The following is a 57,671-nucleotide window of genomic DNA, read 5'->3' as shown; positions in this document are numbered from 1 at the left end:
TCATCGGTTATCGTCCATGGCACTTTTGAACGTAATGTTGGTAGCCAGATGTTTTGCTCGCAGGTTGCTAACATGCCACCCCAAATATTGCCATATTTGTGTATCGCAGAATTGAAGTTGCGCGCTTGGTCGAGCTCTTCATACAGCCAGGAGTCTTTAAATAACGTATCGTAATCCGGTGTCTCGATGGGTTGGCTACTGGTCAGCTGGGCAAAAATGGCTTCTGCTGCCAACATACCGGATTTCATCGCAGTATGACTGCCCTTAATTTTAGCGCCATTCAGTGTACCCGCATCACAGCCAACCAGTACGCCCCCGGGAAACTGCTGCTTTGGTAGAGATGATAGTCCGCCTTTTGTAATGGCCCGTGCGCCATAAGATATCCGTTGACCACCTTTTAAATACTTACTGAAGGTTGGGTGGTGCTTGAGCCTTTGAAATTCGTCAAATGGGCTTAGGTAAGGGTTGGAATAATTCAAATCTACAATCAAACCGACCGCGATTTGGTTGTCTTCAAGATGGTAAAGGAAGCTTCCACCGAATGAGTCAGATTCATTTAAAGGCCAGCCAACCGAGTGGATCACTGTTCCGGCTTGATGTTGCTCGTGATCCTCTGGCATTTGCCAAATCTCTTTGAGACCTATTGCGTAATGTTGAGGCTGTTTACCTTCATTCAATTTATACTGCTTGATGAGCTGCTTACCTAGATGCCCACGAGTGCCTTCAGCGAAGATGGTATATTTGGCTTTCAGCTCAATACCTGGTTCAAAGTTCTGTTTTTGTTCGCCATCTTTGCCTATCCCCATATCTGAGGTGTTGATACCAGTTACGCGGCCTTGCTGATCGACATTCACAGAGGCGGCCGCAAACCCCGGAAAAATTTCCACACCCATAGATTCCGCTCTCTCGGCAAGCCAGCGGCATAGATTGGCTAAGCTAATTATGTACGTCTGCTGTGAGTTTCTCATGGGCTTAGGGGTGAGAAAGTGAGGAACCTTAAGCTGATTGTGTTTGCCCGCTAAATAAAAAAACTGGTCATTGTTTACTTGAGTGCTAATCGGGGCATCCATCTCATGCCAGTTTGGGAACAATTCATTGAGTGCGGTGGTTTCAAAAAGTGCACCTGAGACAATATGAGCACCCACCTCCGAGCCTTTTTCAACAACACAGATTGAAAGAGGCTGTTCAGATTTCTCATTGAGCTGTGCCAATCTGCACGCAGCAGACAATCCGGCAGGTCCAGCGCCAACAATTACCACATCAAATTCCATACATTCTCTTTCCATAATGTAAATCTTCTCTTACATTGTTAACATAAAATTTAATATAGTGCAGTTGACGTAAACGTAAACTTTACTAATATGAAATAGTGACCTGGTTTCTCTTTTTGTTGTGAGTTTTTACCAAGTTGCAGATTTTAGTGAGGTAGCGCAAATATAGTTGCATAGGCTGATTAGCCCTGATGTTCATTTGATAAGGACCATACTGTGAAAATTCTTGTAGCGATAAAACGTGTCATCGACCCATATGTGAAAATTCGGGTGAAGTCTGACGGGTCGGGTGTTGAAACTAACAATGTGAAAATGGCAATGAATCCATTCTGTGAGATTGCCGTTGAAGAAGCCATCCGATTAAAAGAGTCAGGAATCGCTGAAGAGGTCATTGTTGCCTCATTGGGAGAGACAAGCTGTCAGGAACAGCTTAGGTCTGCGTTAGCACTTGGGGCCGATAGAGCGATTCATGTCGATACTCCGTCGCCTGAACCTCTTGTTGTGGCAAAAACACTCAAAGCATTAATGGAAAAAGAGCAAACTGGCATCGTGCTACTGGGTAAGCAGTCGATTGATACCGATAACAATCAGGTGGCACAAATGCTTTCAGCGTTAACAAACTCGCCGCTTGCAACCTTTGCTTCCAAAGTTTCAGTGGAAGGAGACAAAGTATTGGTGACACGAGAAATCGACGGCGGTCTTGAGACGCTACGACTAGAGCTCCCAGCAATCATCAGTACTGACCTGCGTTTGAACGAGCCTCGTTATGCCTCTTTACCAAACATTATGAAAGCCAAAAGAAAACCACTTGAGGTACTGAAGCCCTCTGACTTAGGAATTACAGTCAGTGCCTCACTAGAAATTTTGCAAGTGTTGCCTCCTAAAGAGAGACAAGCAGGTGAGTTGGTCTCTAACGTGGCCGAACTAGTCGATAAGCTTAAAAATGAAGCGAAAGTCATTTGAGTTTGGATAAAGCGTTAGGTTATTTGCATAAGGTTTAACAAGTTAGAGGCTACAAAATGAGTGAAAATACAATTAAGGCTTTGGTTATTGCAGAGCACGATAACGATAGTTTATCGATAGACACGTTGAGAACGATTCAAGCGGCGACAACGCTACCGAATGTTGAGATTACCTTGCTGATTATGGGGCACCAATGCCAGTCAGTAGCGGAAGCGGCAGCAAAGATTTCGCCGCTGAGTAGCATCAAGGTTGCCGACCATGACACGTTTGAACATATACTCGCCGAAAGCGCATCCGAGCTGGTGGCTGAAGTCGGTACCGAGTACTCACATATACTCGCGCCAGCGACCACCTTTGGTAAAAACATTTTACCACGAGTGGCGGCGTTGCTGGATGTAGGTCAGCTTTCAGATGTCATTGAATTAGAAAGTGAAGATACTTTTATTCGCCCAATATACGCTGGTAATGCGATTGCCAAAGTGAAGTCTAATGACAATAAAAAGCTCATGACAATCCGCACTTCCGCGTTTGATTCGGTGGAAGTGGGTCAGGACAGTACGACGAGCATTACACCACTTACAAACACTTACCAAAACCAAGCTTCTGAGTTTGTTTCCGTAGAGAAGACGAAAAGCGAGCGCCCAGAATTGCCTGCTGCAAGAGTCGTGGTATCAGGTGGGAGAGGCTTAGGTAGTAAAGAAAACTTTGAACTGGTAGAAAAGCTTGCCGATAAACTTAATGGTGCCATTGGTGCCTCTAGAGCGGCGGTTGATGCAGGGTATGTCTCGAACGATCTGCAAGTAGGCCAGACGGGCAAGATTGTGGCTCCGGAGCTCTATATTGCGGTGGGAATATCAGGAGCCATTCAGCACCTAGCTGGAATGAAAGAATCCAAGGTGATAGTAGCGATCAACAGCGACCCTGAGGCACCGATATTTCAAATTGCGGACTATGGGCTAGTCGGCGATTTGTTTGAGATAATGCCTGAGTTGGTGGAAGCTATTTAGTGCTCTAGAATAGCGGTTAGCCAAATGTTTTTTCGCAATTTGGTCTAACCATCATAATAAAGCTTGATAAGCGCTTGATTCAATTCGGCTAGTCTCTGTTTTGAATGGGCGCTTTGTTTGTTGGTGGGTATATGAAAGAATGATTTTCTGATCTTAAAAGGACAGTCGCTTTAATTGCTTCTTTAAATGCTGATCTAAAGTTTGGCTATATTGTAAGTATGGATATAGAACGAGCATAAACCGCATGTGGAAATTCATATATCAAGCTACAAAAGTCACGTATTGCAGACTATTCCTGCTTACATCCGCATTTTTTCTCTCACCAAGTCATTCGGCTACGATTAAGCTTGATATGGTGACAGAGGACTTTCCCCCTCTTCAGATACTGGTTAATGATAAACCTGCGGGCTATGTTGTAGAGTTCGTTCAAAAGCTAGTAAAAGGCGCATCCAAAGAATACCCAGTACAAATAAACACAATACGCTTTGTTCCCTGGAAGAGGGCTATGTTGATCGCTAAAAATACAGACAACATACTTTTTGTTTCTGTGGCAAGAACACCTGCTCGAGAAAATCAATTCCACTGGATAGGAAAAGTAGCAAAACATGAAGTTACACTATTTAGGTATATTGATGGGCCCAAAGTCATCCCAAATAGCCTGAAAGACTTAAAACCATTCAGGTTAGGCAGTCAGTCCGGCGGCAACTTTGAAGAATATATTGAAGGTAAAGGTTTCAACCTAATTACGGCTACTTATGGTCGAAAAATGCTTCATATGCTGATAAAAAACCGTATCGATTATACCCCGCTAGTCACTTCAAGCTATTTTTACCGTCTTGAACAGTATCATTTAGATCCTAATGATTTTATCCCTGTACTCAAAATTGATGACTTGTCAAAAGACCTTTGGCTAGTGGCAAGCCGCACAACTTCCGATGAGGTAGTCAGAGCGCTGAAAAACAGCTATCAACGATTGATACAACAAGGCGTTCTAGAACGTATCAGCGATTCTTACCATCCCGAAAGTGAAATAATGCTGCAGTATAGAAAGTCCTATAATAAATAAGCTTAAAGTGAGGAGCTTTCAGGGACCGTCGCTTTAAGTACTAAATTAACATCCCTCACTTTCTTATTACGCGATAGCTAACGAAACGCCGCCTGTCGGTGATGTACGAGCGCCTGACATACTGATACAAACTCATGACAGAATGTTTACCATCACTTCTACTAATATTTTTCAAAACTATTCAACTGTAATACTTAATTCGCACTAGATTATATGCCTGACTTAACTCTGTGTGCTCTTTAAGGTGTTAGTACCACGGAGGACCTAAACACTAATAGCAATCAAAATAGCACCAACAACTAACTGTTATGTTATAGCGTTTTATTTTTTGTGGTCACGGGTTGTCAGAAGCGGTGATCATTTTTTGAGTAAGTAAGAGATTCATTATGTCTGATTTTCTATCAGAAACGAGCGCTGCCGAACCAAGAGAGTCGGCCATTTTCGCGTCGGCGCTAGATTGCGTTCTGGCGGTGGTGCAACAGCTTCAAAGAGAGCACCCCATCGATACGGAGGCGTTCCCCTCCATTGTCCAAATTGACGATGTATTATCTTGTTTTCATCAGCTAGGGCTGGAGGCCCAGTTAGTCAGCTCAGAGACCCACGAGTTTAGTCACCTCCCTACGCCTGCGATTATTGAGATAAGTGAGGGCCAGTGCATGTTGGCGGTTCACCACTCAGAGAATGAGATGCAGGTGTATGACTTTAAACATGGCGACTGCGTTTCAATAGAGGCATCACAATTGTCCCCCGCTTGGGACGGGAAAGCGGTGCTATTTGCTCAGGCGTGTGCATCGGGGGATGGTGCGCCAACCGACACGCCACCCGAGCAAAAAGATTGGTCGGATTCGGGCTTTCAATGCTTGGCCACCTTACTTCAATTTCATCAAATGCCCGTCAATATCGAGCAATTATCCCGAGAGCAAGCCGGACAAGCTTTGGATGGCGAAGCACTGGTGCGAATGAGTCGCAGCTTAGGCTTGAAATCGCGCCAAGTTCACACCAAAGTCCAGCGTTTAGCGAAAACCCCACTGCCTGCCATTGCTGAGCTGACCTCGGGTGAATTCGCCGTCCTTGGTAAAGTGACCGAAGAGGAAATACTGCTGCAAAGTGGCGAAACAGGTGAGCTCAGTCAATTGTCGCCTTCAGAGTTTGAGGCCTTATGGACAGGCTCGCTCATCTTAATGACCAAGCGCGCGCCCATACTTGGGAAAGGCGGGAAGTTTGACCTCAGTTGGTTTATCCCAGCGGTGCTCAAATACAAACGTATTTTGACCGAAGTCTTGGTCATGTCGCTGTTTCTGCAACTGTTTGCCTTGATATCTCCGTTGTTTTTCCAAGTGGTGATGGACAAAGTCTTGGTTCATCAAAGCATGAGTACGCTCAATGTCTTGATGATTGGTTTGGTGACCGTGGCGATATTTGAAGTGGTCATGGGCGGCCTGCGGACTTATGTGTTTTCCCATACGGCGAACCGCATTGATGTGGAGCTTGGCGCGAAGCTGTTTAAGCACATGCTAAGCTTGCCAATGTCGTATTTTCAATCTCGCCGGGTAGGTGAAACGGTCGCCCGCATTCGAGAGCTGGAAAACATTCGAGAATTCATTACCAGCTCAGCGCTCACACTCGTGATGGACTTTCTGTTTATCTTCGTCTTTCTCGGCGTCATGTGGTTTTATAGCCCAATGTTAACCTTAGTGGTGCTGGCCTCCATCCCGTGTTACGTGCTGATAGCGGTGTTAGTGACGCCAATACTTCGCAACCGTCTGGATGAGCAATTTCGCCGCAGCGCGGAAAATCAGTCTTTTTTGGTTGAGTCGGTGACCGGGGTCGAAACCCTGAAAGCTATGTCGGTGCAACCCCAAGCGCAGCGCCGTTGGGAAGAAATGCTGGCAGCTTACGTGCGCTCTAGCTTTCGTGCTGCCAATCTGGGCAACATTGCGGGCCAAGCGGTGCAGTTGATTTCTAAATTGGTCACCGCGGGTATCCTGTTTATGGGCGCCAAAGCGGTGATAAAGGGCGAGCTCACGGTGGGTCAGTTGGTGGCGTTTAATATGTTCGCCGGTCACGTGACCGCCCCGGTGCTGAGATTGTCACAAATGTGGAATGATTTTCAACAAGCTCGTATTTCGGTGGAGCGGTTGGGGGATGTACTCAACAGCCCTACTGAACCGGGTTACGACCCGAATCGCGCCAGCCTGGACAATATTGACGGTCACTTGTCGTTTGACCAAGTGACGTTTCGCTACCAACCCGACAAACCTGAGATATTACGCCGCATCAGTTTGGACATTCCGGCCGGACAAACCGTGGGTATCGTTGGGCCGTCAGGCTCGGGCAAAAGTACGCTTACTAAGTTAGTCCAACGCATGTTTGTGCCCGAATCAGGTCGTGTGATGGTCGATGGGTTTGATTTAGCCATGGTCGATACCAGTTGGTTGCGCACTCAAGTCGGCGTCGTATTACAAGAAAACCTTCTGTTTAATCGCTCGGTGCGAGACAACATTGCCTTGTCAGACCCAGGTATGTCGATGGAGCGGGTGGTGGAAGCGGCCAAGTTGGCCGGCGCACATGACTTTATTTTAGGCCTGCCTGAAGGCTACGATACGCAACTGGAAGAGCGCGGAGCTAACCTATCTGGCGGCCAAAGACAACGGGTGGCCATCGCCAGAGCCTTAGTCTCCAACCCGCGTATTCTCATTCTTGATGAAGCCACCAGTGCGCTGGATTACGAGTCGGAAAGTATTATCCAACAGAATATGCAGGCGATTTGTCAAAACCGCACGGTGTTGATTATCGCCCACCGACTGTCTACGGTGCGCCATGCGGACCGCATCCTCACCATTGAAAGTGGCGAAGTGGTCGAAGATGGCAGCCACGATGAGCTGCTCCTCAAAGGAGGACGTTACGCGCGCTTGTGCGCCATTCAGTCGGGTGAGCAAGCTGAGGAGGGCAACGCATGACGTTTCCAGATTGGTTAACCCGCATCATGTCGCGGATAAAAGCCGCAGGCACCTCAAAGCAAAAAAGCAATGAACGTGAATTTCTTCCCGCCGCGCTGGAGATATTGGAAACGCCCGCCTCGCCCATTGGCCGAGGGGTGGCGATGCTGCTGGCGCTGTTTTTCTCCTTGGCCTTGATTTGGGCCTATTTTGGGCATGTTGACGTGAATGCCGTCAGCCAAGGCAAAGTGGTGCCTAAAGGGGGCGTGAAGTTGGTTCAGCCTTTGGAAGCGGGGATTGTGCGCGACATTTATGTCAGCAACGGTCAATACGTGGAGCAAGGCGAGCTATTGATAGCGCTGAACAGCATTGAAAACCAGGTTGATTTGTCGCAATTGGGCAGACAAAAAGAGATGGCTGAGCTCAATGTTCGTCGCGTCGAGCAGATGCTGCGCCGTTTGGATAAGGGGGCCGCTGAGTCTCAAGAGGAGGGTGAGCTGGCGTCTGTGTCAGACACGCCTGCGCGATGGCAACAAGAGTCGTCGACGTATTTGAATCACGCCAACGCGCTAGAAAACCATCAAAGTGCGCGATTACAACATCAATTGATGGCGTACTTCAGTAAAAAGCAGGGCTTGCAGGCTCAAATCGCGGAAGTCGGCTCGGCGCTACAGGCCAGTTTGATAGAAGCCGACAAGCTCACCGCGTTGTTGCCAGTGGCGACAGAAAAAGCCAGTGCTATGCTGCGGCTAGCGACGCAAAAAATGGCGGCCAGATTAAATTGGTTAGAGCTCGAAGGGGAGCGCATCACCATGCAAAAAAATCTGGAGGCGGAAAAGCAAAAAGTCGAGCAATTTCGGGCAAGCCGTCATCGCTTGCAGGCTGAGCTTGCCCAGCTGCAAGCCGATGTACAAAGCCAGCTCCTAGCCGAGCTGATTGAGGCCGAAGACAAAGTGCGAGAAGCGGAGCTGAGTTTGCGCCGCTTTAAACAAAGAGAAGCGCAGCGCTTTTTGCGCGCTCCCGTGAGCGGCTATGTGCAGCAACTGGCGACCCAAACCATTGGTGGGGTGGTGCAACCTGCCCAACAACTGGCGATTATCGCCCCAGATAAAGCGACCTTATTGGTGAACGCCATGGTACTCAACCGTGACATCGGATTTGTGCGCACCGGCCAGCCAGTGACATTGAAAGTGGAAAGTTACCCTTACAGCAAATATGGCACCCTTCAAGGTTGGGTGGAGTACATATCCCACGATGCGATTGACGATGAAAAAATGGGGCCGGTGTATTCGGCGCGCATCCGCTTAGCGGCGCAAAACACCACGCATACTGGTATCCAACTGCCATTACAATCGGGTATGGCGGTCACCGCCGACATCAAAACGGACCAACGACGGGTCATCGACTACCTGTTGTCCCCCATCAAGGAGGTGTTCTCTGAAGCGATACGAGAGCGCTAACACAGCGATTACCTAAAACTACCCAAAACTTTAGTAGTACACAAACCGGTCATGCGTTGCTTCACCACAAAGCAGGGATGACTCCTTATGACTGATTTTTCTACAAGAGATTAAATCATGTCGATAAAAAAGACACTCAGACCATCAACCGTACTGCGTCCAAAAGCGCAGAGCTCAGCAAAAAAACACAAGGAATTACTATGACTAACCAAGTACCGCAATGGCTACAAGATCTCACCCATTTCTCAGCCGCGCCGCTGGAAATAAGCAAGCAAAAGGTCATTAGCTCGGAAGGCATGACAAAAGGCACAGCGCCATTACCAAACATCGGCTCCTTTACATTGAAGAGAATTGGTCAGAATGGGTTTGAAATAGCGCCTTCTCGCGATCGTAGAGCGGGGACGCCGGCTTACTTTCTGGGGTATAAATCAATTGGTCAGCAAGGAAGTTCGCCCGCCTATATAGATATTCCGATCACGCCAAAAAGCAATGAGCCACAGCTCCTGTTTACCGGTGGTCTGGGAGGGTGCTCGGTGATTGTGACCCAACTAAACAAGGAGACATATCGCGTTTTTCACGATTCACGAAACAATGCTTCTCTTTTTTATGACAATGTCGTTATGGCAACCGATTACTCAAATTATACAGGGACGACATCAACCCAGGCTAGCACCTTTATGGCTTATGAAAAGGACAAGGGTGGTTGGAATCTGGTGACTCAGAAGTTAGACACAACAAGCGAGGGGACGGACGTATTTCCGATCTTTAGAGATAAAGTACCCAATGCGGAAATATATAACGCACAGACTTTCCCTGAAAATTATCAAGCTGAGCTTAAAGAAACGATACAGGCAAGAATAAAATATATTGCCGAACTGGCGGAGCATGAAGGTAGTACAACGGAGCTTGTTAATGGGCTCATCAACGGAAATGAAGCCGCGAAGAAGAAGTGGCGTGGTGTGGTTGAAACTGCGCAGAAAAACGTGACCAATAAGGCGGAGAAACCTTTTATTAGTGGTGATAAAAACCTGAATTTGGTATTTGACACGGTTAACGCAAAACGGTCAGGTAAGGTCGTTGTTGAAGGTAATGACGGTGCACTGGGCGGGGAAATTCAAGCGCCAAAGATACCGTTTATTGAAAACATAAACGGCGTTTTACTGGGAGTGAAAGACGGAGAGATCTACACAAGACGGGCCGGTAAAACCAACACGTTCCCGCAAGCAACAGGCGTTGAGGGAGTAACGTTATTAAAGCTTGGGGTGGATGGTGACGCTTATATATTGCGAGACAACAAAGTCTATAAACTGAGTCCACGGGGTGATACCGGTACCCTGGTGGCAGATTTGACTGACGGGAATCAAGGACAAGAGCGCGTATTAGATTTCACCGTCAACGAACGCGGTGATATTGCATTTATTGTGAAGGCGGAAAGTGGTGCTAGCAAATTACTGATACGAAAAGTCGAAGGTCAGATATCGGAGTTACAGCGTCGACGTATAGACACCACCGATTTAAAGTCACTTTCATTTCAGGGGGATGGTCGTCTATGGCTGTCAGATGGAAAAAAACTGTCGATTTTACCGAACAAAAACCGACCGGATAGTCAAAAATACCAACCGGATACTAGACCATTCAGTGTGAACGAACCCATGACTGAATTACGCGTCGATTTAAAAGGCAGGTTAGTCGGGAAAAATGCATCTTCTAAGGACGTACTTATCGAAGCTAAGAGCCTACACCGGCATAGGCTTGGTGAGCCACGTCAAGATTGGATTGACACAAGGCCAGCTTCTGGGGGCGTAGCTCGTTGGGTAGGCGATGCGACTAAAAACTATCAACCCAAGGCTTTGAAAGAAAGCGCCTTTATGGCCGCCAAAGGTCTTCATGGCGCGGTCAAGGAAGCCATGAAAGCGGCGGGGATTCGAGACCAATTTAGTGGTACCCCGCTAACAAAAGAGTTGAATGAGGCAATAAAGGCACTTTCAGACGATTATATTAACCCTAGTTGGAAACTGTTGACGGAGAAAGACACAACAGCGTTTTATGACAGTGCCAAACCCGCTGTGGTTGAACTGTTGAATGAAAGTGCCAAACTGGTCAGGGAACTGGAACATCGACCCAAACAAAGTACCAAAAAACACCTCGGTAAGAATCGTCTGGATGAACTGATTGAGTCGGGTCATCATGGGTTGGGTGAGTCACTCACTCAACGGCTCAAAATGTTAAAAGACGACGGCCTGTTTATTGGTGATGACTCTCGCGTGGGTCTGATTATCGACAAGTTAAAGCTGAATAACGCTACTTTGAATCAGTTGAAAAAAACATTCAAAGGCACAACTGAGGAGACTGTTAAACAAGAAGATGAGCTGATTAAAAAAAACCAAAGTAACCCAATCAGTAAAGCTATCGAGGATGGTGTGAACAATGTCGCCGATTATCGCAAAGCTGAGCACGCCATTAAGGTCATTAATAACGCGTTTAGCACAAAGCATGGCGCGTTTAAAATGGCCACTGATTCCATGTCGGGTAAAGAGGCAGACGTTAGCGAAAAGCTCATCAACAAGTTGTTAGGAATGGAGGAGGGGGCAAAGCTGACTTTTTCTCGCAAGAATGAAATCACCCCAATGCTTCTTCCGTTAAAGGATGCCGGAGGCAACCTAAAGATAACAAGAGCCGAACGCTATCAATGTGTGATTGAAAAAACTGAATCCGGTATACGTGTTAGCTTCACACAAGAAGCGGCAAATGGGGCAAGCCTATTTGCTGGGGTGGGAACGGAATTTGCTAAATTGGGTTTGACTGTTGAGCCCGTGACCAAGACGGACAACACCACCGTGACATTTGAGATCGCGCAAGCCGACACCGGAGATTTTGCTCGAAGACTCACCGCTACTGAGCAGTTTGGGTTGGGTGAGATGTCAAAGCTTGCCAACAATGTGAAGGTGACCAATGAAAGTAAGCTAGTGAATAAAACTTCTCTAGGGGGTAAGGGACTGCTGAATTGGTTCATCAAAGGGGGCGCTTCTGGAAGCATCGAACGCGTGATTGAAAAAGGCTTGACTGACAGCCGTAATGAGGGGAAAGCCTGGAGTAAGAGCGCGACGATGCAAGGGAGCAAAGAATCGGGCTCAGGTGCGACCCCAGGGCTAGACGTGAATAAACTTTTACAACCCCAAGTTGAAAAAATGCAGAATTGGCTTAGGAGTTGGGCTGAAAGCGAAGGCGGGATGGTTAAGAAAATCGCGCTGTTTGATGGAAAAATAGGTGATACGAACTATTCATTACAGCTGGACGAACAGGGGGAAGTGAAGGGGATCACCTTTAAGCGAAGCGGTGGCTACGACTCTGTGTTTGGTAATTACGCTCAATCTCTTTCAGAAGTCCCTAACGACGTAAAGGCGGCTTTCGAAAAACTAGCCCCCCTAAAAGCAACGGGCAATAGAGCACTGCGTTTTAACGCGGAATTTGAGGTGACGGCGAAAGACCTTAAAGCGCATTTTGCAACATTGGGGAAAGACCTGAATAACCTGACCGATAGGGATATTAATAGTGCACTTAAAACTATGCTCAATGATGGGCGAGTTGCAAAAATTAAAAGCATGAGTGCAACGGTTGAGGGGGGCCTATATGAGAGAGCAGCCGGAACCGGCCTGATACCTTGGCTTCGTGGGAGCGCCAACGGCAGCTTGAAGCTCGAAGAAACACTTGGAAGTATTGAATTTGAACACAACGAATCAGGCGAGGCGAGCGTAGCAAAACGCACCGGCCCCATGTTTAACCCGGATGTCAGTGACGACTTAGTCAAGGGCCAGATTGATAAAATCATTCGTACGAAGTCCACACTAAAGGATATGGTGGATTCGCTGGTTGGAACCGGAAAAAGTGAAGCTGGAGGCGCGTTAGGTGGCGACACCATAAACGAGGTTTGGAATGTTCCACCGGAAACTCTGACACCATCGACTAAGAAGGGCAACGCATCAGGGATAGAAAAACAGGTTGTTGTGCAACTTCAGGGGGATGAGGTTTCTTTTCAGGCAGCGAAGGAATTAGTGGAGAAAAACCTGGGCAAGACGCAGTGGTTACAGCTAAACAGAGCTGGGGAAGAGCGGGTTTTCGAATGGAAGGACGGCAAAAGAGCCTCGATTGACAAGCTTCTCCCAATGGACGCTGAGGGCAGGGTCCGTATTACCTTAGTTGGTCATGGTAGGGATGTGGACGGCCTCTCCCAATTTGGCGGGCGAGGCGCGGCCGAGGTGAATGAGACCCTTAAGGCGCTTTTGAAACGTGTACCGGGTAGCGCCACGGGTATTCGACTTAAGTTGGTCGGCTGTCAGCTTATTAAACCAGGGCAGGTGTTAGAGAATACTATCCCAGGCGAATTAACCAATACTCTGTTGGAATTTGCTAACAAGAATAACATTAAAGATGTTTCTTCGGTGGCGACCCAGTATAGAACCCGGGTCGTTGACGGGAAGCACGAGTACTTTATTGGTGACAAATGGCTAACCAAGGAGCAAGCCGAAGAGGAAGGCCATGAGCTTGACTACAAGCAAGAACTTGTCAATGACAGAAAGCTTATTCCGCACGTAGACAAGATTACCGAGTTTTCCGGTGAGCACATCTCCAAACAAGACCATGCTTTATTCGATTTGGTGAAGGAAATCAAGCAAGAAGGTGAGCCCATAGAAAGTCTATTGCCTGAGAAAAAGGCGCTGCTTAAAGCCTATTTTGGCAGCGAATTAAGGGCCGAGCGTTTGATTAACAACCACAGTGCTGAGTCGTTACTGCACGAAGCGCTTCGTAACAAGCCGCTGCTCGAGCAAATGAACCGTCTTGTGTCCGAGGACGCGGTAAGACAATCTGCGTTTAGTGCGATGGAAGCGAGCATGGCTTTAGCCTATGACCATGGGCTACTCACTAAGGCGTTGTCGGACAAAATTACCGAGATTCAAAAGGACAACCCAGCACTCAAACTGGCGGAGGTGGCGCCAGAATTTGACTTCAAGTCTGGCATGGTCAAATTTTCTATGGAGGACTCGACGGGTAACGTCACTGAGCATGAAGTGAGCGTGGAGCCTGAAAAGCTCAAAAGCCGAGCGTTATTGGAGGACTATAAGAGTCGGCTTGCCAGTGGGTCTCATGGCAGTGAGGTCGTAGGGAAAGTAAACCAAGCGATGGGGATTTATGGCTCGGTCATGGGTTTTGTCGGTAGCGTCAATGCACTAAAAAATGGAGATGTGGCCAATGGAACGATAAATATGCTTCAAACGCTTCATGGGGTGGGAGAGTTGAGTGGTATTAACCAACAAATCTATCGCGCCAGTGCGAAAGCGCTGGGCAAAGCATTAACTGGTGATGCGAACGCTCTGGCGCAAGATACAGGAAAAGTGCTGCAAGAGGCACGCGTATTCGGTGAAGAAGCGGGAGGATTTATCGGTGAGGCCATTCCATTTGTGGGTTCCGCTTTTGCGTTTTACAACGTAGAGCAGGACTTAAAAAGAGGCGGCACCTTGGGTGATATCGACGCAGGCATAGATGGGTTGATTGGCTTAGGAGGGTTAGCGGGGGCGTTGTTTCCACCTGGTGAAGCAGTGATAGCACCAGCAGTAATGGCCTTGACGATGCTGCGCATGGGTATTGATGATATGTACCGTGATATCAAAAATGATCTTGATAATTTGCCTGAAGGTGCTGGCTGGGATGACAAAGTTGACGCGTTTATGAAAGGGGCGTGGCAAGGGATTAAGGGTTCAGTCTCCGATGGTTTCAACGCACTTGAGCACTTTATTGACCCCAACCTTTCTGATAAGGAACTTGCTAAGCATGTTGAATGGTCAAGGAAGTTTCTAAAAGAGATTGATAATAAAGATAACTATGTCAAGGAGTCTAATTCGAAGATTGATTTTAGAGACGTTAAAGAAGGTACGATTGATGGAGGATTAGTCTTTAGAATGGGAGAGCCGGGCGAAAAATCAACAGTCACGGTGCCTCAGATGAAATCTGAGAAACGGGGTAAAGTAGGTACATTTGAATTGTCTAAGAGTGGAAAGGGAAAGAAAACGATTTTCCTCAACTTTGGTCAGGCTAACAAGCTCTCTGTGAATTTTGTTAAGAGCTCATACCTTAAACACTATGACAACACTACGGGAAGTATGTTTCATGATAATTCTCACGTTGATTCTATCCCTTTCCAAGGATATGACGTGACTAAGCAGGAAAAAAGAGGGGACACACTATTTGGCACCTTCTTTGGCAACTCACAAGGGAATACGTTTGTGGCGCCATTAGATGACCCCAAAGATAAAGATGGCAACCCTGTGGATATGAAGTTAGCAAAATACGCTTACCGTCTGGTAGGAGGCATTGGTAACGACACTTTTATTGTAGGGCCGCAAAACAGTCATATTACTGGCGTAGGCGGTGCTAACCGCTACGTGATTAACCCGAAACATGATGGCCAGTCTGATAAATACCGAGCCGTGAAAGAAGTGACGATTGATAACCACAGCAGTAACGGTCAAACGTCAACCTTAGAGCTAAATACCACACGAGAGAAAATTCGCTTCCAGCGTGACGGTCAAGATTTATTGGTGCGTTATCCCTCAGGAAAGAACACCAGTACGGTTCGATTATTGGGCTGGTATCAAGGGAAGGACTATCGCCGCTTGAGATTTAAAACGACAGACGGCTATTCATCCGTGTCTCAAGAGACTAGCAACCAACCGCAGCTAAACTTGTTGGCTAAATTGGTGAGCCAGGATGAGTTAAAGAAAACGAACCAAGATACGAGTGTCAATCAGTTCGTCATTGGAGGGAATAAGAATGACATTGTCGGTAACGACCGGAACAATATCTTCATGGTGACGGGTGACCAAAATACCATCAATGGAGTTCAAGGCAGCAACCGATTTAACATCAATTGGGATGGAGAAAAGAGTAAACATCTAACTATCGAAAGCTCTAAGGGTGCAGGACAAGATACCTTACATTTCAACGCAAAGGATAGCGATGTCAAGCTCAGTCGTAGCTCGGACGGTAATGACTTGGAAATCGTAATTCACTACAACAAAAAAGCCCAGCCTAGCGTTGTGGTTGTAAAAGGGTATTTTGCGAATCTAACGGATAAAAGACAACCCATAGCCATCATAACAAAAGATGGAGTTCAAGGTATTGTGCAAGAGGATACACAAACAGGCAGCGTCACTAAGATAAATTCAATATTGGATTTTTCGCAAGTCGATGGGAATGTACCCAATGAAGTTGACCTAAATGACCCGATGAATCGTCATGTTACTTTGGTGATGGCCCTTGAAGGTCAAACCATTGTTGGTACCAGTGGGAACAATAAATTCAGAGCGATGGGTAATCACGTGACCTTTAAATCAAATGGAGGGAAAAACGACTATGTATTTGATGCGAGTTCAAGAGGGCAAGTGATTGAACTGCATGACAATGATGAACTGAGTACCTTATTTATTAGAGGGGGCAAGTTAGACACACTCGAGACAACGTTTGACCAAAACAATAGGGTTCTAACGGTTTACAGTAAGGGTAACTCCATTTCTGAACTTAAGAACTACGACCCAGAAAGAACGCGTTTGGCGATAAAAACCACTGATGGGCTATTTACCGTTGATAAAGAGGGTGACAAACGGGTGCTTTCTGTCGAAGGGGATAATATTGAAGATTGGAGATGGAAAGCCAAAACCTTGCTCGGCACAAACAAGAAAAGTGTGTTGGTAGGCAACGAAGAGAACAATACGCTCGATGGTAGGGGGTGTGCTGACCTTACGCAATCGGATGAATTAATGGGTACCAAAGGCCATAATACCTATGTGGTAAAAGAGGGCTACAATTTTGTTGAGATTGATAATGTTAGTGAAGATAAGAAGAAAGATATTCTTCAACTCCATGCTGACTTTAACACTTTAAAAGTCCTGAAAGAGGACAATGATGTCATCATCACTAACGATGAAGATATGCATCAATCCCGAAAAGGTAGTAACAAAAAATTCTTTTCGGTGAAGCTGAAAAACTGGTTTAAGGGCGAGAATTATCAGCACCTTTACGTTACAACGAAAGGTGGTGTGCTATCTAAAATTGAACTAAATAACCAAGGGAAAGCCAAGTTATCTGTTGTTTCAATAAACCACCAAGATAGTAAAAAAGCTCTACATGTTGACTTAAGTAAGCCTGGCTACGAAACGCTAAAGGGGTTTAAAGGCTCATTGAGTAACACCAATGTGATTAAAGGGAATGACCTGGGAAATCACATTGAAGGTGGCGATGAGAATGACAAGTTTTATGGAGGAAAAGGCGATGATACCTTTACTAGTGGTTATGGGAAAAATTTGATAGATGGCGGCGGCGGCACCAACACTGTGAAATTTAAAGGTAAGCAAGCCAAAGGGGTGACAGTTAATCTCCTAACGGGCAAAGTCAAGGGAGCAGACGGAAAAGAGTCTCAACTGGTGAACATTCAACGCGTGGTTGGTAGCCTAAATAATGACACCCTAGTCAGTGGCAAAGGTGACAATCTCTTGCAAAGCTCTGCTGGTGACAACACCTTTGAGTCGGTCGCGGGCAATGACACTTTAGTGGGTGGCATAGGGAAAGATACCTTTAAGGTCCACTTCACTTTAGATAGTGCAAAGCAAGCGGGCCATGAAGGATTATCACAGCGTAACTTTTTCGGCAAAAACGTGATAGTAGAAGACAAGAACAAGGACGGTAAGTTTGAGCTACTGGGTGTGAAACCAGAGCAAGTCGTCACGCAGCGAGTGCGTAATAGCTTGGTAATCAGTATCAAAGACTCGAAAACAGGTAAGTTAATACCTGGAGCTCGTCAATTAACCATTAAAGGTTGGTTCTCTAACAGTGCCTTAGAGAATGTTAAGCTGAAATTTGATGACGGTAGTACTACTACTGAAACTAATGTTGCTTCGCTTCTAAAGAAAACCAATCAATCGGAATTCGACACCTGGACGAAAGAGAAGCAGAATCTAAAGGAGATGGAGAGGCTTAGTAATCTCACCCCCAAAGAGTTGAAAGAAGAGCTAGATCAATGGAACCGAAAGATCATCGATAAGGAAAGAGAAATACGCAAGGAGAAAAGGCGTTTGCGTGAAATTGAAGAAGATCGACAATTCGCCAAGGACAAACAAATTCAAAAAGAGCTTCGAGAAAAAGAAGCAAATGAGCAAAAAGAGCTTCGAGAAAAAGAAGCTGAAAGACAAGCTGAGATTCAGAAAGAACGCCGAGCCAAAGATGAACTAGCTCATAAGAACGCTCAAAAACACAAAAAGGAAAAACTGAAAGAAGCTCAAGCTGACTTGGCTGAGACAACAACTCACTTGGATACGACTCAAACTAAATTGAAGGAAAAAAATCAGCAGATAGAAATACTTCATAAAGAGATTGAGAGTATTGGTGTAAATAAGACAACATTGGAAGAGGCCAAATCAAACGTTAATGAGATTTATGAAGGGTTATTTAAGTATTTAAAGAAGAGATTAGGAGAGTTAATTCCTGATAGTACTATAGACAGTATAAAGCCGATGATCCGTGCGTGTTGCACATGGGGCGATAATGGAGAATGGTATGGAGTGAACGATGCTTTGATGAGGCAGAAGTTTTATTGGGACGCAAATATTGTGAGGTTAACTGGTTGGTATCTATCTGAAACAGTGGTGGCACGCAACAATGCTAACAAAAAATTAACTGATATATCTGGTAAATATAAAAAACGTAACGACTTAGAAAATCAGGAAAAATCGATTAATTCTGAAATAACAAAATTAAATAAAGAGTGCGAAAGGTTAAGTAATAAATCCAATGAAATAAATGATTACATTAGAAGATTTAATAATGAATCTAAGTTTATGGAAGAACTAAATATCTTTAAGTCGAATGCTACTGTTCTACATTCTAAAATTGATAACATTTTGAAAGCATTACACAACTACTCGGAAGTAGATGGAGGAGCAAATGAAATAATTAAATTTATTAAAGAATTGGAGGACTTCAAGAATAATAAAGCTCCTTCTCATAGTGAAATTTTAGAAAAAAGATGGAATCAAATTTTCGACATGTTTAAATCAGATAATGCCACCAAAATTGAGCATGTAACGGAATGGGCTAAAAAAGAAAATAGTGAAGACTATAAAAAGTTTAAGAAAAAGGGAGATGAATGGGTACAAGACCGAAGAATTTATCGTGAATATTTTGAAGAGCAAAGATATTCAGCTTGGAATGAACAGCAGTTCGACGAAGACAAAGAAAGTTTGCAAAGTAAAATCCAAGCAGATATTACAGAACTTGAGTCGGCGAAAGAAAGTTTTGTAGAGGAAAAAGAGCTTAGGGGACATATCGGCCTTGATACTGAAAATATCCAACGAAAGATAGCTGGTATCGACGCAATGAAAAGTTTCCTTGGATTGGAGAAGCTGAGAGCTGAAAAGCTAGACGAATATAAAAAAGCACTAGAAGACTATAAAAATAATGGATGGACGAAAATTCGGAAGGCTTTGAGCGTATTTGATATATCTAAATGGTGGGGGTCTGGAAACTATAAGACAAAACTCGCGAAATTTATGAAGAGTACGATGAATAAGGCTTATGGTGAATACCTAGAAAAGGTTAACGAATTTAAGAAAGCACATGCTGATAAACTGCCAAGTCTATATCGAGATTACTTGGATTACTTTGAGAAAGATGGCTCATTAGATCATACCAATTGGAACGATTTGGTATCCAAGAAAAAGTATCAATACGGTCCCAATGGACTTCGTGATTTTCCTGCAAGTTCCTTGAATTCGAGTATTGATATTAGTCAGATTAAACGAGAAGTTTCTTTGGCCGAAATGCTTGGTCAAGAATCCCAAAAGGAGTCTAACCACGCGAAACTCGCTGCTCGAGACCAAGAAGGAGATGTTGCCAACACTAGCCGTGTCAATAATCTTCAGTTGGTGCAAGCGATGAACTCAATGGGAAGTGGAGAAAAAACCGGACTTGATGATAAGCTGTCTCAATCAGATAAAACTTTGATCAAAGTTAAGCCTATTTTGAGTCATCGTTATTAATTCACTATAAAGAACTAATCAGCGAGCCTGGGTTTCCTAGGCTCGCTTTTTTGATGCCTTAAATAATTCCGTGTTATTAACATTGGCGACAATTGAAAAAGCCTCCCTTTCCGGAGGCTTTATAGCAAATGTTATAAGGCCTGTGTTTTAATCCACGCTAGGCTGTTGCAAATGCTCCACCAAGACTTTAGTAAAGCGTGCGGCTTCTCCGCCTGTACAGGCACGATGGTCAAAAGTGACCGAAATCGGCAATGCTTTGGCTTCAGTAGCTTCGCCATCTTTCATGATGACTTTCTGCAAAATGCGCCCCGCACCAACGATGGCAACTTGTGGTGGAGAAACTACAGGAGTCGCGTAGATACCCGCAATAGCACCGAAATTGGATAGGGTGATAGTGGCATGCTGAAGTTGCTCTCTGCCAATTTTTCTGTTGCGAATACCTTTGACTGTGGCATCTAGCCATCCACGTGTGGCGTCGGGAGAAAACTCATTAGCATGACGCAAAACAGGTACATACAAGCCATGTGCACTGTCGACGGCAATACCTACGTTTACTGCGCTGTGGACGCAGCGAGTCATAGTATCTGCGTCAAACCATGCGTTTAACGCAGGCTCTTTTTGGCAGGCGTGAACAATGGCTTGAATTAAGCGAATCGAAATGTCTTCTTTAGGCTTCCAATCAAGCAATAGTGCTTCTTCAGTAATCGTAACTGAAGCAACGTTATGGTGGGACTCCGTCATGGTATTAACCATGGTACGTCTGGCACCTTTTAATACTTCGGTTCCTGGGATCTGTTTTTCATATTGGTCGTAAACATCGGTATCAACAATCAGGCCTTCTGGGCCGCTGCCTTTAATGCCACCTAAATCGATACCTAATTCTTGGGCAAGAAGTCTCGCAGAAGGAAGGGCTGTAATTACTTGATCGGGTGAATTGTGAACGTTGCTGCCAATCCAGAAGTCATCCACGTCAACTTGGTGAGATTGATGTGAAACATTGCCCACCACTGTGGCGGCGTCTTTTTTCGTTGATGCACTAGATGTAGTTGCAGACTCAAGCTCTTCTATTTCAAGCAGTAAGCTACCGACATTGATCAATTCACCTTCTTCACCGTGGCGGCTAACAACCTTGCCGCTGTATGGTGCTGGTACTTCTACCATGGCTTTGGCGGTTTCAACGGTGAGCATGATTTGGTCGACTTCGACGGTGTCGCCCACTTTCACATGCCATTGAACAATCTCTGACTCTGCTAAACCTTCTCCTAGATCCGGTAACATGAACGACTTCATTTCCACCCCTCCATCAACTCTCTTGCTGCGAGCACTATGTCGTCTTTTTGAATCATAAAGTAATCTTCGTTTCGGTAATAAGGCATAACCGTATCCATTCCTGTAACGCGTTTTGGTGGTGCTTTGAGCAAGCACATGGCAGATTCAACGGTGCGTGAGACTATTTCTGCTCCGACACCACAAGTTTTGCTGGCTTCATGGACAACAAGTAGACGTCCAGTTTTTTCAAGTGACTTCAAAATGGTATTCATATCAATGGGTTTGATACTAGCTAAGTCGATCACTTCGGCTTCGATGCCCTGTTTCGAAAGTGCATTCGCAGCTTGTAGAGATTCAACGACACATGCTCCCCAAGTTACTAGGGTCACATCACGACCTTTTCTTAAGGTAAAGCAGGTATCGAGTGGCAACGCCTGTCCGTTATCTTCCACGTTGGATTTAACGGTACGATAAATGCGTTTTGGCTCGAAGAACATCACAGGATCATTGCTTCGAATAGACGCGAGTAACAAACCATAAGCGCGTTGCGGGGATGATGGAATCACCACTTTAAAGCCAGGAATGTGGGCAAATAGAGCCTCAACGCTCTCAGAGTGGTGCTCTGGGGCGTGAATCCCGCCACCAAAAGGTGCACGAAATACCGCAGGGCAACCCAATCGGCCTCGAGTACGGTTTCTCATTCTAGCCGCATGACAGATAAGGTGCTCTAAAGCAGGGAAGACGAAACCTTGGAACTGAAACTCAGCCACTGGTCTTAACCCTTGAGTCGCCATACCCACAGATACACCACCGATGAGCGCTTCAGCAAGTGGAGTATCGATAACACGTTTCAAGCCATGCTTCTCTTTTAGCCCGACTGTGGCACGAAAAACACCGCCGTTGTCACCTACATCTTCACCCAGCACGACCACTTTTGAGTCGCGTTCCATTTCATGATGCAAAGCGAGGTTAACTGCTTCAACTAACGTTAGTTCAGCCATGATTGCCTCCTTGCATGCGCATTGCTTTGTTGATGATGTAATCACGTTGTTTTTGCATTTCAGAGTAGGGGGATTCGTAGAGATGATCAAAGGCAGTTTCTGGTGCTTGGGTTGTGGTATTGAGATAGTTCTCGACCACTTTTTCAATTTGCACCTTACACTGTGCGAGCCACTCTGTTTCTTGCTCTTCTGACCAAGCGTTTTGGCTCATCAAGAATTTTTTCAGACGTACAATGGGCTCATACTGCCAAGCGGTTTGCAGCTCATCCTCGCTTCTATATCGCGTGGCGTCGTCCGCAGTTGTGTGGTCGCTGAGTCGATAGCTCACCGCTTCTATCAAGGTTGGGCCTTTGCCTTTTCGAGCACGGTCTAATGCTTTGGTGATTGCGTCATACATGGCAACCACGTCATTGCCATCGACGGTGATACCCGGCATTCCTGCGCCTTTTGCTTTTTCTGACAAGAAGTCGGCCGCACATTGAAGTCGTCTAGGAACGGAAATGGCCCACTGGTTATTGTTCACAACAAACACTAACGGCACATTCCAAGTTCCGGCACAGTTTATCGATTCTAAAAAGTCCCCTTTGGACGTTGCACCGTCTCCGCAGGTGACTAATGCCGCATTGTGATCGCCTTCTATCTTTAATGCTGCAGCCACGCCCACTGCGTGAGTACATTGAGTGGCGATAGGAACGCAGAAGGGCAAATCTCGGCTATGCTCTTTGGAGTCAGAAGAAGGCTCTGTGTCGATAGAATCGTAATCACTACCTCGTTCATCGCCTCCCCAATATTGTAAGTTTTTCTCCATTGGGATACCGCGAACCCACATAGCAGGCAGATCACGATAGTATGGGACGAAGACGTCTTCTTTTTTTAGCCCTTTACCTATAGCAATGCCAATTGCTTCAGCACCAAGGTGGGAAGGGTATGTACCTAGTTTACCAGTTCGTTGTAGGGCGACAGCTTTGTTGTCATAGACACGAGTTAAGACCATGTCTTTATAAAAGCTTATCAGGGTAGGTAGATCAGCCCACGCGGGTAATTCATCAACGCAATTGCCGGAATGGTCGATGAAACGATGCATGGGTAAAGCCTGTACATTCATCTCTTGCTCCTTGTTTACTGCCTCACCGGTGAGGCAATCTGGACACGTTTAAATGTAAAAACTGATCACGAGAGTCATATGATAATTGTTGTTCAAGTCTCGTTGGTTAGCAAAATACTATTCTGGAAAAACTATCAGAGCTACTTTATTTCGCTACTAACGCTACCATTTCTAGTGATGAATCTCGATATGCCAGCTATATTAAGTGTAACCAAAATGTTAACTTTTGCTTGAGATGGAGATCGGAAGATCAGTAAACTTATACTTACACAGGGCAAAAACAGTAGAAAGTTTCAGTTTCTAAAATGTCATTTGTTAAAAATTGAAAACTTTCACTACATTCCGACGAAAATTCATAACATTATTATGCGTTAAATGTGACCAAAATCGTAAGTTTGTTCGATTTTTATACTAAATTGTGCAAATTGAGCCTATTGGCACAGAATAATCTGTTGCCAAGTGGAAGACGATATGAATGTAAAAAGGGGAGTAAGTGGATTATCAAAAAGGCAGGCGAAATTGGGGTGTAACTAAGCGTACAAATGGAGAGCAGAGTGTAGTATAAAAATATTGCTTAAGATCAGAGTTTTACTGCCAAAAAATGATGTATGGTGAGCCTCTAATAACACGATGAGAGGACGTCAGATATGAGTTATCAACATATACTAGTTGCTGTCGATTTATCAGAAGAAAGTAGTGAGCTAGTAAATAAGGCGACTGCGCTTGCCAAGCCTTTGGGGGCTGAGCTATCGCTAATCCATATTGATGAAATATACCATGAGAGGTACATAGGCTTAGTGGATATCAATGCTCAAACCACCAAGATTTCCGAGCGCTCAATCGCCTTGCTTGCAGAAAAGGCGAACTTTCCAATTAAGCACACTTTCGTAGGAAGCGGAAGTCTGACAACTGAGCTGTGTCACACGATTCAGGAGTTCAATATTGACCTCCTTGTGTGTGGCCATCACCAAGATTTTGTTAGTAAGTTTTTATCGAGTGCAAAGAAATTGATTCATCACACTCCTGTCGACACTCTCGTTGTGCCTTTAAACAATGATTAGGGTATAAACTTGTCCCGGAAGGCTTTCGTCCGGGACAAGTACGCTCCGCTGTTACTTGAAAATACAATTTATAGCATTTCGAATTAACATTGGCTCTGCAGGGGAATGCTTTTAGAAATGTTCCGTCACAGAGAACGTCAATGTATTGGTTTTTAGTCGAGCATGATCATCAACGATGCCGAGGTATCGATATTGAGCCCCAACGCTTAAATCATCGGTTAGTCGATAATTGGCTCCGAGTACGCCTTGCCACGCTAGGCCGACATACCCACCACCGCCATCACTGAAGTCTTCGTTATCACTGGGGTTAGCGTCCTTCATCTCTCCATCGGCGTATAATAATGCAGGCCCAGCTCCTAACCCAATGTACGGTGTTAGTTTAGAGGCGGTTTCGATGTCGTAATAACCGTTGAACATCCAATCAACATAGTGAACGTTACCTGACTCGACTTTTGCTGCGAGTCCATGGCTATTATGGATTTCCGCTTTTTTTAACTTAAAATACGAATAATTAAAGCTGGTGCCCAAACGCCAACTTCCATAATCGTAGCCCAATACCACGCCTATAGTCGGTGCGCCGTTCAGCTCGATATTCATATTTTCTGGTTTGTTGTCGACGTCCGCGTCTTCAGCATACAATTTTGTTGGTAAGGAGTATCCTAAATGCTCAGAAATATACCACCCTGTAGGTTCTGATGCGTAGCAATTGGTTACGGCCAATAATGGCATAACACTTAGTAAAAAACGCTTCATATTAATCTCGGTGTATTAATTTTTAAAGTTGGTAAGATTTAAATAAACTATTAATATCCCTATAGTTAGTACCTTATTAAGTACTATATTAAAGTTGATAAATCTGCTATCAACTCGAATACCTTTCAAATACATATATTATGTATTAATAGATTTATTAAGAATGGGTGTTTTTACTTAAGGTTGGAGACGCGGGTTGTTTAAATAACTGGATGGTTTGGTGTTTTGGACTATTCGCTGGAATAGGGTATATAAGAGTGGACAATTTAATACGTTATATATGCCCGAGTTACTTCAATGTTGTTTTGAATATTGAAGCAACTTGGTCCAAATACCTGGAAAGTTAAGCCTTTGATTTCTTCCAAACCAGTAAAAAATTATTCGCTGGCATAGCAATTTGCTCAACCAGTTCTAGCCCTTTGCCCCATAAAGTAAGCTCTTCGATATCACGAATACCGCCATAGCCTCTTTGCTGCAGCGACAAGTCAAATTCATGGTTGCTTTCACTGGTATATTCACCATCAACTTTCATTGGGCCATATTGGCAAAATGTCCCTCCTTCTATGAGGTTCAATGACACTAACTCCATCATTTTTTTCGCTTCATGTGGTTGCATGATATGGGCTGTGTTGGCGCTAAATACGCAGTCAGCGTTGATGTTCGGCCAGTCATCTCTACCAACGGTAAAGTTAATAGGACGCGTAACATTATCTAGACCAGCGTCGTCTATCCATTGGTTAATGCTGTCGTGGTTGTCTGGCATATCGGTGGTATGCCATATGAGATGAGGCAACCTTTTTGCAAAATAGACGGCGTGCTGTCCTGTGCCAGAGCCAACTTCTAACACCTGTTGTGCCGTTTTAAAGTGTTTGGAAAGTTGCTCAAAAATCGGTGTTTGATTTCTGTCACATGCGGGGCTGAATTGTTTTGTCATGAGGATAAAACCTAGAAATGGAAACGTAATTTAGTCTTCTGATTCTGGTCCCATGAGTCAAGAGATTTTTAAACTATACGCATAGCGAATCAAACTATTAAATTGTTATAAATATCAATAATAAAGATAGGATAAACAAATGTATGATTTCGTGGGTTTTCGACTGGAAGACTGGTGTTTAACTGCTACTTTTATGGTTACAAGAATTGGAATGAATGTATCCAAATAACTTGGGAACATATCAATACTTAGGCTAGGGAAATCGACATGATGAAAGGTAAGTTGAATCAAATATCCATTGCGGCAAGAATCTGGATAATACTTTTGCTGTTTGCCGTTGCCTTATTTACTAGCGTGATGTTTGATGCGCAGAAGACTCAGCAGTTAATGCGAAAAAACTACGAACGTGGCGTGACTAACTTGGTGGAAAGCGCACGTGGTATTGCTCAGCATTACTATCAATTGAGCGTGGAGGGCAAGCTTTCTGTTGAAGAAGCCAAAAGTGAAGCGCTTAAGGCAATTTCAGCAATGAGGTTTGACGGTGGTAATTATATTTTCGTCATAGATAAAGATGGTATTGAAATCGCGATTCCGATCAAATCTCTTCTGGGCAAGAATGTGATGGGGCTGAAAGACTCTCAAGGTAAGCTGTTTGTGGTGGATCTTTTTAAGACGGCAAAAAGCGGTGGTGGTTTTGTTGACTACACGTGGAAGCAGCCAAACAGTGATACTATCCAGCCTAAGAGAAGTTATGTCGCTCAATTCGACGGCTGGGGCTGGGTGATTGGTAGTGGGATGAATATGGTTGCCTTAGCTGCTGAAGTGCAAGGCGCTAAAGCAAGCTCCTACCAGCAAGCCGCCATCATCTGTATTGTCTTTGCTGTAGCTTTGGCATTCTTTATGAAGTCAATTACTTCTCCATTGAGAAAAACCGTTAAGGCGATGAGAAACCTGTCCAAAGGAGAAGGTGATCTCACTCAGAGGCTGCCTGAAGATGGCGGGCCTGAATTGTCCGAGCTATCCCGAAGTTTTAACCAATTCGTTGAATCGATTCAAAACATCATGAAAACGATTAAAGATGTTGGTGATCATGTCTCCACTTCGTCTATTCAAGTTTCTGATTCAATTAAGAATATCGACTCTAGTTTAGGACGGCAGAAAGCCGATGTAGATGAACTTGCAACCTCAATGAACGGAATGCTGGCTACGGTGGAAGATGTGACTGCACGAACTGTTGAAGCTAATGAAGCGAGCAGCTTGGCAATGGCGGAGGCCCATGGTAGTCAAAGTATTATTCAAAAAAATGTGTCTGAGGCTGAGAGGTTATCTGAGGAAATTCGCAGTGCAAGAGACGTAGTGACCAAGCTCTCTGAAGATGCCAAGAACGTCGATACCGTACTTGAAGTGATTCGAGGGGTAGCGGAGCAAACCAACCTACTGGCGCTGAACGCCGCCATTGAATCAGCTCGAGCGGGTGAGCATGGACGTGGATTTGCTGTTGTTGCAGATGAAGTAAGAACGCTTTCGGTGCGTTCACAAGACTCAACCATTGAAATACAAAACATCATAGAAAAATTGCAGCAAGACGCAGAACATGTTGCCAATACGATGAATAGTGGTGCCAAAAAAGCCGTTGATGCGTCAGCGTTGTCAAATGAGGCTGGTGAAGCACTAAATAGAATTGACGCTGAGGTGAAGAAAATTGAGCAAATGAATCGCTACATTGCGCAGACATCTGAAAATCAGACGCTGACCGTTAAAGACGTTAACCACAATGTTGAAAGCTTGCGAGAAATGTCAGCCAGCGTTTCATCCGAATCTTCTCAAATGGCGCATGCGAGTGAAGATTTGAAGCAATCATCAGAAAGGCTTGTTCAGATGATTTCTCGCTTTAAGCTTGCTTGAGCCCCAGCATTGGCAAAGCAGTGAATATATTGCTTTGCCATTTCTGTTGGTGTATCAAACCGTCACTGGCCCATTATTGGACAGCTATCGGCCCACTGAAAGACATCTTCTTACTTAAAAGCATCATGGAAGTTGAGGCTATTACCATAACAATTGAAACGATCATAAACCCTGAATGTATATGGTCTTGATGAGACAAAAAAGCAATCAATACATAGCTCAGGCTTTGCATCATCGATGAGAACATGGCAATGATGCCATCAATTCTACCGCGTTGCTCAAGGGGGACAATGTGGTGCATCCAATTGGTTCTAGAAATTCTGTTTAGAGCATTAAATATCCCGAAAACAAAAATCAGCGCGACAATCATCTGAGGTTGGGAGAAGATCCCCATTGCAAACAGCAAAGCGGCGAGAATCATCATTGAATTTTGCATTAGCTGAGTATGTGAAAACCGGTTCAGTAGTTTTACGACAATCAAACCTGTAACCAAAGATCCTAACCCGAAAGCGATATTATACGAGGCGAACCAGCTTCCAGAGACAGCTAGCTGTGAAAACCAAATTGGAACCAATTTGCTTAAGTAAGTGAGCACTGGGTAAGCCAAGCATGACAACAATATAAAAAGGTATACCTCTGGATTAGAAACAATGAGCTGTTTGCTTTCGCTTAGTTGCTTTGTAAGCGGCTGTTTTTGTTTTTCTGGTCGTAGCTTTTGCGTATAAGGAGTGAGGATGTAACTTATGGTGCCGATTGATGCGCAAATAAAGGCGAGCAGTGAAAACTGAAAAACGCCCCAAGATTCCAATAAAATGACACCTAACGCGCCTGAACCCAAGGTTGTGACCTGCAGCACCACTTCTTGGTAGCTAGAGATTTTAGCGTATTCACTTTGGTTGTAGTTCTCTTGGGTAAACGCGTTGTTCGTGCTCCAAGCCATGTTGCTAGATACCCAATACACCACATAAGTGATCGCAAGTATCGCGTCGGAATGCATGCCATATAGGTAGAAAAGTGCAAGAACTCCCGCTGTGGCCGCTTGTAAAACTTGAATGTTAACTAATATGGCTTTTCGAGAGTGCCTGTCGATAAAGGCGGAGTACCAAGGAGTAAGCAAAAATGATGTCAGCGTACAAGCGAGTGAAAGCAGTGCGACAAAGGTTCCCATTCCTCCTTGTGCTAACAATAGCCAAGGTAGCGCCATCATGAAAAGGCCAGAGCTGATACCATCAAAAAAGCGGCCAAATAGATAAGGTGTTGATTTATTGAGAGCCACAGAGAATTTTCGCATAGCCTTCCTTTCCTTAAAGAGATCAAATGATAGCCAAGGCTAATTCCTCATGTTAACTTGAGGTCAAGCGTTGTTTTTAAGTTTGCGGGAGAGACATATGGACATGAGTGTTGGCGAAGTGGCAAAAAGGGCGGGGGTCAGTGTGGCAACGTTACACTTCTATGAAGACAAGGGGCTGATTCATAGTACGAGAAATGCTGGCAATCAAAGACGATTTCAAAAGCCAGTATTGAGGCGCATTGCTGTCATTAAAGCGGCGCAAAATGTAGGAATGACACTTAAGGAAATTTCCGATGCACTTGGTTACCTGCCCAAACATAAAGCGCCGAGTCGCAAAGATTGGGAAGAGCTAGCGCAAAGCTGGCATGAAAAAATAGAAAGCAAAATAGAGACATTGCAAGCCTTACAAACTCAACTTGGTAGCTGCATTAATTGCGGTTGCTTATCTTTGGAAAATTGTAAGCTTTATAATCCTGATGACACCAAAGGGGTGACCGAACCAGGCGCTAGGTTGATGAAACCAAGCGGTTCAGTGTCAGACAAGACTTCAGAGTAGTAATAATCAGCGATTACGTTAGAATAGCCAACTTTGTTGCCTCGATCATCTTAGGTGAAACTTCATGTCGTTAACTTCATCAATGCGTTTATTGCATTCCTCAACACATCCAGACCTTAAAGATTTAAATGGCCGTGTTTTTCATCGCAAGGCAGCACGGGGAATTATCTTAAACGGTGATAGCATCTTGATGCTCTATACAGCTCGGTATGATGATTATACCTTGCCGGGCGGAGGCGTAGACGAAGGTGAGAACATTGCTGCGGGACTCATACGAGAGTTGCAAGAAGAGACAGGAGCGAAAAACGTTCGTAATATCCAAGCATTTGGCCTTTATGAAGAATTTCGTCCGTGGCACAAACCGGACTTTGATATCGTACACATGGAATCCTACTGTTTTGTGTGTGAGATAGACGCTGAACTCGGCGAAACTAAGTTGGAAGATTACGAGATCAACAATGGAATGGTGCCTAAGTGGATCAATATCTATGATGCTATCGAGCACAATGAGAAGACGATGGCCACCAGTGATAAAAAAGGCATGTCTATAGAGCGAGAAACGTTCTTGTTAAAGCGTATCGTCCAAGAGCTGTTAATGAAAACAGAGTTAGAGCAGGTGGTTTAGCACCAGCCTGCCTATTGGTTTCCTCACTAGCACGTTAAAGGCAACAAGGGCTTTCGAGTTGAATTGTTTTATGATCGAAGTGAATACTAGCCTGTACACCGATAGGGGTTACTAGCATCGGGTGAGTATGACAACTGTCAAAGCCATATAATATAGGTAGTTCTTGCCCTTGAAGCACTTCCAGTAATACATCAAGTGGTGTTCTGCCGGTATTTTTATCATCAAACAATTCGTGCTTGCCCAAAATAATGGCCGACACTTTATCGAAAATACCACACGCTTTGAGATGACAAAAAGATCGCTCCACTTCTTCAATACCTTTCAGCGAGTCTTCAATAAGCAAGATATCACCTGGTAGAATTTCGGGCATATAGGGGCTTGCCCAAATGCCTGGCATGGTGTTGAGGTTCCCGCCAATTATCCGCCCCGTTACACTACCAGAGCCTAAAAATTGCCACTGGTTTTCCTGTACGGGTTTCGCTGCATTTTGTGTTGCCCAGTCAATTCTCACATCTGTCCATTGTTGTGGCATATCATACCGGTAGGGTAGGCTCGGGCGCTGGCAAAGCAGCTGAAAAAATGATTCGAACGTTTCGTCTACCAGTGGTGGAAATTCGCCAAAAGAGGCAACTAACGCCGGGCCATAGAAAGTGATGATTCCGGTTTGAGCGTAAATGCCCAGAAGCAGTGCAGTAACATCCGAATACCCAACAATAATTTTAGGGTCATTTTTGAGTGCTTCGTAATCGATGTAGGGAAGTATTGCATTGCTATTGTATCCACCAATCGTAGACATAATACAGCGAACACTTGGGTCTCGGATCAGCGCATTAAGCTCCTCAGCACGTTCACATATTGACCCTGAACGATAACCGTCACTTTTTCCCGTTAATAGTCCAGCTTTTAGGTTGAAGCCTTTTGCTTGCAAATAACGTTTTGCACGTTCAAAGCGGCTTGGGGCAAATACGGTTGCAGGCGATGATGGAGAGAAGAAACCTATGCAATCACCTGGCAGTAGTGGCTTGGGTAAGATCATGAGTTGGCCAATTTAGTTAATCACACTTATGTCCTCCGAACTTTAATATAAAAAGAATTCCACAATCAAGTGAAATTCTTTACTATCAATAGGATAAGATGCCTAAAGCAAGGTTATATTTGGTTGAGGTTAGATTGATAGGATTGTTTGATAGAGTTATCTGGTCGATGGAATAAAAGTGACAAAATCACCGAAGATAAACCAAATGCAACCAGTAGGAACAACCCAGATTTAAATGTACCAGTAAATTGGACTAAGTAGCCTGTGATAATGGGAGCGACGATGCCTGAAACGGCAAAGCAGGCTTCCATAATCCCAGTTGCTGTTCCTGCTCGTTTTTTAGCGACATCAATATTGATGGCTGTGTAGTTGGCATTGGCACTCATACTGAAGCCAACGGCAAGGGATATCAAGATAGCTGCCATCATAAGACTAGGGTGATGAATTAGAACTAGTGGAATAATACACAGAGAAGCGAGCAGCTGTGAAATAATAATAGGGTAGGATCGCGCGAGTCTTAATCTTTTAGTTTTAATCATTAGGAAGTCTGAAAAATACCCAACACCCCACATGAATATTGCGCCAAACGCCCAAGGAGCGATAGAAAAGAAGCCTTCTTGCTTAATATTTAAATGATAGGTTGTGTGTAAATAGTTAGGTAGCCACCCCATAAAAAAGAACAGAAAATAGCCGAATACGAAAAATGCCCAGTAATTAGAGAGCAGTGTTGGGTTAGTTAACATATAACGCCAAGATACTTCTGAGCCATCGAGATCTTTTTGATTTTCGGATATGTCTTTATTAATAACTGACAGCTCATTTTGGCTTACATGTTTAGACTCTTCTGGAGTATTTTTAAATAGTTTTAGCCAGAATGGAACCCAGACAAGCACAACGGCACCCAAAATAAAAAACATGCCACGCCATGTGTAGTGGACAGTCAGCTCGGCGATAAGTGGTGAGCCTATGGCAAGAGAAATCGGCACTGCGAGCAGGCCATAGGAAAGAGATCGTCCACGTTCGGCATGAGGCAACCAGTTGGACATCGTTTTCGCCATCGTTGGAAAGTTTGGACCTTCCGCTAGCCCAAGCAAGATACGAGAAGCAAACAGCATAGCAAAACTAGAGGTAAGGGCAGTTGTGAACATGGCAATAGCCCAAAAAATAGCAGAAACCACCAACACGGTTTTTGGCCCAAATCGGTCAACGAGTATTCCACCAACAAAGGTGGTAATGAGATAGCCTATACCAAATCCCCCTAAGATTAGACCGATCTCAGATTTTGATGTATGAAGCTCGTTAAATGCAAATGAAATAGAAGCGCGGTCAATATAATTAATAATTGTTACTAAGAAAAGTAAAGCAACGACTACTCTCCTAAAGTTCGAATTTATTCTTTTGTTACCTACCATTGTATTAAGTACCTATATTGTTTCAAACAAGTTTACTTACATTGTGAATAGTGCAATATTATTATTTTTTATAATTTGCAATATATACAATGTCCGCTTTTATAAATTCTGATTATGCTAGCTACTTGGCGAGGCTCAATATATATATGAGTTGATATTAATTCGGTTCAAAATATGATAACAATATTCTTTACTAATAGAGAGTATATATATTTATTTCCGTATTTATATAGTTGGGCTACTTTAAGGCAAGGGTTGCAGTTAGATAGGTAGGAATTAGTAGCGGCTCAAAATGACGAAACCCTCGATGTTGGTAGCATCGAGGGTTTCTAATTTTTTGATATTTCGGTTGGTAAAGCCGAAAATCATTTATGCAAAAGGCTGGATTTAATCCGGTAAATTCTTTGGTAGAGAATTAGATACGGATGAAGTCCATGTGCTCAACTTTTGGCTTGTAAGCGTGACGTTGAACGTCTTGTGGCTTAACCTTAACTTCTTCGCCGCCGATCACTAGAGTGATTGCTTCGTAGAACTCAGGCTTATCCATTTGGTTGATTACATCGTCATGGTTTAGAGCGATGGATACAGGGGCAGCTTCACCACCGTAAACAACTGCTGGGAATTGGCCAGCGTGACGTAGGCGGCGGCTCGCACCTTTACCTAGTTCAGTACGTACTACTGCTTCAAATTTCATAGTTTTACTCTCAAATTAGTAAAAAGTTAACTCGCACATTGGGCAATGCGACCTTGCTCAATGCGTGGGCTTTGACCGTTTCTATAAAAGAAACCATCAAAGTGAGCGCGGATACTATCATTCTCTAGAGCTCAGAGCAACTATAATCCATTCTGATTTCCATACTAGTAACATAAGTTTCAATACATTAGCAAAGCGTCTGCAAACTGCCGTAACTAGCTGGCTTTGAGGGTAATACCTAACGTTAAAATAACTGTCATAAGTCTGCATTACTGTATGAACGGAAAGTGAACCGCATCATCACTATTGGTTAAGTGAGGTTAGCGTAGTTTGGTCGTATACCCAAGTAAGCTAATTAGAAGTAAGGAGTAGGCGATGAGTAAATTAAGCGTAGTTGTAATTACTCTAAATGAAGAAAAATGTATTGGTCGACTCATGGATGATTTGAGTAAGCAAAACTTCAGGGATTTCGAAGTAATTTTGGTTGACTCAGACAGTGACGATGCAACTTGCGAAGTGGCAGCAGCTTACGAACCAAGTTTACCAGAGTTAATGATTCATAGAATGGATACGCGTGGTGTTAGCCTTGGGCGCAACACGGGTGCAAGTTTAGCAAAATACGAGCGACTATTATTTCTCGATGCGGACGTGCGTTTGGACCCTGAATTTTTAACCAAAGCAATGGATCAGCTTGAAAAACGAAAGCTAGAAGTCGCGGGTGTGTTTATGGGAGCCAAGAGCTTATCATTGACTCACAAATTAGGTTATTCACTTTTTAACCTTGGTCTATTTTCAACTCAGTTTGTGTTCCCTACTGCAGTCGGTGCCTGTATTTTTTCCACTCGGCGCGTACATAATGAAATCAATGGTTTTGATGAAAAAATCATCTTATGTGAAGACTGTGACTATGTAAAAAGGGCAGGAAAAACGTGGCGTTTTCGCTTTTTACATTTAACGTTTGGCTTTGACCCAAGAAGGTTAGATCAAGATGGCATATTTAAAATGGGGATGACTTATTTAAAAGCGAATGTACGCCGTCTTTTTTTCGGAGAAATGAAAAACAATGAGATGGAATACAAGTTCGGCCATTATAATCAGTAACAATCCATCAACAGATCAATTTAATGATTGAAAGTGTTGGGTTATTTGTTGGTGCGTTTTTAGACGCACTGATAGGACCAAACCTATTTGTGCCTGGTGAGCCATTTCTGCTAGCTGCAGGTTATCAATTACATCAAGGCAGTTGGTATGGTGTGCTTGCTGTCTTTCTTGGTAGCTTTATTGGCGATCAGGCGAGCTTCATCTTGGGCCGTAGTATTGGTACTAAGGCACAGAAAAAAATAGTTCGCTGGCAGCCCAAAGCTCGGCGACCAATAGCGCGTTGCCGTATCCTACTGCACAAACGTGGCAACTATGTCATGACGTTTGCCCGTTTGCTCGGCCCGGTTGCTTGGGTGGTCCCTTTTGTCGCGGGTTCTAATCATATTCGATGGACGCGCTTTACTATGTACTCTTCGATTGGGTTAGTTTTAGGCGTCGGCCAATTTATATTGTGGGGCTATTTGCTCGGGGTAGGAGTCAGCCAGCTATCACTGCTAAACAATCTTGAACAGTTTGCGCAGCATAACCAACTTTGGCTGATGATCGGCGTGCCTGTGATGGTTGCGGTGTTAATCATGTTAGTCAGAAAGCGGAAAATGAGTCGATAAAGTTGAGGGCCGCAGCCCTCATCATGGGGTTAGGTAGTGGATGCCAATTTAAGTGTGAGTGTTGCTTTTAAGCCACCCATTTTTCCTCTCTCTAGCTCTAATGCCCCACGATAACTATGGGCCATTTCACTTACTATGTTTAAACCTAGTCCTGATCCTGGTGTTGTTTCGTCTAGCCTCACACCACGCTTTACCACGTCTTGGTAGTTATCATCCTTTATGCCGGGGCCATCGTCTTCAATGATGATTTGTACGAGATTTGATTCTAGAGTTTCACTGTAAACACGAATTACAGACTTCGCCCATTTATAGCCATTCTCTAGTAAATTTCCGACCATTTCATCTAGGTCAGTTGGGTCAACAGACACCTTAAGTTCGGAATCCAGCTCATTGATTAAAACGATATTTCGACTTGCATACACCTTGTCAAAGGCGAGGGAAATTGCGTCAATACGTTCGCTGATGGGGGCTTTTACCGATAATATATTCATTGAACCTGCCATTCTGGCTCGGCCAAGGTGATAGTCAATATGGTTTTGGATTTGTTTAACGGGCTGAGTTAGCTTTTCTCTTTCCGGCTCTTCTAACTGGGTCACTTCATTTTTTAGCACAGACAGTGGTGTTTTAAGTGCGTGAGACAAATTACCCGCGTGATTTCTTGCTCTTTCTAGCAGCTCTTGATAGTGGAAAATTAGCGCATTGAGATCAGCAACAAGAGGAGAGACTTCTTTAGGGTAACTTTCATCTAAAGAGCTTTGCTCACCAGATTTTAGTAAACCAAGTTCTCGTTTCATTTTGTTTAATGGCTTCAGTGACCAGCCTACCTGAAGACGAATGAGTACTAGCACACCAATGTATAACGCAGCTAAAATCAGCCACAATTGACCTTTTAGCTGCTGTATGGTCTTTTCTAGTGGCCTAACAGTTGAACCGATAATGACTGTTACCGGATTAGGAAAATCGGGCAAATATACAACTTGGGATAAATAAACCAGTTCTTCCCCTTGAGCACCTTTGATAATCGTTTTGAGTGGTGTTTTCTTGATTTCTAGGCGCTTATCCCAGAGTGAGCGTGAGCGAAGTGTTTGTTTCCCTGTGGTAATAGACCAATACAGGCCGCTATAGGGGCGAGTAAACCTAGGGTCAGACAAGCGCGTAGTTAATGCGATCTTTCCATTTTTTACTTCGATATTGGCGACGATTTGATCCATATAGAGGCTAAGCTGGCTTTTAAGATCTTGAGTTAAATAATTTTTCACTAATAAAGGCATGCCAAAGCCAGCGGCACAAATCATAGTACTTAACCATAATAATGCGGCTAGGAGTAAACGATTTTTTAAGCTTAATTGTTGGATGAAACTTTGCTTAGCCCGCATTCAATTGGTATCCAAGTCCACGAACGGTTTTGATGACTTTAGGCGCTACTTTTTTGCGGATGCGGCCAATAAACACTTCAATGGTGTTGGAATCACGATCAAAATCTTGTTTATAGATATGCTCTACCAGTTCTGTTCGAGAGATAACTTTTTCTGGATTATGCATGAAGTAAGCAACGACTTTATATTCTAGAGCGGTAAGGCTGATCGCTTGTCCTTGCCAAAGGACTTTTGACGTTCGGGTATCCAAACTTAGATCGCCAATTTGTAATACTGGAGACGCGTTACCTGATGCTCGGCGAAGGTGGGCACGAATACGAGCAATCAATTCGGCCATCTCAAATGGCTTAGTTAGGTAGTCATCTGCACCAGAGTTGAGCCCTTCGACTCGCTGAGACAATGTATCTCTGGCGCTTAGAATAATGACGGGCGTATTAATGTTTTCATCACGAATGCCTTTAAGGACGGTCAGGCCATCAAGCTTAGGCAGGCCTAAATCCAACACTATGGTGTCCCATTCTTCAGAGGTGGCTCTGTATAGTGCGTCAATGCCATCTTGAGATAGTTCAGGCACCCACCCATTTTGCTCTAAAGTTTCAATGATTTGTTCGCCTAGACGTGGCTCGTCTTCTACTACGAGTATTTTCATTTAGTGATGCTCTATCTTTTGATAATTTCTAGAATATTATGACCTTTCACTTCCATTAATGCTAATGTCGTTGCGTTATATTTCACCTTCACAACATTATGATTATGCACTAATTTAAGTTCATAGAACCATTGACCGTCGTCTTCTTCTAGCTCGACTTTAATGACTCGGCCGTTTAATTCAGTATCAACAGCATCATATAACTCAGAAAATGGTTTAATCAGACCTTTTTGAACAGCGTCATACACTTCGTCCTGATCTTCGTCGAATTTTACGCTGGTGCCTGGTTTATAGGTATCTTGAACCAATTCGTGGCCATTTTGGTGGCCTGGATCTGCGTACGCAGGAACCATATGCATGCCAAAAATCAAAGAGGCAGATAAAATGGTGATGTTTCTCATTGGCATATTAAACCTTGTTATTTATGTTTCCCTAATATAAACCAGGTTATATTAATCGAAAATGAATTCCCGATGATTCATTATTTGCTTATGAGCTCTTCCTCAAATATTTTATCTCTAATCTTCCAGAATCGGCCTGCTTTGCGTGCGATGATAAACTGGGGAGGCCGGAAACGGTGCTGATTTCGTTCAACTTTTGTGGGGGAGTGATCGTCAAATGGTCGATGTTTATCCGCAAGGTGAGAACGAACGAACTTTTCTTTAAACGTTTGCTTTTGTTTTTTGGTTGTCAGAGACCAAAATTCATGAACTTGCACTTGTTCTGCGCCAAGGTAGGTGACTTTCAAGCTTTGTTTATTGTTCTCACCTTTAAAGACAGACAACAGCATATCCTCACACTCAAACACGAGCGCATCTTTTAAGTTGAGTGCTTCTTTTAGTTTTTTATCGGGGTCAACCAAAGTGGCGTCGCATTCATGACATATACGAGCGGCAATGTCATTGTCAGCACCACATTCATTGCAATACTTCGCGCGGAAACGATACCCACAATGCTCACGCTCGTTAGTCTCTTCATCGAAAAAGTAGCCTTGGCATCGGCGGCCAAAGTGCTCTAACAAAAAGCCATTGGAATCTAGCTTACCCCAAAAATTGTTGTTGAAGCCGCATGCTGGGCAGGGGACAGTCACTATTTCACTGTCTGGATCTGGCTTGGGTTCACCGACTTCTGGCTGATATAAATCGTAATTATTGCCTGCGTAATCTAGCACTAAGCATTCTGTTTTCCCAGGCGAAAGCCTAAGCCCTCTGCCGACGATTTGTTGATATAAGCTGACCGATTCTGTGGGCCGTAATATAGCAATCAGATCAACATGGGGCGCATCGAACCCGGTTGTCAGGACAGACACGTTAACCAAGTATTTCAGCTCTTGAGATTTAAAGCGCTGGATAATGTCATCACGCTCTGGAGTGGGGGTATCACCGATAACAATGTCCGACTGATGCTCGGGCAGGAGAGCATAAATTTCCTGAGCATGACGGACCGTGGCAGCAAAAATCATGATGCCTTTTCTGTTATTTGCCATTTGTAACACTTGGCCGATGATCTGTGGCGTCGCCCGCTTTGATTGCTCGATGACCATGTCCAATTCCGCTTCCTTAAATCTTCCGGTATTGGCGGGTTTAAGTTGCGAGAAATCATAACTTAGTACAGGAGCATCAATGAGTTTGGCCGGAGTGAGAAATCCTTCATCTAATAGGTAGTTAATCGGAAGCTCAAAGATACAATCGCGAAAGAACCGGGGTTCTTCAGTGCGAACTTGTCCACGAGTGTGATATTGGTAAATCCAGCCCATACCTAGGCGGTAAGGGGTTGCGGTTAGGCCTAGGATTTTAATGCCCGGGTTGTGTTCACTTAGGTGAGTGATCACTTTTTGATAGCTACTGTTTTTGTTGTCGGGAACTCGGTGACATTCATCGATAACGAGTAGGGAGTATTGATTTTTAAACTCTTCTAGATTGCGAGCAACGGACTGCACAGATGCGAATACGACTTGCTGATTGGTCTCTTTTCTACCCAGTCCAGCGGAAAATATGGCCCCTTTTAGTCCATACCCTTCGTATTTTGCGTGGTTTTGCTCAACCAGCTCTTTGACGTGAGCCAATACCAATACTCTTCCTTTTGCTAATCGTGCTAACTCAGCGATGACCAGACTTTTGCCTGCTCCCGTAGGCAATACGATCACTGCGGGCGTCGAGTGTTTCCGAAAATAGTGAATGACAGCTTTGACAGATTCAGCCTGGTACGGGCGAAGAGTATACATATAGAGGCAACTAACAAGAGAAAGATGAGAGCGTTAGATAATATACTAATTGGATATATATACCAATTGGGTATAATGCCGCGCTCAATCTTGGAGAGTTCAGTATGCGATTAGATAAATTCTTATGCGATGCGTTGGGCGCGACCCGCAAAGAAGCCACAAAAATCATTAAATCCGGAGAAGTGACGGTCAATGGTAATGTGGCAAAAAGCGGTGCGACTAAGTTGACGGATGATTGCCAAGTAGAGTGGCAAAATCGGGTAATCGAAAAACAGGGCCCTCGATATATCATGCTATATAAACCCGAAGGGTTTGTATGCTCTCACGAAGATGGATTCAATCACACCGCATTTGTCTTGCTAGATGAAGTCAAAATGGAAAACCTTCACTTTGCCGGGCGTTTAGATGTGGATACGACAGGTTTAGTATTAATAACGGATGACGGCAAATGGTCACATCGTATTACGTCTCCTAAACATAAATGCTCGAAAGTGTATCGTGTGTGGTTGGCCGACCCTGTTCAACCTGATTACGCAGAAAGGTTTTCACAAGGTATTGAGCTTAAAAATGAAAAAGACCCTACGCTTCCGGCTGAGCTAGAGATCGTAGATAGCGATGAGAACGAAGTGCTGCTTACGATACAAGAAGGTAAATACCATCAAGTGAAGAGAATGTTTGCAGCGCTTGGAAACAAAGTTGAACATCTTCATCGCGAACAAATAGGCGAACTAAGCCTTGATGATGAACTTCAGCCGGGGGAGTATCGCTACCTTACTCAAGAAGAAGTTGAGAGTTTTTATAAGTAAACCCAAACTCACTGGGCTTTCCAGTGAGCCTCAAATTCGTCTAGCTTATCTTCTCCAGGTCAATCACCTTGCAATGTATCGGTAAAACTGGGCTGCTTGCTGCATTAGACAGACTCTGAATATATTGAATGGCGTTTACAATATCTTGTGTATCTATTTTATCGCCGTTATTTAATCGGCCATCATTTGTCATATCAGTGTCGACCACACTAGGACACAAGCAACAGACTTGAATATTGTAGGGCAGGAGCTCTTGATAAAGAGATTGGCAGTAACTCACGATTGCCGCTTTCGTAGCGGAGTAAGCGGCGATTTTAGTAACGGGAGTCAAACCTGTCGTTGAGCCTATGGTGTAGATTCGACCATGTTTTTGTTGTTTCATCTTTTGTGCAACCAAGTTTGATACGGTTATGGTTGAAGTCATGTTGATAGTAATGAGTTCATTGAGTTTAGTTACGGGTAACTCAATGTTGCCTGGGTAAAGTACACCAGCACTATTGACGAGAACATCTGGCGTAACATGTTCATCGAGAATGGCTTGGATTGTCTTTTCAACCTCATTGGGATGTGAAAAATCAACTGCACAAGTGAACACTGTGGTGTTTTGGTATTTCTCTCGTATCTCGTCGCTGGCCTGTTTTAGATTATTTTCCCTGCGCGCTATTAAGATAAGTGAATACCCTTGCTTTGCAAAATGATGGGCAATGGCTTTACCGATACCTCGGCTGGCACCAGTGATTAATGCTAATTTTGACATAACAGTATGATTCTTTTGGGTTGTTTTTTCTTACTCTACACTGTTTTGGAGATGGTTTGTATTGTTCTTATTCAGTGGACATACACTCTAATGTTGGGAGATATTACGGGGGACAGACTACTAGATTTTAAGGGGACAGACTACTCACAGTAAGTTTAGAGATATTGTATATGGACACACACCCTAAAGACTTGGATAAATTGACGGCGTGGCCACCCGAAAAATTAGTGGAAGTTAAAGACGAATGCTTTGAGTAGGTGAAATGCCATCGCTAGAAAGTCATCTTACGTGGTTTGAGAATAAGATCACCATTAGCTTTTTCCATAGAGTAACGTGATAAGTGATCGATTAGCTATCTAAAGTCAACGCGTGAACTCGTTTTCGGTGATTTAGTTGTTTGAGATGGGCAAAGCTGGGTTTACAACCAACAAACGTAGCTCGGGGCTTTTCAATTTGAGTGGTAGCGATGGCCCATTGGGTGGGAGAGAGATTGAGTCTGCAGAGTATCGGAGGAACCTTGCTTAGCATGATGTGTTTCTCTTCACGGTACTGCCTGGCACTCCAATCTACTAGCTCGAGGTAATCGATTAGGCGAAACGGCAATCCTTTGACTATTTCATTGGTTGGGTTTCCTATGAACACCGCTAACCCTGGAGCAGTGGCTTGATTGTTCTTGAGCGCGCAAATTCTCACTTGAATCGATGTATGCTCTGAGGTTTCTGGTGTCTCGCTCACACCAGCTCGGACTGGATTCAAATCCACGTACGCCATTGCTGCGAGTAGGGCTTGCTCATCCAGCAAAGCTTGGCTTTTAAAGCGGCTTTCCCAAAAATGCCCTTTACAGTCATCTTCTTTGTTCGCTCGGCACGCAATCTCGTAGTTGAGCTCTTTCATAAACCAGCTCAGATTGCAGAGTCTAGCTTGCCATTGGTCAATTAGGGTGAAGACGGCTTGGTTTTCTGCTCTGCTGGTAGGTTCACCGTTCAGCCAACGCTGAACTATCAACGGTAAGTGGTGATGTTGACCCCAACGTTTAGCCACTTCATACGGTGTCAGCTTGTCCGCACTCGGCTTATCGATATACATGACAATATGGTAGTGATTACTCATGACGGCATAGGCACATACATCGATGCAGTACACAGCGGCCAATTGGTGTATTTTCTTCTCAACCCACGCTCGACGGTGTTCATAGCTTTTTCCCGTCAAGTCATCTTTACCGCACAGAAACGAGCGTCGAACACATCGAGATACACAATGATAGTAGGCGGTGGATTCAAGGCAAACTAATTGAGAGCGAGCTGTTGTCATTGTCTATTACCCGGGAGTACAAAGATGGGATAATGATGATGGCAACAGACCTCGGAAGACATCACAAAGATGTCGGTATACCGCCTAGATCCTCATAAATCATACTTACTCTACACTTGGGCGCATGTCCTTCTAGTTCTTTGAAGTGTGTGTCCTTGTAACTTCCATTTAACTTAGGCCTTTACTTAGGTACGAGTGCTTGAGGCGTGTGTCCCCTATATATTAGGACGTGTGTCCCCCTATATATTACTCAACCGATTAAAAACATTTGTATTCCAACTCATCAACGTATAGCATTCCGCACCTTGAAATTCATTCGCTGAATTTATGTAGTTTTAGGTGATTGGAAGTACGATGCAGAAAATCGGTAAAGTTGAACGAAAGGTTGGAGACATTCTGAAGGTCTCCTTGGTGTCTATATTGTTATCCTTGGGTATGTTTTCAGCGGCGAATGCATCGGGATTATATGTAACAGGAAGTATGGGCTTTGCTGTGCAGAAACCACCGGGTGATGGTACGACAACAATTGGCACTGCGTCTGATCTTTCTGGTCGATTGGCTACTGGGTATGTACAGACTATCAATGATAAGTGGGATACCGGTATTGAAGTAGGATATTCATATTTTGGTAAAGGGACATACTACCAAAGTGGGCATACTTTTGATCTTACTTCATCAGCGAGTGATATCAATGCTCTCATTGGGTATGCGCTTTCAGAAAAATGGGTGCTACAGGCGAAGGCAGGACTAGCTCAAATCAAAACAAAGGCTAAAATTCCGACTAAGTTTGGCACTTATCGAGAGCGTGACGAACACGATGTTAAGCCTCTGCTTGGAATCGGAGCTCGCTATCAGCTTAACGAGGCGTTAAGTTTTGAGATGATGCTCACTCACTACTTTGGTGCTACATCAAGCGAAGGCGCTACTTCATCAAATAACATAGTGCCTGCTGTGAATCAGTTATTACTTGGTGTTCGATATTCTTTTTGAGGACAGTGAGCAGCCCCAAAAGTGGGGCTGCTTGAATATAAAGCGTTAAGATATAGAGTTAATCTTGTTCCATATCAGTGGGTCCATTGAAGAAACGTCAAATAAAGAAAATCCAGCCAAATGATTTCGTTGTACCAAGGACAGTCCATAGTTGAAGGTTTGTGCGTCTTCCATAAAGATATAGCTGTAGACATTATTATTGGTAAACATCAGGTAGGGGACTTTAGCTGTGTCATCCCACTTAGGTTTGATGTTAAATTGCTTCATTACCCCAACCACTTGAGAGTATCGTAGGTGCTGATCGATTGGCCGCCCAACTGAAGCCTCAGGAGCTGCGGTCCAATATCCAGAGTAGGCGGGTATGCCTAACGAAAGCTTATTAGCAGGGATATATTTCAAGGCGTATTTAACGACTTTTTGAGTCCAAGGGTAAGAGGCGATTGGACCTGGAGGTGTTAAAGAGCTGTGTTGATTGTACGCCATGATGGAGACAAAATTGCTAAGCTTGGCCAAGGCTTTATAGTCATACGCTCCGGCAGAATGTACATAGATATCTTGGCTCAATGTATTAACAGGTACATCACTTGTTCTTGGGAAAACAGCCACACTGATTGATTTATGGATGTCGCGCATGGCTTTGGACACTTTTCGATAGAAATCAGTAAACCTATCTTTATCCCGGTACTCGATGCCCTCAAAGTCGATTTGCACACCATCTAAGCGATACTCTTTACTTACCTCAATGATTTTTTTGATAAGTATGTCTTGCGCTTCATTATCCATGAGTAAGTCATGGAGCTTTCTAGAGTTAAACCCAGTGTTGGTGATCATCGCATCGAGTTTGATGTGGTTTGAATGTGCAAAATCGAGCAGTTTTGGGTTTATTGAACCCCATAGAGCACCATTGTCATCGGCGATAAAGGCTTGGGTAACAATGACATCGAGATCGTGTTTATGTTTTTCTAGCGTATGTATCAGATGATGTTCTTGATCGTAATCCAAGGCTTTATTAAATCTTAATACGTAGTAAATTTTTTCCATTGCAAAGGATTGGCTGCTAAAGAAGACAAGCAACATTGAAAACATAACCGTCTTTATTTGCTTCATAAAAAGTCCAAGTTGTGCTGAATTAAAAGAAAATATGTCACCCAATGGCCTATTTGGAATTGGGTGTTTAAATTTGAAAATTATCTACCTGATAGATTTAAAATTTGCCTAATATAGCGGCAGTCGCATTCGTCTTGTGTCAGAAAACCATCAAGCGTAAATAACGAGAAATGGAAAATATCATTACTAAATGGAAATAGATTAGTTCCTAATAAGAACTAGTAGATGTTATTCATTTCGTGGATAATAGTTTTGTCAGCAAAGCTGAACGCTTTTTCATCTTGTATACCTATATACCTTAGCACCGACTAGTTATGTCTCTTATCGAGACCTTGCTCATTGGATCGAAACTCGCAACTTTAGGTTGTTCGGGGATAGGTTTTTGTTTCTGAGATAAAACGATTAATCGTTTCATCTCAGCTTTTTTGTTGTTTCGTCTTTTCATTGATTGCTGACTTCAGAACCTTTTTCTTTACACGTTTTACTACTTGGAGCCGTATGCTAGCGAAATCTGACGCTGCTATATCGCAGCCTAACCCATTGTCATTTTTTCTTTTTATCGTTTTGGGGGCAATCAGTGCACTTACTCCCTTAGCGATTGATATGTATGTCCCTGCTATGCCAGATATTGCGAAAGACTTAATGGCAGACACAGGTGCTGTTCAATTGAGCCTGACCGCTTATGGCGCTGGTTTTGCCGTTGGACAGCTTTTCCATGGCCCAATTTCTGACAGCTATGGCCGAAGGCCCGTGCTTATTATTGGTGTATTGTGTTTTGCTATTACTGCTGTATTGACCGCGACAGTACATAGTATTGATACGTTGAATGCATTAAGGGTTATTCAGGGCTTATCGGGTGCTGCGGCGGCAGTCGTTATCCAAGCAGTGATTAGAGACATGTTTAATCGTGAAGATTTTGCCAAAGCGATGTCTTTTGTCACTCTTGTCATGACATTGGCTCCCCTGGTTGCCCCAATGTTGGGCGGACATTTGGCGATGTGGTTTGGTTGGCGCTCTATCTACTGGGTGCTAGCGTTGTATGCTGTGGTTGCGCTGGCAATGGTCTATTACAAAATTCCAGAGACTTTACATGCGCACAAACGTCAGCCATTAAATACAAAAACGACCTTGCAGAATTACTCTAAGCTCATTAAAGATCCGGTGGCGGTTGGGCTTATTCTCTCTAGCGCATTTTCTTTTGCTGGTTTATTTGCCTTTTTTACCGCGGGTTCGTTTGTCTACATCGATATCTATGGCTTGTCACCTAATGAGTTTGCGTATTTATACGGCTTAAACGTGGTTGGGTTGATCATTTTAACTATGGCTAACGGTCGATTAGTTAAAATCCTGGGTTTGCACTTGATGTTAAGAGCAGGGTTAGTGCTACAGTTCCTAGCTGGTGTTGGTTTGCTCGCAGGCTGGCTGTTTAACTGGGGGCTGTGGGGAACTGTGCCATTTGTGACGCTCTACATCAGTACGATCTCCATCATCGGCAGTAACTCAATGGCACTTTTATTAAGCGGTTACTCTAACATGGCTGGAACCGCGGCTTCATTATCTGGTACTCTTCGCTTCGGGATGGGAGCGGCAGTTGGTGCTGTTGTTGCAGCTTTACCAGGTTTGGCCGTTTGGCCAATGGTTTGGGTGATGTCAGCGTGCTCAGTGCTCTCCATTGCTTTCTACTGGATATTCGGAAAAAAAGCATAGTGGCTGATTATATTTTTGAGATTAAGCGCTTGGTCGATAGCGCTTTAAGTGAACTATCAGAGCAACACAAAAGCGGTAAATTGGTCGATGCACCAATGCCAAATAATCACTTTTTGGTACGCTGGATCACCAAATCAATTAAGACTCAACGTTTCGCGCGTTGTGTTTATGAAGATTTGTCGAGATGGCAAAAGTTAGGGCGCTCTAAAGGTAATGCAGCGTCGATTGACTCAACCTTTAGCAAAATTTCTAAACTCTACAACGCCTTTTTCCCAAGTGAAAAAGACATTAAAGAAGTTTTGGATAGCCAAATTGAAACGTTTCTAGATGAGATGGAACAAATGGGCTGGGAAGTCTCGACGTCTGAGCCATTAACTGGCGTGGGCAAAGTTCAGATTTATACTGAAGGTCAAAATTCTTTAGCTTTGTGTTCCACACAATGTGAATCATGCTTTGATGCTGAGCAACTGGTTAAACCGATGAGTTGGTTTGTACGAGGAAATCACCAAGAGTTTATCGACAAAGCTTATCAGTGTGGTTTCTTAGTTCATAAGGTGACTGACTATAAGTCTGTCGTCAAGTACCATGGCGAATACCTAATATTTCCTGCCAACAAAGGAGATAGGTTGGCGGAAATCCCTTTCAGCCTTTAGGTCAGCATCGCTGTTTTAAGGGTATATTGGTGACGTTGTCACTAATATGCCCTAATGATCTGGGCGTCAGGTTCAGTGATGCACTCCGTAAGGCTTAAAAATGACAGGTGATAGGAACAGCAATAGGGCTAGGTTTGCCTCTAAGGCTGATTAGGTATAAAAATTGAAAATTCACTTTGAAAAAGACATAACAAATTTCGCTAGCAATCTCATATATATCCTTTAATATCATATTATTATGCAGCAAGGGTGATATACTTTAACTGAGAGGTTAAGGCAAAAACACAAATAAAACGTTTGCATATTATGTGATCTAGCATGCAAAATGCTTTCTAGATTTTGTGATTTAGTGTAGATTCACTATTCGGTAAAGAGCAGCGGCGAGAGTTTAGATGTTACAGCTTACTGACCTGTGTAAAGGTTATTTAGATGGTGGAGAATTTCATCCAATTTTACAAGGTGCTGAGCTGTCATTATCACAGGGAGAGCAAGTTGCTTTAATGGGCGAAAGTGGATCAGGAAAGAGCACTCTTTTAAACCTGATTGCTGGCCTAGATACCGCTGATACCGGAGAAATATTGTTTCCTGGCTTCTCCATGCATACCGCAAAAGAAAGCAAGAGAACGGCTTACCGACGAGGTAACATTGGCCTTATTTTTCAGCAATATAATCTTCTTCCTACTCTAACCATTGAAGACAACATTCGATTTTGCCGCCAACTGAAGGGCCTTCCAGAAAACAAAGAGTTGTGGCGTCAAATTCTGTCTATTCTTGATCTTATGCCGTTGTTAAATCGCTTTCCTGAAGAGGTTTCTGGGGGCCAACAGCAGAGAGCTGCCATTGCTCGAGCTCTGTACATGGAGCCTAAAATTCTATTGGCTGATGAGCCAACGGGCAGCCTCGATGAGCGAAACGCAGAAGCCGTCATGAGATTATTGACCAGCCTAACGCGCCAACTCAAGTGTACTTTATTACTTGTCACCCACAGTGAAAAAGTCGCTATGCATATGCAAGGGCGTATACGCCTTCAGGGGGGCGTATTACATGTTATGGCCCATAGTTAAAGCACTACTTGGCCATTATCGCCGTTACCCCTTTCAGCTTTTATTGGTGTGGCTTGGCCTCACTCTTGGGGTGTCTTTGCTTGTGGGTGTCACATCGATCAGCAAACACGTACGACAAAACAGTGAATCCGGTGAACAGGTTTTAACGGATCCACTGCCGTATAAAGTGCGTGCGAAGACGCCGTCAGATGCGATTCCTTATGACTTCTATACTAAGTTGCAACATGAAGGCTTTACTCAATGTGTGCCGTTCAAACAGGTGCCACTTAGTACGGTGGGCGAGGGGACAAAAATAGATAACGGTCTAAACCAAAAGACAGTTACTTTTGTTGGCATCGACCCCAGAATTACCATTCCAGTTCGAGAAGTGACGATAGCTGAACGCTTATACAAATTTAGTAGCGGCTCTCATTCCCCTATTATTGTTAGCTCGAGCTTCGCAAAGCGTATGGGGCTAGTCAATGGTAGCTACCTTTCTGTTCTTAATGGCAAAAAAGTAGGGCCGGTTGTTATCGATAACTGGGGTGGGTTAGATAGCAATGAAGTGATCACCAATCCGATGGTATTTAACACCGTAGACAATGGTGGTGGAGTATCCCAAATCGCTTGCGGGGATATGCAGCCGGATAAAGCCTTTGTGTTGAAAAAAATGCTGCCATCTGGTTTGGTGCTGTCACGAAATTCTCGCAGCGAGCTTGAATCCATCACTAAAGCATTCCATATGAACTTGACCGCGGTTGGCATGCTGTCTTTCTTGGTGGGTTTGTTTATTTTTTATCAAGCCATGTCACTGTCCATGGCGCAGCGTCAGCGTTTAGTTGGGATTCTAAGGCAAACAGGTGTCTCTGGCTGGCAACTTGTCCAAGCGTTACTCATTGAGCTCTTTGTTTTAATACTCGTCAGTTGGATTTGCGGCAACTTTTTAGGCATGTTTTTAGCCTATTACATGATCCCTAGTGTCTCGCAAAATATCGGCTTTATCTACAGTGGTAACATTCTTAGTAGTTGGAGTTGGCAATCAAGCTACATCAGCTTATATATGACGATCGCCGGAGCATTGCTAGCCTGTATATGGCCTGCTGTGCGTCTATTAAGAGCTCAGCCCATCCGATTGGCAAAACGTTTATCACTGGTAAGGTTTGCAAGCATTGAGTTTGCGATTCAAACTTTGCTAGCGATTATGTTCTCCCTGATTGCTTTTGTGTTGTATGAAGCACCTAAAACGGAACATACTGGCTTGGCGATTATCGTACTCACACTCGTGAGTGTCGCTATGTTTACACCGTTTATAATATGGAAGCTATTTACTTACCTTTCCCATACTTTGCGCTCGGTAAAAGTCCGTTGGTTTTTCTCTGATGCGGCTGCAAGTATGAGCTACCGTGGTGTGGCGACGATGGCGTTCATGCTAGCGGTTGCGGCTAATGTTGGTGTCGAAACAACGGTAGGCAGTTTTCGCCATACCACTGATAACTGGTTGTCGCAGCGCTTAGCCGCTGATCTTTACGTTTATCCAGATTCAGGAAGTGCGGATAAAATGATGACCTGGTTAGAAAAGCAGCCGGAAATATCTCAGGTATGGCAGCGTTGGACAAAAGAGATCCTCACATCTTCAGGGCCGCTGCAAGTGGTGAGCACAGGGTTTTCTAAAGGCGAGCTGAAGTCGATTCCTTTAAAACAAACGTTACCGAACTTCTGGCAAAGCCTACAGACGGGTAAATCCATTTTAATCAGTGAATCCATGGCGAATAAGCTCGATATTGACGTTGGTGAAAAAATCAATCTACAAAGTGCTTTAGGAAACGACTGGAATGTAGTTGGAATATACTACGATTACGGTAATCCTTATAACCAAGTGCTGATATCAAAAGCAAATTGGTTAAATGCCTTTGCAGGTACAGGGAGCGTGTCTCTTGGCTTGAAGCTTCCGCCGTGGGCGAATCCAAAACTTGTTGAGCGCAATATTGAGGCGAAATATCACTTTAGCGATGGGCGAGTGTTCGATAACAAGAGCATTCATAAAAAGACGATGAGCTTGTTTGATCGCACGTTTGAAGTGGCGGACACACTGGGGCACATTACTTTAGTCATCGCGATTTTAGGCGTGTTCTTTGCCACATTGGCAGGTGAAGTGTCAAGGCAACGACATATCTCATTGTTGCGCTGTTTTGGCGTCTCTGGGCGAGAAATTATCCTCATAGGAGGGCTGCAATTGCTTTGCTTTGGAGCCTTATCCATTTTGATCGCGATGCCTTTAGGGCTGGCTTTGGCTCACTTTATTGTCAATATCGTCATTGAGCAATCTTTTGGTTGGACGATGCAGCTGCAGTTTATCCCTTCGCAGTATTTATTGACGATTGTGACAGTGATGCTTTCTTTGATGGTAGCCGGAGCAATTCCTGTTTTAAGGATGATACGCAACACGCCTATGAAGCTGCTCAAAGACGCGATTTAGTATGACTTACCATTGGTAAAGTTGATCATTATCTAGATGAAAAAACAAATACCTCAGCCACTGTTGAGGTATTTTACCCTTCTAATGCCTCATTTTTTGTTCTTCAATCTCCTAGAGATTTCGGCTTTTTCAACTCATCAACTATATTCTCTCTGTGAAGTGCATGAAATTATTCAAATTCAATTGGATAATGTTCATAGATGTATGCTATTAATTTAGTATTGAATTATGGTTAGGTAACGATTCTATTTATCGGAAAAACCTACAATAATCATCAATACAAGCGATTTTTCCTTAGTTTGGGAAGGTATTACACTCAATGATATTCTTTCATAACAGTTGGTATAGATAAAAAGACAAGGGCAATATATGAGTGATATGATTCGTGATTTTTTCAAAATGGAATCTGCTGGCGGCATTCTACTTGTCATTGCTGCAGCAATAGCCATGGTCATTGCTAATTCCCCCCTAAATGATGGATATCAAGCATTCTTACATACTTACGTTTTTGGTATGTCTCTCTCGCACTGGATCAATGATGGATTGATGGCAGTGTTTTTTTTGTTGATTGGTTTAGAAGTGAAACGTGAGCTTTTAGAGGGCGCACTAAAATCAAGAGAAACCGCTATCTTCCCGGCCATCGCAGCAGTGGGTGGTATGGCGGCTCCTGCATTAATTTACGTGTTGTTTAACCTAAATAATCCGGATGCGATTCAAGGTTGGGCCATTCCCGCTGCAACCGACATCGCGTTTGCCCTGGGCATCATGGCTTTGCTAGGCAGTCGAGTACCCGTGGCCCTAAAAGTATTCTTGCTTGCGCTGGCCATCATCGACGATTTGGGCGTTGTCGTTATCATTGCTCTGTTTTATAGCAGTGACTTATCAACGCTTGCGCTGGTTGTTGGCTTTGTGATGACCGGAATACTCTTCTACTTGAACTCAAAGAACGTCACTAAATTAACGCCTTATATGATCGTAGGTATTATTTTGTGGGCTGCAGTACTGAAATCTGGCGTACACGCAACGCTTGCCGGGGTGGTCATTGGCTTTGCCATTCCACTGAAAGATCCAAAGAGTGATTACTCGCCATTGAAGCACATGGAACACTCGCTACATAAATACGTCGCATTTGGTATTTTGCCATTGTTTGCGTTTGCCAATGCAGGTATCTCGTTACAAGGTGTGGACGTTGCTGGATTAACCTCCATGTTGCCTATGGGTGTTGCATTAGGCTTGTTGGTTGGTAAACCCCTTGGTGTATTTAGCTTTAGTTACGCAGCGGTAAAAATGGGATTTGCCAAACTTCCAGAAGGCGTGAACTTCAAACAAATATTCGCTGTGTCAGTATTATGTGGAATCGGCTTCACCATGTCGATATTCATATCTTCCCTGGCGTTTGGGCCGAATAACCTAGAGTTTGACACTTACGCGCGACTTGGAATCCTAATAGGCTCCACAACAGCCGCGATCATTGGTTATGTTTTACTTAGTTGCTCACTGCCGAGAATTAAGTCACAAGAGCAGCCGCAAGAAAATTAATCGGGAATTTTATAAAAACAAGGGCAGGCTTTGAGCTTGCCCTTTCACATTTTAGCGGCAGAAAAAGTCAGTTTTAGATATGAAAAAGTATTGCCATACAGCGTTATTTTATGATAATTTCTCGCGCAATCTCGGAGACGGTAAATTTTCCGCAATTCTGGGGGATACGCGCAGTGACCATTCAGGCTGATTGTGACGCTGCGTAGGGTAGGTATCGCCCAAATCTTTAGGCGATAGACGGGATACTATATGTCGCATGAAGCGACACGTAAATGGGAAACCCAACAGTGAAACAATTTAACTTACACACAATAATCAGCGTCCTACTTCCTCGTTGCCCAGTGCATCAAACCAGTAGTATTACTGAACCTTGAAACTAAGACTTCTTTGATATCACCCGCTTAGGTGATCTATTCCAGGTACGTACTTGTATCTCGGAAGCTTTTGCATTTTCCACACTAAATTACCATGAATTAACGTGTGTAAGTAATTTAATCATTTGATTTATCAAGGTATTCAAAATGAGCACAGTTTTTGAAGTTGATCAAAACAATATCACAACCAATTTCTCTACTGATGTGCCGGTTGTAGAAGGTCTCTACGACTTAACGCCAGATCAAACATTATTGGATCAAGAAGAGCACGAATCTGAGGTGCGTTCTTATCCTCGCCGACTTCCAATTGCTATCAAGCGAGCGCATGGGGCACTTGTGGAAGACACACGTGGGCAAATCTTTTTGGATTGTTTGGCTGGTGCTGGTACATTGGCGCTTGGCTACAACCATCCAGAAATCAATCAAGCACTAAAAGAGCAGTTAGACTCAGGTCTACCATATCAAACGCTTGATATCACAACCAAAGCGAAAGATACGTTTATTAAAAGCGTAAAGGCGTTTTTACCTGAAGAGTTTGCTACCAATTCTGCGATTCAGTTTTGTGGTCCCTCCGGCGCAGATGCCGTTGAAGCTGCCATCAAGTTAGCCAAGCAAACCACAGGCCGTAACACTATGTTCGCTTTCCGTGGCGCGTACCATGGTATGACCAATGGCACCATGGGCATGATGGGCAACCTGGGTACGAAAGAGCGTCGCACTGGCTTGATGTCTGACGTGCATTTTATGCCTTTCCCTTATGACTTACGCTGTCCATTTGGTTTAGGTGGCGAAGCGGGAGCGAAAGCAAACATCCGTTATATAGAGCGCCTTCTTGCCGATGATGAAGCGGGGATCATGAAACCTGCTGCTATGATCGTCGAACCTATTCAGGGAGAAGGAGGCGTAATCCCTGCCCCAGCATTCTGGTTGAAAGAGCTGCGTCGTATCTGCGACGAGCACGGTATCTTACTTATTTTTGATGAAATTCAATGTGGTGTGGGTAAATCCGGACATCGCTTTGCGTTTGAAGAATCTGGTATTTCTCCTGACATCTTATGCTTGTCTAAAGCTATTGGCGGTGGCCTACCCATGTCACTATTGGTGTTTAAAAAAGACATCGATACTTGGAAAGCGGGCGAGCACACAGGGACATTCCGTGGGAATCAACTAGCGATGGTCTCAGGCGCAAAAGCGCTCGAAATTATCCAGCGAGATAACCTTGTCGATCATGCGAAAGCGGCTGGTCAGTATTTACGTATTGGCTTAGAACGAATCCAAGAGCGTGTGAGCTGTATCGCCGATGTTCGAGGCAAAGGCTTGATGCTTGGTGTTGAGGTTTGCAACCCAACAGGTGAGCGTAACAAATTTGGTGAGCCGCAATCTGATGGCGAGTTAACATTGGCGATCCAGCGTGCAGCGCTTGAGCGTGGCCTAATGGTTGAAAAGGGCGGACGTGATGGCTCAGTTATTCGCTTTTTACCGCCACTTATTATTTCTTTTGAGCAAGTCGATTTTGCGTTGAAAGTGCTAGAAGAGGCGATCATCGCAGCGGGTGGAGCGGTTGAAAACGCCGAAAGCGATAGTCAGTGGGATAAGCACTTCATCCACACTGGAGAGTTTGGCAGTGATGAGTTCGCAAAGGTGATGAACCATACCACTCAAGCTCTAAAAGAAGTGTTTGAAAGCGTAAGCACGCCTTATTCTGGTATGGATCCACAAAAGTTGGAACAGGCTATTCATGCGGTCAATTTAGACAACCGAAATGCATCGTTAACCGAAGTTGTATCAGATGCTGCTGAGCTTGTCGCAAAAAATTCAATTATTGTTCAGCACCCAGATTGTATAGCTCATTTGCATACGCCTCCTTTGATGCCAGCGGTCGCAGCTGAAGCTATGATTGCAGCGCTTAACCAATCTATGGACTCTTGGGACCAAGCGTCTTCTGCGACTTACGTTGAGCAAAAAGTGATTGATTGGCTATGTGGAAAATACGACTTAGGCAATCAGGCTGATGGCATCTTTACCAGTGGTGGTACGCAGAGTAACCAAATGGGCTTGATGCTAGCAAGAGATTGGGCAGCCGATAAGCTTAGCAATCACTCAGTTCAAAAACTGGGTTTGCCAGATTATGCCGACAAATTGCGCATTATATGCTCGGCTAACTCACACTTTACTGTGCAAAAATCAGCATCCTGGATGGGACTGGGTGAAAAAGCTATTCTCACTGTGGACTGCAACATGGATGGCAGCATGGATGTCGCGCAGCTTGATGATGTCATCAGCGAAGCCACGGCGAATGGCCTAATACCGTTTGCGATTGTTGGTACCGCGGGTACAACGGATCACGGTGCGATTGACGATCTTGCCAGCATCGCGGATGTTGCCGACAAGCACGATTTGTGGATGCACGTTGATGGCGCTTATGGTGGTGCATTGATTCTCAGTCAGCACAAAGATCGCTTAAATGGTATTGAGCGCGCTAGCTCCGTGAGCGTGGACTTCCATAAGTTGTTTTATCAAACCATTAGCTGCGGCTCTTTATTGGTTAAAGACAAAGCGAACTTTAAATTCTTATTGCATCACGCTGACTACTTAAATCGTGAACATGACGAGCTGCCAAATTTAGTCGATAAGTCCATTGCGACAACTAAGCGTTTTGACGCCCTAAAAGTCTTTATGACGATGCAAAACGTTGGGCCGAAAACTCTGGGTAAAATGTATGATCATTTGTTAGAGCAAACTCAAGCAGTCGCTAAGTTAGTCGATGTGCATCCAAACTTAGAGTTGTTGGCACAGCCATCACTGTCCACCGTGCTATTTAGAGCTACGGGTAGTGAAAACATTGACCAGCTCAATCAGAAATTACGCATTGAAGCCTTAACGAGAGGTGTCGCTGTGCTGGGTGAGACGACGGTGAGCGGACACACAGCTCTCAAGTTGACGATACTTAATCCGTGTTTGAAGATTTCAGATTTTGAATCTCTATTATCAAAAATTACTACGTTAGCGCTAGAGCTAGCTGAATAAAGGAACTAAAACAATGGCAATTTTACAGATCGGTGCTGGTGGTGTGGGCTGGGTAGTTGCACACAAAGCTGCGCAAAATAACGATGTGTTGGGTGATATTACGCTGGCTTCTCGTACCATTAGCAAGTGCGAAAAAATCATCGAGTCAATTAAGGGTCGCAACAATTTAAAAGACTCGACGAAGAAACTCGAAGCACGCTCGGTAAACGCAGATGATGTTGATGCTTTAGTGGCGTTGATCAACGAAGTAAAACCAGATTTGGTCATTAATGCAGGTCCTCCTTGGGTAAATATCAGCATCATGGAAGCTTGTTACCAAGCAAAAGTGTCTTACTTGGACACATCGGTTGCCGTTGATCTTTGCTCTGAAGGCCAACAAGTGCCTCAAGCGTATGATTGGCAATGGGGTTACCGTGAGAAGTTTGCTGAAGCTGGCATCACGGGTATCCTTGGCGCAGGCTTTGATCCTGGTGTAGTGAGTGTATTCGCCGCTTATGCAGTGAAACACTTGTTTGACGAGATCGATACAATCGATGTTATGGATGTTAACGCGGGTGACCATGGTAAGAAGTTTGCTACTAACTTTGACCCAGAAACCAATATGCTTGAAATTCAAGGCGACTCATTCTATTGGGAAAACAACGAATGGAAACAGGTGCCTTGTCACTCTCGTATGCTAGAGTTCGATTTCCCATTGGTTGGTAAGCATAAAGTTTACTCCATGGCGCACGATGAAGTTCGCTCGATGCAAGAGTTTATCCCAGCCAAACGTATCGAGTTTTGGATGGGATTCGGTGATAAATACCTAAACTATTTCAACTGCATGAAAGATATTGGCTTATTAAGCCCAGACCCACTGACTTTGCATGATGGTACGGTCGTTCAACCTCTGCATGTTCTTAAAGCCTTGTTGCCAGATCCGACGTCTTTAGCTCCTGGTTACACAGGCAAGACCTGTATTGGTACTTGGGTGCAAGGTAAAAAAGACGGCAAAGCGCGTAGTGTATTTATCTACAATAATGCTGACCACGAAGTCGCGTATCAAGATGTTGAGCACCAAGCTATTTCTTACACAACTGGTGTACCTGCTATTACGGCGGCTCTGCAATATTTCAGAGGCAAGTGGGCTGATGCGGGCGTATTCAATATGGAGCAGCTAGACCCAGACCCGTTCCTTGAGACAATGCCAGAAATTGGATTGGATTGGCATGTTGAAGAACTTGAAGTCGGCCAACCTGATATTAAAATCTTAAAATAAGAAAATGATAGGGCCGATGTGTGAACATCGGCTTTGTTTTATGTATAGAGTAAACAATATGCAAGACGCGTCACTGAATACCCCTTATTTCATGATTGATGAAGCAAAGCTGATAGATAACTTAGAAAAGGCTAAGCAGCTTAAAGAAATATCTGGGGTGAAATTAGTGTTAGCACTCAAGTGCTTTTCCACTTGGGGTGTATTTGACATTATCAAACCATACCTAGATGGCACGACAAGCAGTGGCCCTTACGAAGTGAAACTCGGCTACGAAACATTTGGCGGCGAAACACATGCTTACAGCGTGGGCTACAGCAAGCAAGATGTGTTAGACGTAGCGGATATCTGTGACAAGATGATTTTTAACTCGCAATCACAGCTGGAAGCTTATGGCCATTTAATCGAAGGCAAAGCATCGGTAGGTTTACGTTTGAATCCGGGGGTGAGCTGTGCGGGTCAAGATTTAGCTGATCCAGCGCGCAAGTATTCTCGTCTGGGCGTTCATGCCGATAAGATTCAGCCTCAGTTAATGGACCAGCTGGACGGCGTGATGTTCCACATGAACTGTGAAAATAAGAGCGCTGATTCTTTTATTGCTCTACTCGATGATATCTCTGATACCTTTGGTCTTTATCTAGATAAGATGGAGTGGGTGAGCTTAGGCGGTGGCGTATTCTTTACTTGGCCTGGCTATGAGTTGGAAAAGCTAGGAGCTGCGCTTAAGGCGTTTTCAGAAAAGCACGGAGTTCAGCTCTACCTAGAGCCGGGTGAAGCGATTATTACCAAAACTACAGACTTGGTAGTGACTGTGGTTGATATTGTGGAAAACGAAAAGAAAACCGCGATAGTAGACTCAGCAACGGAAGCGCATCGACTAGACACCTTGATTTACGATGAACCGGCTTCGATTTTAGAGGCTTCAGAGAGTGGCAGTCACGAGTACGTGATTGGTTCTTGCTCTTGCCTTGCCGGTGATCAATTTTGTGTCGCTAACTTTGAGCAACCTTTAGAAATTGGTCAGCGTCTGCATGTGATGGATAGTGCGGGATATACCATGGTAAAGCTCAATTGGTTTAATGGTTTAAAAATGCCAGCGATATATTGTCGTCGTGCGAGTGGTGAAGTACAAAAGCTAAATGAATTCGACTACTCTGATTTCAAGCGCTCGTTGTCACAGTGGAGTGTGAGCTAATTGGTGTGAGGATTGAGAAATACCCAAGCGTTGGCTTGGGT

General features: G+C 44.1%; 39 protein-coding genes (1 of these 39 running past the window's edge). 22 read left to right on the top strand and 17 right to left on the bottom strand.

All coding sequences use genetic code 11. The features are described from left to right. Positions 1–1,286, bottom strand: partial view of an electron transfer flavoprotein-ubiquinone oxidoreductase gene (locus tag M9194_RS11025; RefSeq protein WP_250612693.1) — the 5' portion only. Its footprint begins 382 nt before the window's first position; 1,286 of the gene's 1,668 nt are visible here — the first part of the coding sequence; its start codon is at positions 1,284–1,286; its stop codon lies beyond the left edge, outside the window. A gap of 201 nt (positions 1,287–1,487) precedes the next feature. Between M9194_RS11025 and M9194_RS11020 the strand changes: the two genes are divergently transcribed. The 6 genes from M9194_RS11020 to M9194_RS10995 all read left to right on the top strand — a co-directional run bounded on the left by M9194_RS11020 (position 1,488) and on the right by M9194_RS10995 (position 19,790). Next, the gene (locus M9194_RS11020) at positions 1,488–2,234 is read left to right on the top strand and encodes an electron transfer flavoprotein subunit beta/FixA family protein (protein ID WP_250612692.1); all 747 of its coding nucleotides are present in this window, start codon (positions 1,488–1,490) and stop codon (positions 2,232–2,234) included. Positions 2,235–2,290: 56 nt separating this feature from the next. Continuing rightward, positions 2,291–3,241, top strand: coding sequence for an electron transfer flavoprotein subunit alpha/FixB family protein (locus tag M9194_RS11015; protein ID WP_250612691.1), 951 nt, complete (start codon positions 2,291–2,293; stop codon positions 3,239–3,241). 244 nt (positions 3,242–3,485) lie between these two features. After that, positions 3,486–4,307 (top strand): substrate-binding periplasmic protein, encoded by an 822-nt coding sequence (locus M9194_RS11010; RefSeq protein WP_250612690.1) that lies wholly within the window; start codon positions 3,486–3,488, stop codon positions 4,305–4,307. Between the two features lie 470 nt (positions 4,308–4,777). Beyond that, positions 4,778–7,267 (top strand): type I secretion system permease/ATPase, encoded by a 2,490-nt coding sequence (locus tag M9194_RS11005; protein WP_250612689.1) that lies wholly within the window; start codon positions 4,778–4,780, stop codon positions 7,265–7,267. Continuing rightward, entirely contained in the window at positions 7,264–8,706 is a 1,443-nt protein-coding gene (locus M9194_RS11000; protein ID WP_348772048.1) for an HlyD family type I secretion periplasmic adaptor subunit, read from the top strand. Before M9194_RS11005 ends, M9194_RS11000 begins: the two co-directional genes overlap by 4 nt. 200 nt (positions 8,707–8,906) lie before the next feature. After that, complete coding sequence (locus tag M9194_RS10995) at positions 8,907–19,790, top strand: C80 family cysteine peptidase (protein ID WP_250612687.1); 10,884 nt, start codon at positions 8,907–8,909, stop codon at positions 19,788–19,790. A 147-nt stretch (positions 19,791–19,937) separates the two neighbouring features. Here M9194_RS10995 and M9194_RS10990 read toward each other — a convergent pair whose 3' ends face one another. Genes M9194_RS10990 through pdhA form a run of 3 tightly spaced genes read right to left on the bottom strand, consistent with a single transcriptional unit; the run spans position 19,938 to position 23,165 of the window. Then, the gene (locus M9194_RS10990) at positions 19,938–21,080 is read right to left on the bottom strand and encodes a dihydrolipoamide acetyltransferase family protein (protein ID WP_250612686.1); all 1,143 of its coding nucleotides are present in this window, start codon (positions 21,078–21,080) and stop codon (positions 19,938–19,940) included. Then, positions 21,077–22,060 carry an alpha-ketoacid dehydrogenase subunit beta gene (locus M9194_RS10985; RefSeq protein ID WP_250612685.1) on the bottom strand — a complete coding sequence of 328 codons (984 nt, stop codon included), beginning with the start codon at positions 22,058–22,060 and terminating at the stop codon, positions 21,077–21,079. Before M9194_RS10985 ends, M9194_RS10990 begins: the two co-directional genes overlap by 4 nt. Then, complete coding sequence (gene pdhA / locus M9194_RS10980; RefSeq protein ID WP_250612684.1) at positions 22,053–23,165, bottom strand: pyruvate dehydrogenase (acetyl-transferring) E1 component subunit alpha; 1,113 nt, start codon at positions 23,163–23,165, stop codon at positions 22,053–22,055. Before pdhA ends, M9194_RS10985 begins: the two co-directional genes overlap by 8 nt. Before the next feature lie 647 nt (positions 23,166–23,812). On the opposite strand from pdhA, the gene M9194_RS10975 reads away from it, so the two are divergent. Next, positions 23,813–24,226, top strand: a complete 414-nt coding sequence (locus M9194_RS10975) for a universal stress protein (protein WP_250612683.1) — start codon at positions 23,813–23,815, stop codon at positions 24,224–24,226. A gap of 111 nt (positions 24,227–24,337) precedes the next feature. Here the strand turns inward: M9194_RS10975 and M9194_RS10970 are convergent, their stop codons facing one another. Continuing rightward, positions 24,338–24,979 carry an outer membrane protein gene (locus M9194_RS10970; RefSeq protein WP_250612682.1) on the bottom strand — a complete coding sequence of 214 codons (642 nt, stop codon included), beginning with the start codon at positions 24,977–24,979 and terminating at the stop codon, positions 24,338–24,340. A 343-nt stretch (positions 24,980–25,322) separates the two neighbouring features. Further along, positions 25,323–25,913: a DUF938 domain-containing protein gene (locus tag M9194_RS10965; protein WP_250612681.1), complete on the bottom strand. Its 591-nt coding sequence runs from the start codon at positions 25,911–25,913 to the stop codon at positions 25,323–25,325. A 267-nt stretch (positions 25,914–26,180) separates the two neighbouring features. Here M9194_RS10965 and M9194_RS10960 point away from each other — a divergent pair, with 267 nt between their 5' ends. Further along, the gene (locus M9194_RS10960) at positions 26,181–27,818 is read left to right on the top strand and encodes a methyl-accepting chemotaxis protein (RefSeq protein ID WP_250612680.1); all 1,638 of its coding nucleotides are present in this window, start codon (positions 26,181–26,183) and stop codon (positions 27,816–27,818) included. Positions 27,819–27,891: 73 nt separating this feature from the next. Here M9194_RS10960 and M9194_RS10955 read toward each other — a convergent pair whose 3' ends face one another. After that, positions 27,892–29,109, bottom strand: coding sequence for an MFS transporter (locus M9194_RS10955; protein WP_250612679.1), 1,218 nt, complete (start codon positions 29,107–29,109; stop codon positions 27,892–27,894). Between the two features lie 97 nt (positions 29,110–29,206). Between M9194_RS10955 and soxR the strand changes: the two genes are divergently transcribed. Beyond that, a complete protein-coding gene (gene soxR, locus M9194_RS10950; RefSeq protein ID WP_250612678.1) occupies positions 29,207–29,665 on the top strand; it encodes a redox-sensitive transcriptional activator SoxR in 459 nt (152 codons plus the stop codon). Positions 29,666–29,747: 82 nt separating this feature from the next. Next, entirely contained in the window at positions 29,748–30,290 is a 543-nt protein-coding gene (locus M9194_RS10945; RefSeq protein WP_250612820.1) for an NUDIX hydrolase, read from the top strand. Positions 30,291–30,324: 34 nt separating this feature from the next. On the opposite strand, the gene M9194_RS10940 is transcribed toward M9194_RS10945, so the two are convergent. The 3 genes from M9194_RS10940 to rplY all read right to left on the bottom strand — a co-directional run bounded on the left by M9194_RS10940 (position 30,325) and on the right by rplY (position 33,432). Further along, entirely contained in the window at positions 30,325–31,326 is a 1,002-nt protein-coding gene (locus tag M9194_RS10940; RefSeq protein ID WP_250612677.1) for a S66 family peptidase, read from the bottom strand. A 113-nt stretch (positions 31,327–31,439) separates the two neighbouring features. After that, positions 31,440–32,738: an MFS transporter gene (locus M9194_RS10935; protein WP_250612676.1), complete on the bottom strand. Its 1,299-nt coding sequence runs from the start codon at positions 32,736–32,738 to the stop codon at positions 31,440–31,442. A gap of 415 nt (positions 32,739–33,153) precedes the next feature. After that, positions 33,154–33,432, bottom strand: coding sequence for a 50S ribosomal protein L25 (gene rplY / locus M9194_RS10930; RefSeq protein WP_250612675.1), 279 nt, complete (start codon positions 33,430–33,432; stop codon positions 33,154–33,156). A 375-nt stretch (positions 33,433–33,807) separates the two neighbouring features. Between rplY and M9194_RS10925 the strand changes: the two genes are divergently transcribed. Then, on the top strand, positions 33,808–34,533 hold the full coding sequence (locus M9194_RS10925) for a glycosyltransferase family 2 protein (protein ID WP_250612674.1): 726 nt from the start codon (positions 33,808–33,810) through the stop codon (positions 34,531–34,533). 23 nt (positions 34,534–34,556) lie between these two features. Beyond that, positions 34,557–35,141 carry a DedA family protein gene (locus M9194_RS10920; protein ID WP_431769404.1) on the top strand — a complete coding sequence of 195 codons (585 nt, stop codon included), beginning with the start codon at positions 34,557–34,559 and terminating at the stop codon, positions 35,139–35,141. A 29-nt stretch (positions 35,142–35,170) separates the two neighbouring features. Here the strand turns inward: M9194_RS10920 and M9194_RS10915 are convergent, their stop codons facing one another. From M9194_RS10915 to radD, 4 genes are all read right to left on the bottom strand, one after another. Next, positions 35,171–36,517: an ATP-binding protein gene (locus M9194_RS10915; protein WP_250612673.1), complete on the bottom strand. Its 1,347-nt coding sequence runs from the start codon at positions 36,515–36,517 to the stop codon at positions 35,171–35,173. Continuing rightward, complete coding sequence (locus M9194_RS10910) at positions 36,507–37,166, bottom strand: response regulator transcription factor (RefSeq protein WP_250612672.1); 660 nt, start codon at positions 37,164–37,166, stop codon at positions 36,507–36,509. The genes M9194_RS10915 and M9194_RS10910 overlap by 11 nt, the downstream gene beginning before the upstream one ends. A gap of 11 nt (positions 37,167–37,177) precedes the next feature. After that, entirely contained in the window at positions 37,178–37,567 is a 390-nt protein-coding gene (locus tag M9194_RS10905) for a PepSY domain-containing protein (protein WP_431769403.1), read from the bottom strand. Between the two features lie 80 nt (positions 37,568–37,647). After that, positions 37,648–39,390, bottom strand: a complete 1,743-nt coding sequence (radD, locus tag M9194_RS10900; protein WP_250612671.1) for a DNA repair helicase RadD — start codon at positions 39,388–39,390, stop codon at positions 37,648–37,650. Positions 39,391–39,494: 104 nt separating this feature from the next. Between radD and rsuA the strand changes: the two genes are divergently transcribed. Continuing rightward, on the top strand, positions 39,495–40,196 hold the full coding sequence (rsuA, locus tag M9194_RS10895) for a 16S rRNA pseudouridine(516) synthase RsuA (protein ID WP_250612670.1): 702 nt from the start codon (positions 39,495–39,497) through the stop codon (positions 40,194–40,196). A 40-nt stretch (positions 40,197–40,236) separates the two neighbouring features. Here rsuA and M9194_RS10890 read toward each other — a convergent pair whose 3' ends face one another. Then, positions 40,237–40,953 (bottom strand): SDR family NAD(P)-dependent oxidoreductase, encoded by a 717-nt coding sequence (locus M9194_RS10890; protein WP_250612669.1) that lies wholly within the window; start codon positions 40,951–40,953, stop codon positions 40,237–40,239. A gap of 348 nt (positions 40,954–41,301) precedes the next feature. Then, a complete protein-coding gene (locus M9194_RS10885) occupies positions 41,302–42,264 on the bottom strand; it encodes a transposase (RefSeq protein WP_250612668.1) in 963 nt (320 codons plus the stop codon). A 354-nt stretch (positions 42,265–42,618) separates the two neighbouring features. On the opposite strand from M9194_RS10885, the gene M9194_RS10880 reads away from it, so the two are divergent. Beyond that, complete coding sequence (locus M9194_RS10880; RefSeq protein WP_250612667.1) at positions 42,619–43,254, top strand: outer membrane protein; 636 nt, start codon at positions 42,619–42,621, stop codon at positions 43,252–43,254. Positions 43,255–43,299: 45 nt separating this feature from the next. On the opposite strand, the gene M9194_RS10875 is transcribed toward M9194_RS10880, so the two are convergent. Further along, positions 43,300–44,361 carry a glycosyl hydrolase family 18 protein gene (locus M9194_RS10875; protein WP_250612666.1) on the bottom strand — a complete coding sequence of 354 codons (1,062 nt, stop codon included), beginning with the start codon at positions 44,359–44,361 and terminating at the stop codon, positions 43,300–43,302. Positions 44,362–44,859: 498 nt separating this feature from the next. Here M9194_RS10875 and M9194_RS10870 point away from each other — a divergent pair, with 498 nt between their 5' ends. The 8 genes from M9194_RS10870 to nspC all read left to right on the top strand — a co-directional run bounded on the left by M9194_RS10870 (position 44,860) and on the right by nspC (position 57,630). Next, positions 44,860–46,068 carry a Bcr/CflA family multidrug efflux MFS transporter gene (locus M9194_RS10870; RefSeq protein ID WP_250612665.1) on the top strand — a complete coding sequence of 403 codons (1,209 nt, stop codon included), beginning with the start codon at positions 44,860–44,862 and terminating at the stop codon, positions 46,066–46,068. After that, entirely contained in the window at positions 46,068–46,721 is a 654-nt protein-coding gene (locus M9194_RS10865) for a DUF2913 family protein (protein WP_250612664.1), read from the top strand. Before M9194_RS10870 ends, M9194_RS10865 begins: the two co-directional genes overlap by 1 nt. 392 nt (positions 46,722–47,113) lie before the next feature. Further along, positions 47,114–47,785: an ABC transporter ATP-binding protein gene (locus M9194_RS10860; protein WP_250612663.1), complete on the top strand. Its 672-nt coding sequence runs from the start codon at positions 47,114–47,116 to the stop codon at positions 47,783–47,785. Further along, positions 47,766–50,240, top strand: a complete 2,475-nt coding sequence (locus tag M9194_RS10855) for an FtsX-like permease family protein (RefSeq protein ID WP_250612662.1) — start codon at positions 47,766–47,768, stop codon at positions 50,238–50,240. The genes M9194_RS10860 and M9194_RS10855 overlap by 20 nt, the downstream gene beginning before the upstream one ends. Positions 50,241–50,609: 369 nt before the next feature. Further along, positions 50,610–51,779: a Na+/H+ antiporter NhaA gene (nhaA, locus tag M9194_RS10850; protein ID WP_250612661.1), complete on the top strand. Its 1,170-nt coding sequence runs from the start codon at positions 50,610–50,612 to the stop codon at positions 51,777–51,779. A 521-nt stretch (positions 51,780–52,300) separates the two neighbouring features. Continuing rightward, entirely contained in the window at positions 52,301–55,180 is a 2,880-nt protein-coding gene (locus M9194_RS10845) for a pyridoxal phosphate-dependent class III aminotransferase (protein ID WP_250612660.1), read from the top strand. A gap of 13 nt (positions 55,181–55,193) precedes the next feature. After that, positions 55,194–56,438 carry a carboxynorspermidine synthase gene (locus M9194_RS10840; RefSeq protein ID WP_250612659.1) on the top strand — a complete coding sequence of 415 codons (1,245 nt, stop codon included), beginning with the start codon at positions 55,194–55,196 and terminating at the stop codon, positions 56,436–56,438. Positions 56,439–56,496: 58 nt separating this feature from the next. Then, positions 56,497–57,630: a carboxynorspermidine decarboxylase gene (gene nspC, locus M9194_RS10835; RefSeq protein WP_250612658.1), complete on the top strand. Its 1,134-nt coding sequence runs from the start codon at positions 56,497–56,499 to the stop codon at positions 57,628–57,630. Positions 57,631–57,671 lie beyond the last annotated feature (41 nt).

The sequence above is a fragment of the Vibrio sinus genome, from assembly GCF_023634645.1.
GTDB lineage: Bacteria > Pseudomonadota > Gammaproteobacteria > Enterobacterales > Vibrionaceae > Vibrio > Vibrio sinus.
This window is presented reverse-complemented; position numbering and strand designations above follow the sequence as displayed.

What these genes read in the sequence shown, in the direction of transcription:
- M9194_RS10985 (WP_250612685.1), bottom strand. Translation starts at nt 22,060, where the DNA reads ATGGCTGAACTAACGTTAGTTGAAGCAGTTAACCTCGCTTTGCATCAT.
- soxR (WP_250612678.1), top strand. Translation starts at nt 29,207, where the DNA reads ATGGACATGAGTGTTGGCGAAGTGGCAAAAAGGGCGGGGGTCAGTGTG.
- M9194_RS10910 (WP_250612672.1), bottom strand. Translation starts at nt 37,166, where the DNA reads ATGAAAATACTCGTAGTAGAAGACGAGCCACGTCTAGGCGAACAAATC.
- M9194_RS10925 (WP_250612674.1), top strand. Translation starts at nt 33,808, where the DNA reads ATGAGTAAATTAAGCGTAGTTGTAATTACTCTAAATGAAGAAAAATGT.
- M9194_RS10970 (WP_250612682.1), bottom strand. Translation starts at nt 24,979, where the DNA reads ATGAAGCGTTTTTTACTAAGTGTTATGCCATTATTGGCCGTAACCAAT.
- M9194_RS10860 (WP_250612663.1), top strand. Translation starts at nt 47,114, where the DNA reads ATGTTACAGCTTACTGACCTGTGTAAAGGTTATTTAGATGGTGGAGAA.
- M9194_RS10905 (WP_431769403.1), bottom strand. Translation starts at nt 37,567, where the DNA reads ATGAGAAACATCACCATTTTATCTGCCTCTTTGATTTTTGGCATGCAT.
- M9194_RS10870 (WP_250612665.1), top strand. Translation starts at nt 44,860, where the DNA reads ATGCTAGCGAAATCTGACGCTGCTATATCGCAGCCTAACCCATTGTCA.
- M9194_RS10940 (WP_250612677.1), bottom strand. Translation starts at nt 31,326, where the DNA reads ATGATCTTACCCAAGCCACTACTGCCAGGTGATTGCATAGGTTTCTTC.
- M9194_RS10880 (WP_250612667.1), top strand. Translation starts at nt 42,619, where the DNA reads ATGCAGAAAATCGGTAAAGTTGAACGAAAGGTTGGAGACATTCTGAAG.
- M9194_RS10945 (WP_250612820.1), top strand. Translation starts at nt 29,748, where the DNA reads ATGCGTTTATTGCATTCCTCAACACATCCAGACCTTAAAGATTTAAAT.
- rsuA (WP_250612670.1), top strand. Translation starts at nt 39,495, where the DNA reads ATGCGATTAGATAAATTCTTATGCGATGCGTTGGGCGCGACCCGCAAA.
- pdhA (WP_250612684.1), bottom strand. Translation starts at nt 23,165, where the DNA reads ATGAATGTACAGGCTTTACCCATGCATCGTTTCATCGACCATTCCGGC.
- M9194_RS10845 (WP_250612660.1), top strand. Translation starts at nt 52,301, where the DNA reads ATGAGCACAGTTTTTGAAGTTGATCAAAACAATATCACAACCAATTTC.
- M9194_RS10855 (WP_250612662.1), top strand. Translation starts at nt 47,766, where the DNA reads ATGTTATGGCCCATAGTTAAAGCACTACTTGGCCATTATCGCCGTTAC.
- M9194_RS10995 (WP_250612687.1), top strand. Translation starts at nt 8,907, where the DNA reads ATGACTAACCAAGTACCGCAATGGCTACAAGATCTCACCCATTTCTCA.
- M9194_RS11010 (WP_250612690.1), top strand. Translation starts at nt 3,486, where the DNA reads ATGTGGAAATTCATATATCAAGCTACAAAAGTCACGTATTGCAGACTA.
- M9194_RS10975 (WP_250612683.1), top strand. Translation starts at nt 23,813, where the DNA reads ATGAGTTATCAACATATACTAGTTGCTGTCGATTTATCAGAAGAAAGT.
- M9194_RS10840 (WP_250612659.1), top strand. Translation starts at nt 55,194, where the DNA reads ATGGCAATTTTACAGATCGGTGCTGGTGGTGTGGGCTGGGTAGTTGCA.
- M9194_RS10955 (WP_250612679.1), bottom strand. Translation starts at nt 29,109, where the DNA reads ATGCGAAAATTCTCTGTGGCTCTCAATAAATCAACACCTTATCTATTT.
- M9194_RS10960 (WP_250612680.1), top strand. Translation starts at nt 26,181, where the DNA reads ATGATGAAAGGTAAGTTGAATCAAATATCCATTGCGGCAAGAATCTGG.
- M9194_RS10920 (WP_431769404.1), top strand. Translation starts at nt 34,557, where the DNA reads ATGATTGAAAGTGTTGGGTTATTTGTTGGTGCGTTTTTAGACGCACTG.
- M9194_RS10885 (WP_250612668.1), bottom strand. Translation starts at nt 42,264, where the DNA reads ATGACAACAGCTCGCTCTCAATTAGTTTGCCTTGAATCCACCGCCTAC.
- M9194_RS11015 (WP_250612691.1), top strand. Translation starts at nt 2,291, where the DNA reads ATGAGTGAAAATACAATTAAGGCTTTGGTTATTGCAGAGCACGATAAC.
- nhaA (WP_250612661.1), top strand. Translation starts at nt 50,610, where the DNA reads ATGAGTGATATGATTCGTGATTTTTTCAAAATGGAATCTGCTGGCGGC.
- radD (WP_250612671.1), bottom strand. Translation starts at nt 39,390, where the DNA reads ATGTATACTCTTCGCCCGTACCAGGCTGAATCTGTCAAAGCTGTCATT.
- M9194_RS10965 (WP_250612681.1), bottom strand. Translation starts at nt 25,913, where the DNA reads ATGACAAAACAATTCAGCCCCGCATGTGACAGAAATCAAACACCGATT.
- rplY (WP_250612675.1), bottom strand. Translation starts at nt 33,432, where the DNA reads ATGAAATTTGAAGCAGTAGTACGTACTGAACTAGGTAAAGGTGCGAGC.
- M9194_RS10935 (WP_250612676.1), bottom strand. Translation starts at nt 32,738, where the DNA reads ATGGTAGGTAACAAAAGAATAAATTCGAACTTTAGGAGAGTAGTCGTT.
- M9194_RS11000 (WP_348772048.1), top strand. Translation starts at nt 7,264, where the DNA reads ATGACGTTTCCAGATTGGTTAACCCGCATCATGTCGCGGATAAAAGCC.
- M9194_RS10915 (WP_250612673.1), bottom strand. Translation starts at nt 36,517, where the DNA reads ATGCGGGCTAAGCAAAGTTTCATCCAACAATTAAGCTTAAAAAATCGT.
- M9194_RS10990 (WP_250612686.1), bottom strand. Translation starts at nt 21,080, where the DNA reads ATGAAGTCGTTCATGTTACCGGATCTAGGAGAAGGTTTAGCAGAGTCA.
- M9194_RS10875 (WP_250612666.1), bottom strand. Translation starts at nt 44,361, where the DNA reads ATGAAGCAAATAAAGACGGTTATGTTTTCAATGTTGCTTGTCTTCTTT.
- nspC (WP_250612658.1), top strand. Translation starts at nt 56,497, where the DNA reads ATGCAAGACGCGTCACTGAATACCCCTTATTTCATGATTGATGAAGCA.
- M9194_RS10890 (WP_250612669.1), bottom strand. Translation starts at nt 40,953, where the DNA reads ATGTCAAAATTAGCATTAATCACTGGTGCCAGCCGAGGTATCGGTAAA.